Raw genomic sequence first — 57,671 nt, 5'->3', positions numbered from 1 at the left:
CCTTGAGTCAGCCAGTAAGAATTTTGGCGAAATATGAAATGTCAAAGGTGCCCATCTTCGGCTACATCTATAAGAGTGCTGCGGTGATGGTTAAAAGAAGCGATGCTGATAACAGAGCCCAGAGCGTTCTCGAAATGAAAGAATTTATCAGCCGTCGCATTTCAATTTTCATTTTTCCCGAGGGCACATTAAACGAAACCGGAAAGCCACTAAAAGAGTTTTTCGATGGTGCGTTTCGCATAGCAATTGAAACTGAAACGCCGTTAAAAATTGTGCTGTTTGTCGACACTGTCGACCGCCTTCATTTCAGCAGCATTTTCACTTTAACGCCGGGCCAGTGCCGCGTGGTTTTTTTAGATGAGGTGCCAGTAAAGGGTCTTACTTTAAATGATTTGCCGGCATTAAAAGAAAAAGCTCATAAATTAATGGAGGCTGGATTAAGACGGTACCGTAAGTATCCTGAAGAGGTATAAGGCGGCAATGTATTTTGTTCACCAGCATTTTCTCGCGTAGCATCATCGTTGTGTCACTTACTTGTACTCAAAATCATTGTTCCAGGTTTGCAGCTTTTTGAAACGCTTTCCTATATTTTATAAGTTATCAAGAATACAATAAAAGGCGTCGCGGCAAAGGGTTAGAAGCAATCAGTTATTTTTGCTGATTATACATGGCCTACAACTTAACCTCATCCCCTTTATTCAGCCCCGACCCAAACGAAGGCGTGTATGCTGAAGTAATCATCCCGCTTGCTTTGCCAAGAAATTATACATGGGCAATTCCTACACATTTAAGGGCAAATATTTCTAAAGGCTCTCGTGTAGAGGTTCAGTTAAAAAACAAAAAGTACTCTGGAATTGTAAAAACTATCCACACCGATAAACCAACTGCTTTTGAACCGAGAGATATTCTAAATTTATTAGAAGAGCAGCCCCTCATTTATCCGCAGCAACTTAAGTTATGGGAATGGATCGGTGACTATTACATGTGCAGCGAAGGCGAAGTGATGCAGGCTGCTTTGCCTTCTCACCTCAAGTTATCAAGTGAAAGTATTCTTACCTACAATGAAGAATTTGGAGAGAACTTTTCTGACCTCAACGACGAAGAATATTTAGTTGCCGAAGCACTCTTGCTAAAGAAAGAATTAAAGCTAAGCGAGGTACAACAAATTTTAGATGCTGCCCACGTATATCCAATCATCAAGGGTCTGATAGAAAAAAAGGTTTGTATGGTTTGGGAAGCATTGAAAGACACCTACAAACAGAAACTGGAAACCTACGTTCATTTAGAGGCAGCATATCACAACGAAGAAAACCTGGCAAAGCTTTTAAACGAATGGAGCAAGAACAAGGCACCCAAACAGCTGGAACTACTTCTCTCCTACTTGCATGTAATTAGAACCGAAGGCGAAGTAACACAAACGAATCTTTTAAAAAAGGCAAATGCAAGTTCTGCGCAATTGAAAGGACTTGCAGATAAGAATATTGTACGACTTGAAAAACGTTCGGTCGATCGCCTTCCAACACTTCCAAGAGATATTAAGATTGATTTCGAATTGTCTGCCGCGCAAGTAGAAGCTGCGGAGTCTGTTGAGCGAGTTTTAAATGAAAAATCGGTTTGCCTGCTTCAGGGTGTTACGTCAAGTGGTAAAACCCAGATTTATATAAAACTGATTGAGCAGTATATTAAGGCAGGAAAGCAAGTGTTGTACATGCTTCCGGAGATTGCTTTAACGGCACAAATTATAAGACGGCTTCAAAAATACTTTGGTGGCTACATCACCATTTACCATTCGAAGTTCAATCCAAACGAACGGGTAGAAATCTGGAACAAAATAAAAACAGGCGAAACAAAAGTTGTACTTGGAGCAAGATCGTCCCTGTTCCTGCCTTTTAAAGAGCTTGGCCTGATCATCGTCGATGAAGAACATGATCCCTCTTTTAAACAACAGGAACCGGCACCGAGGTACCATGGACGGGACGCAGCTATTTATTATGCTTCTTTGTATAATGCAAAAGTTTTGCTTGGAAGCGCGACACCTTCCATCGAAAGCTACTTCAACACACAGGCAGGAAAATATGGCTTAGTAAACCTTACTGAACGTTATGGTAATGTGCAAATGCCGGCCATACAGATAGTTGACGTAAAAACAATTATTACCAAAGAAAAAGGGAAGATTATTTTATCGCCTCAGTTAACGGAAGCAATACAGCAGTCCCTGCAAGAAAAAAAGCAAGTCATTCTTTTTCAAAACAGACGCGGTTATTCTCCTTACCAAATTTGCGGTGTGTGCGGCTGGATACCGCAATGCGAAAACTGTGACGTTACCTTAACCTATCATAAAGCAAAAAACAAATTGCAGTGCCACTATTGTGGTACGTCTTATCCCCTGGTGCTTACTTGCGCTGCATGTGGCAACCACAACTTTGTACAGAAAAATTTTGGTACAGAGAAAATTGAGGAAGCTTTAGTCGAGGCTTTCCCCGAGGCTAAGATTGCAAGGATGGATTATGACAGCATTCGCGGAAAGAACGATCACGATGCTTTGATTAAACTATTTGAACAGCAGAAAATAGACATACTTGCCGGGACGCAAATGGTTGTAAAGGGACTTGACTTTGAACACGTAAACCTGGTAGGCATTGTAGACGCTGACGGCATTTTAAACTTCACCGACTTTCGTGTAAATGAAAGAGCATTTCAGTTGATGGAGCAGGTAAGCGGCCGTGCCGGTCGTCGTGAAGCGCAGGGAAAAGTAATTGTACAGGTGAGCAATACACATCATCCTGTATTGCAATTTGTGCAGCATCATAGCTACGAAGAGATGTACCGCTTTGAAATCGAAAACAGGAAGAACTTCTTTTATCCTCCTTTCTCAAGAGTGATCCAACTTATCTGCAAGCATAAGGATAAAAACATAGCCGAGGAGGCCGCCAATATTTTAGGCCAGTTTTTGAACGACAAGTATGCTGCTTATGTTAGCGGACCAGCTGAGCCTGCTATAAACCGCGTGAGAAACCAGTACTTGTATGAACTCTTATTAAAGCTTCCAAAAGACGCTCAATTTCTTCGGCAATGCAAGCAAGACATTTTACAACAAGTAAGCATTGTACAATCGAATAAGAGATACAGAAGTGTAACAATTGTTGCGGATGTAGATGCGGTCTAACAGATTTATGTAGCCTAAAAAAAGGTGCTTAAAACGTTGAAAGTACAAGTGAGTGACACAACAATGCTGAGATAAGATTTACCGTCTGGTCAAAAAAGAGTTTAAAAACAGTCAAACCTTTAACCGGTACCTCCAATTGAAAAGGTACAATTGTTGTGGCATGGCCAATGAAAACTAACCTCGTAATTTGATAAAATCTCCTTCTATGATTTACAAATTTTCTGATTTCCTCGAGTTGAACTATCGCCAGTTGGAACCTTTTGTTGATGGAAAGGAAGAATTGACAAAAAACGAATTATTAGAAAAGTGCGCGGGTGAGATTAGTTTCGATTTGCTGCAAAACTTAAAGGAATTGATGTTCAGCAAAATTGGCAAAAATGCCGAGGGCGAACTGTATGTGGTCTAAGGCGGCCGATAAAAGCTACTTCTCTTTACTCCAAAAGAAAAGTGCTACCGCTTTTGATCGCGATAGCACCTGGTAATATTAAAAAAATGATTTCTTACAACGAGATTTCAAACCTACCATACACATATCGGCCATTGTAACCGAACTGTGTAGCTCTTCTTGAATAGATAAACTGGTTAGCAGTAGTGTTTCCTGGATCAGCAACTTTTTCAGGATAGATATCCAGAATATTATTAGACCCTATACTGATACGGGTTGCCTTAGAAATCTTATACCCAATAGAAGCCTCGGTGATAACCCGCGGATCAAAAGTTTGCTGGTAAAGAACAGTTGTAGTTGCTTCATCAACAGCGCCGAAGTACACATTTCTAACGAAGAAGTTCCATTTAGCAATGCCATAAGTAAAAGTCAAATTTGCCTTCACCCTTGGTACAGAACTCTCAAGATAGATGCGGCTTGCTTCGCTAAAATATATACTCTCTTTCGATTTTAATAGTTCAGAAGACTTTATAGGTCCTACCCTCATGGTTTTAGAAACTGTTCCGGCTAAGTCAGCACGAAAATTTCCGGAGCCAAGTTTAGTTCCATAAGAAATTACTACGTCTACACCTTTTGTTTCTGTATTAATAGCATTGGCAAAAAACTGCGCCCTGTTTGCGTTATACGACAAAAGAATATTGTACAACTCTTTGTCGCTAGCTGAAGCAGAGGCGGCATTATTACCCTGGAATAAATCCGTGTAAATAACCCTGTCGTTAATCCTGGTAAGGTACCCATCAACAGTAACTTTAAATTTACCCAGGTTTCCGGTAAAGCCTAAGCTCACACTTTTAGACTTTTCAGCACGTAAATCAGGAATTCCTAAAAGCTTGGCAGCACGGCTGTCATTAGGGAAAGTAGCTACTTCGTAAGGAATACCACCTACAAACAAGGTTGAAGTATTTGAGAAATAACGCTGATGCAAAGAAGGTGCTCTGAAACCGGTACTGACCGAACCACGAATGGCGAAATTGTCTCTCAGCTTATATCGCAAAGATATTTTTCCGCTAACGTTACTTCCGAAGTCATTGTAGTTTTCAAAACGAGCAGCACCGTCTATCAAAAATGCTTTAGAAAAATTGAACTCTCCATCAGCATAAGCAGCGATGGCGCTTCTTGTAGCATTAACGGCATTTTCAGGTCTAAATCCTGGGAAGGATTGTGCGCCACCAGTTAGTGCTGAACTATCAGGTCCACCGAATTTAGTAACCACCAATCCTCTTAAATCAGGAACCAGTATAGGTCTGCCTGCAGCATCTACACCAACTTGTCTCGATCTTCCATAGTCGGCGTAAGAAGCTTCCTCGCCTGGAACTAACTGGTATCTTTCAAACCGGTGCTCTGCACCAAATGCTACGTTTATTCCGCTTAAACCAGCAAAGCTTCTTGAGAAATCGAGGTTGGTTGTGTTTTGAGTAAACACAGGCCCACCCGAGTTAAAGCGGGTTGGTGAAGCAACACCCATTGTTGAATTTAAAGTATTGACTACTTTAAAAATAAATTGGTTCTGTCCGTAAGTGTTACTGAAATCAACGTTCCATTCTTTCAACTTACCCCTGATACCAAAGGCAAGGTTTCTATCGTAAATGTCTGAGTGAATTTCAGGTAAAAAACCTAATGGATAGACCGCTAAAATATTGTTGGTGTTATTAGGCAGACGGAAATTGGCAGCAGCCTGGCCGTTTCTGTATCCCAGACCTCCAAACATGTAAAACTCAGTTCCCTGGTCATCCATTGGAATGCTTGAATTAAACATAAATTGTCCGCTACGCAAACGGGATTGACCTACTCTCTGTTTAAAATCATCACGGGTCTTATTATTAGCAGTCAAAAATGAATCTGTTCTGTCAACAGTTTGAATGGCGCCTGCAGCATTGCGACCATTGTACCTGCTGTAAATAGTTCCGGTTCTTTCACCTGCACGGTTGGTGTAATTGCGGTAATCAAATGAACCGGAGAAGTTGATAAATCCACCTCTTTGCCCCATTGGGATACCAAAGTTTATCGCGTTTTGTACGGTTTGTCCATCAGTAATGGATTTGCCTAGGAACTTGGTAACATTTGCTCCAGCGGTAGTAGAAAACGTAACCCTGTTTACAGAACTTTTTAAAATGATATTTATAACTCCCGCAATCGCATCGCTACCATATTGGGCAGAAGCGGCATCACGAAGTATTTCAATTCTATCAATAGCGGCAACTGGGATGGCGTTTAAATCTGTTCCTACAGAACCACGTCCGAAAGTACCGTTGATATTTACGAGGGCTGTGTTGTGCCTTCTTTTACCATTAATTAAAACCAAAACCTGGTCAGGACCTAACCCTCTTAAAGAAGCCGGATCAATATGATCTGAACCATCAGCAACCGTCTGCGTTCCTGAGTTGAACGAAGGAGCTACATAACTTAAAATCTGGTTGATATAAACCTGCGGCGCATCTTGCGCGATCTTCTTTATATCGATCACGTCTACAGGAACAGGCGTTTCCAATTGTGTACGTGGCAGTGCTCTTGAGCCAAGAACAACGACCTCGTTGGTAACACCTGAATTGCTTAGAGAAAAATCCAGCGTTGCAGTTGCTCCATCGGCCACGGTCACTCTTTTAGGACTGTTGGCGAAGCCTACATAACTGGCGCTTACGGTATAGGTTCCGCCTTTTACTTTCAGCGTATAGGTTCCACCATTATCTGTTGTGGTCCCGGTGCCCGTTCCCTGTATTGATACGGAGGCACCACTAAGTGTATTACCGCTTTCATCCCGAATGGTACCGGTAATAACTGCCTGCGCCTTTACCCCCGCTACAAGCAGAAGGAATAATACAGCTGTAGTTAGAAATTTAAAAATTGAGGAAATTTTCATCATACTTGTTTTGTTTAAAAAAAAAGGTTTCGGAATAATAGGCGGTCAGAATTTTTGTAACCCGGCTATTATAATATGGCAGCAGTCGTTGCGTCGCACTCTTGCACTTGCTAACAACATTGAGCATCTAATGTTCTAATATGCTGCATGAACAGAGAACTTTCCATGTTGGCAGGAGCTGCTAAGTTAAAGTTTCACTTTCCTGCAAAAACTTTTATTAATAAATTTTAATTGAAAGGGTTAAAAAGGCAGAAATTTGCGCCATGCAATTCAAAGTTCCTGTTGTTGTTTTCGCCTTATTAATTACAAATATTCTTGCGGCTCAATCTTTTGTTGGCCCTGGTAAAGCAGTTGATCCATATCACTTCTCCAGCAATAAGACTCAGACTTATTCGAATGGTGCCGTTGTTTGCGCACACCCTATTGCTGCCAAAGTAGGAGCCGAAATTTTAAAACGGGGAGGAAATGCCGTTGATGCAGTAATAGCAACACAGCTTGCACTTGCAGTGGTTTATCCTGGTGCCGGAAATATCGGGGGCGGCGGCTTTCTTGTCGCCAGGATGAAGGATGGCAAAACTTTTACCTACGACTACCGTGAAACTGCTCCGGCAAAAGCAAGCCGTGATATGTACCTGGATGAAAAAGGAACTGCTCAAACCAATCTCTCGCAATTTGGTCATCTCGCTTCCGGCGTTCCCGGAACGATTAGTGGATTGTTTGCAAGTCTTAAATACGCAAAGCTTCCGTTCAAAGTCTTGATCCAGCCGGCAATTGATCTTGCAGAGAAAGGCTTTACGCTAACAGAATCGGAAGCATCGAAATTTACGCGGGCAAAAGATGCATTTTTAAAATATAACACAGTAAAACCTGTGTTTGTAAGAGAGAACGATTGGAAGAAAGGAGACACACTCTTCCAGAAAGAACTGGCAAACACACTAAAAAGAATAAGAGACAAAGGTGCGGCTGGGTTTTATGAGGGCGAAACTGCAAAGCTGATCGTAGCCGAAATGCAAAGAGGAAAAGGTCTGATTACTTTGAATGATTTAAAAGCCTATAAAACAAAAGAGAGAAAACCGTTAGAGTTCGATTACAAAGGGTACAAGGTGGTGAGCATGCCACCTCCAAGTAGTGGTGGTGTGTTATTAATGCAAATGTTGAAAATGGTTGAAAAACGTCCATTGCAGGCGTATGGATTTGAGACTGTGAAAAGTGTGCAGCTAATGACCGAGGCCGAGAGAAGAGCTTATGCAGATCGTGCAGAACATCTTGGCGACCCGGACTTTTGGAAGGTACCCGTGAGCACCATTACAAGTGATGCTTACCTGGCAAGAAGAATGGCCGATTACGATAGCACCAGAGCAAGCAAAAGTGTTGAAATAAAAGCAGGCTCGGTATCAGAGAGTACGGAAACAACGCACATTAGCGTCGCGGATAAATGGGGAAACTTAGTAGCTGTTACTACCACGCTGAACGGCAATTTTGGAAGCAAGACTGTTGTTGGTGGGGCGGGTTTTCTTCTAAATAACGAAATGGATGATTTTAGTGTGAAACCGGGAGTGCCAAATATGTATGGCGCAATTGGTGGAGAAGCAAATGCCATTGCACCAGGCAAACGGATGTTAAGCTCGATGGCACCAACAATTGTATTAAAAGGTAATAAGCCTTTTATGGTAGTCGGAACGCCGGGCGGTACAACTATCCCAACCTCGGTTTATCAAACTATCGTTGATGTGGTGGATTATAATATGAGCGCTGAAGAAGCTGTTAATAAGCCAAAATTTCACCACCAATGGCTGCCCGATGAAATACAGGTGGAAGAAGGATTTCCCAAAGACGTGATGCAGAAACTTCAGGAAATGGGATATGCAGTTAAGGTATATTATGTCGCTGGTTACGCGACTTCAATTGGTCGTGTTGAGCTCATCAAAATAAATAACGGCAAGCTTGAAGCGGCTGCCGATAAAAGAGGTGACGACAGCGCGGCAGGTTATTAGGAAAAATAAATCAAAGAGGCTTCTTCAGTTCAACTTTGGGTATTATAGAAAATCTCTTTGAAAAAAGACTAAAGCTCCGCGAAGCGTTGCCGGCAAAGTGCTTGGGACGCAACGATGATCCTACAACAACTAATGCTGGTATTAAAAAATCTCCTCTTAAAATTCAAATTCGCCCCAACCGTTTTCACTGGTAGAATATTTGCAACATTCAACATTCTTTAAAATTCATTATAACAAAAACAACTTACCAGTGAGATTAGCCGCTATAGATATTGGAAGTAATGCCGCCAGATTATTAATTACCGATGTGATTGAAGGCATCGGACATCCTCCTGAGTTTTGTAAACTCAATTTGATCAGGGTACCACTTCGACTTGGATTTGACGTGTTCGAAACGGGGGAAATTTCAGAGCATAGAACAATGATGGTGACAGAGGCCATGAAAGCCTACAGTCATTTGCTTAAACTCTACGAGGTCGAACACTTTAAAGCCTGCGCTACCAGCGCTATGCGCGATGCAAGAAATGGTTCGGAAATCATTAAAAGGGTGAAGGAAGAAACCGGGATAGACATTGAAATTATCAGCGGCGATCTTGAAGCATCTGTTATTTATGAAAACCATGTTGCCGAAAGTATGGACGACAATAACAGCTACCTCTATATTGACGTAGGCGGCGGAAGTACCGAACTTACCTTTTTTGCTGACGGAAAACTAGTATGCAAACAATCTTTCAACATCGGCACTATTCGCTTACTTAAAAACCAGGTAGAAGAACGGATGTGGGATGAGATGAAGGAAATGATAAAGGTAAAAACGAAAGGATATAAGAAAATTGTAGCCATAGGCACCGGCGGCAACATAAATAAGATCTTTTCTATTAGCAAGAAGAAAGATGGTAAGCCGCTAGAGTTGAGTTTACTGAAAGACTACTTTAAAGAATTTGGGGCAGTTTCTGTAAAAGAGCGAATTCGTCTGTATAAGTTCAGGGAAGACCGTGCAGATGTAATTGTTCCGGCACTGCAGATTTTTATAAATGTGATGCGCTGGGCAGATGCAGACGAAATTCTTGTACCGAAAATTGGTTTGGCCGACGGACTTATTCAGCACCTGTATTCGGAGTTGCGGTCGTAGAACTATTTCGACAAATCGCTCCTTACATTTTGGTGAAATAAACAATATAAGATCTGTAGCAAATAACTGTACTTTTACAACTTTCTGATGGGTTCTATCAGAGCATGTTTTATTCTAAAGCAGAGCCATACTCCTCTCCCATCTCGTTTTGAAATTATTCATCAATTTCTATTAAGAGATGTCCGTAAATAAGCAAATTAAAAAAGTTACTACCAATACACTTCTGCGACTAAAAGTCAATGGTGAAAAGATCTCGATGATCACCGCATATGATTTTTCGTTCGCCAAACTCTTCGATGCGGCAGGTATTGATGTAATTCTTGTTGGCGACAGTGCCAGTAATGTAATGGCCGGCCATGAGTCTACTTTGCCGATCACACTTGATCAAATGATCTATCATGCTGCCTCCGTTATTAGAGGTACAGAACGTGCGCTCGTTGTTGTAGACTTGCCCTTCGGCTCTTACCAATCTAACAGCGACGTTGCACTTGCCTCTGCCATTCGAATTATGAAAGAGACAGGTGCCCATGCGTTAAAGCTCGAAGGCGGAGAAGAAGTAGTTGAAAGTATCAAACGAATTGTCCGTGCAGGGATCCCGGTGATGGGTCATTTGGGACTTACGCCGCAGTCCATCCATAAGTTTGGTACTTACGTCGTAAGGGCAAAAGAAGAAGCGGAGGCAAACAAACTCAGAAGCGATGCTTTGATCTTACAGGAGGCAGGCTGCTTCGCAGTGGTGCTGGAGAAAATACCGGCCGCACTGGCAAAAGAAGTTACCGAAAGCCTGGTAATGCCAACAATAGGCATTGGAGCAGGAATGCATTGCGGTGGCCAGGTTTTAGTAATGCATGACTTGCTCGGTATCAATACTGAATTCAAACCGCGGTTCCTACGGAATTATTTAAACATGGCAGAACAAGTTACCGGTGCTGTAAAACAATATATCGCCGACGTTAAGAATAATGATTTTCCAAATGAAAGCGAGCAGTATTAGGTAGTAAGAATTAGCTGATTATAAAAATTCATAGCATAAAGCTTCAAAGTATAAATACCTCTCTTAGCCGCGCAAACAGGTTTGGGCTTTACCGATTGTTTTCTCCCATTAATCCAAATTCTTTTTAAGTAGCCTCAGGGTCAACTAGTTTTAATTTTAGTATTAGCCGTACCTGCTGAAGCAATCAACAACAGTAATTGAAATTGAGCCGACATTCATTCTCATTACCTGACTACCACACAAAGCCAGATTACCTTTTAACGGAGAGCATGTTAATAAGTATGCACTTGTTATTATCGGTTAGTTGTTTAAAATTTCGATATTGCTAGAACGAACCTAATTTTTACCCTAAATCCTACTTTTACTTTGAACAAAAGGCTCTTAACAATTACAGTGCATGTGGCAGCATGGGCGTGTTTCTTTCTACTGCCTATTGTGTTTTCTCCCAGGCCTAGAGAGGCGGATTTCCAGTTTAGTGAAGCTATGATAATAAGGTTCATCTGCATAGATGCTTACCTGCTTGCCTTCTATTATTCAAATACACTGGTACTGATACCTCGATTGCTTACAAAGAAAAAGTGGCTTTGGTACTCTCTGACCATTATTGCGCTACTTTTCATATTTGTCTTTATCAATCGGCTCCTCGACGATATTATACGAGCAGAAATGCCCGAAAGAATAAAGTTGAGAATGCAGCGACGCCGGCCTTCTTATTTCTACCCTTTTACAGCTTCGACTGCCGTTTTCTTTTTAGTGTTTACCGTAAGTACCTGCTCACGAGTTATACAGGAATGGCTGGGAATTGAAAGAAAAAAACAGGAAATTGAAAATGAGAAATTAGCCACAGAACTTTCGTTTCTTAAAACACAGATTAACCCGCATTTTCTTTTCAACACCCTTAACAACATTTACTCTTTGGCCCTTGTTAGAAGCGAAGCAACGGCTGATGCAGTCTTAAAGCTTTCATCAATTATGCGGTACGTTCTGAGTGAAACCAAACACGACACTGTTCCGCTTGATAAGGATATACAGTTTATAAAACACTATATAGAACTTCAGAAAGTACGACTGACGGATAAAGTGACCATTGAGTTTGTTGTAGAAGGACAAACAGAAGGAAAACAAATTGCACCGCTGCTCTTGATTCCATTCGTGGAAAATGCTTTTAAATATGGTGTGAGCACAAAAGAGACGTCGAAACTATTATTTAAGATAAAAGCAAGTCCTGATAACATTTTGTTTACTTCGCAGAACGATATGATTTCTTACGACAAAGGAACCGAGAACAATACCGGGATCGGTTTAAAAAATACAAGACGAAGACTTGAATTACTATATCCCGGTACGCATGAACTAACAGTAAGTGAAGAGAACAAACAGTTTATTGTTAAATTAATACTCCTTAAATGATGCGTTGTATAGCAATAGATGATGAGCCGCTTGCGTTGCAATTAATTACAGAGTATGCTTCACGCATTCCTTTTTTGTCTTTAGAAAAGACCTTTACAAATCCTGACGAGGGAAGAGCATGGTTACAGCAAAACGAAGTAGATGTGTTGCTGCTCGATATACAAATGCCCGATATCAATGGCCTACAGTTTTACAAAACACTCATCAAAAAGCCGCTTGTAATTTTTACCACTGCCTATAGCGAATATGCAGTCGACGGATTTAATGTGGATGCCGTTGATTATTTATTAAAGCCTTTTGAGTACGACCGTTTTCTGAAAGCGATTTTTAAAGCGCGCGAATATCTTGAGTTTCTCAATAGCCAGGAATTGCAAATGTCATCCATATTTGTAAAAGTCGATTACCAGTTAATGAAGATCAATTTAAAGGATATAGAGTTGATTGAAGGATTAGATGATTATATCAGAATTCACATCAAGCCCAAGCCTATCCTTACTTTAATGACTCTAAAAAGTCTGCAGGAGAAATTGCCGTCCCCCGAATTCATACGCATTCATCGCTCATACATTGTGCCTTCTAACAAGATTGAAAGTTTTGGAAAATCGAGGGTTAAAGTTGCAGGTAAAGAGATCCCCGTGGGAAGTAGCTATAGCGAGGTTTATCAGCAGCTCTTAAAAAGTAAGGGGCTGGAGCCTTAGGCATTTTCCAAAAAGTATTCGGGTGCAATTAGTACGTAAGGCTAGTCTCTAACCGCATAAATAGATGCTGTATTGCCGTTGATTGATTTAATTCTGCCGTAATTACTACTAAGCAAATCACTGGTAAAATAGTCAATTGTAACATTGCCAATTGACTTCACTTTTCCCTCTTTGCCGGTAAAAGACTCACCTATCCAGTAGTCAAAATTGATGTTGCCGATGGATTTTATTTTGCCCTGCTCACTACTAAGTAGTTCGCTGTTCCAATAGTCAACATTGAGATTACCGATAGATTTTACTTTGCCATTTTTACCGCTCAATAAGTCACTTGTCCAATAATCGATTTTCATGTTGCCAATCGTTTTCACTTTTCCGTCGCGGCTACCTGAGGTGTCATTCATCCAATAATCAATTTTCACATTTCCAATTGATTTCACTTTTGCTTCTCTGCTTCCAAAGTCAGGTTCGAAGTATTCATATTCGCCTCCTGCTGCCGTGTTAAAAGTGACAAGGTTTCCTTTGCTGTCAACGACGAAAATAATTCCTGCCTCCACTATTTCTACAGATTTAACTTCATTATCAGAAAGGTGAAAAACAGCTTTTGTGACATTCTGTGACCGTCCCCAAAAAAAGGATATTAAAAGAATGAAGGAAAGAAAACATTTTTTATTCATAGCTTAAAATCTGGGACTGATCAGGTTTATTTATACGAGCTCAAAAATATTCTCTGGCCAGAATTGCTTCTACTTTTGGAGATATAAAGCTAAACATAAAAATATAAGCAAGTAAACGTGGACAGGTGGATAGCATCGATCGTGTTCAAAGGGAATGATAATAGCCTGATAATAAATAGCAGTGAAAATCCTTTTTATCCTTAAAAAATGTCCTTTATTCGCTTTATTAAAATCGTATGAAAATTGATTGAAACCTCTTGTGTTCGCTGGTGTTTTAGTGCTTAACGTTCCAAGCTGTTGCAGTAAAACCAACCGTACAAGGGAGTGACACAACAATGTTGCCCAGACAACTTCTGCCGGTATCAAACAAAAATGACAATGCATACTTATGACTTTATCCGACTTAAATACATTAGAGAAATCGCTGCTAAAAGAAGAACTTACAAAGTGTTGCGGAGCGCATGTTTGGGTAGAGAAAATGATGGCTATTTTTCCTGTTAGTAGTAAAGATGCTTTATTAAATGAAGCGCGCAACGTTTGGTATGACTGCAATGAGGATGATTGGAAAGAGGCATTTACTCATCATCCGAAAATTGGGGACATGAAGTCGTTGAAAGAAAAATTTACCACCACAAGCAAATGGGCGGAAGGAGAACAGGCTTCGGTAAAACAAACCTCAACCGAAGTTTTAGAAGCGCTTGCGGAAGGGAACAAATTATATGAAGACAAGTTCGGCTATATCTTTATTGTGTGTGCAACAGGAAAATCTGCAGAGGAAATGTTAGTGTTGTTGAAGGCAAGACTACCCAACGATCCGCACGAAGAAATAAAAATTGCGATGGAAGAACAAAATAAAATTACTCAACTAAGACTTCAGAAACTATTATCATCATGAGCCAAATTACTACGCATATTCTCGATACTACAAGCGGCAAGCCTGCAACCGGTGTCACCATTATTTTATATGCTCATGAAAGTGACTGGATAGAAATTGCCAAAGGTGTTACCAATAAAGATGGTCGGATAACGGATCTACTTCCCGTAGGAGAGGTTTTGCCAAAAGGAATGTATAAAATGAAATTTGCGACTAAAGGATATTTTGATGCACTTTCAATTGAAACCTTGTATCCTTTTGTGGAGATTATTTTTAGCATTGCGGCTTCTGAACATTATCATATTCCGCTACTTTTAAATCCGTTTGGTTATACCACTTATCGCGGTTCATGACCTCAATTCCACACCACCAACTTCTCAATTAAAAGCTAACTCATGAAACTTTCTATAAGTCAACACGACAAGGATACTTTACTACACGCACTGGGAACAGCCAATCTTAGGTTTCAAAAAACGTATCCGGGAGACAGACCTGATAGGCAGCCCGTACATACGGTGTATGGAGGGGCAAATCTTTTTAAGTCTGATACCACCGTTCGTATGGGCGAGATTGCTTTGAAGAACCTGCAGACGTATGCCCCAAATTTTGTTTCCCTTGCAAAAACTCTCAAACTAAGGGGACATGAATATTTGCCCGACGTACAACAAGACATAGATGATCTAACACAAAAGCTTGATGAGATGAGCGACGCACAGCGAAAGAAAGAACATGGGTGGCTCTCTTATTCCGTTTATAATAAGATCATTAAAAAGTTGCAAACGGAAGCAGTGGAAGATTTCCGCATCGACTTTGAGGATGGCTTTGGAAACAGGCCGGATGATGAAGAAGATACTACCGCTGAGAATGCGGCTGATGAAGTAGCTATCGGCATGAAGAATAAAACACTTTCTCCGTTTATCGGCATTCGGATAAAACCCTTTACAGAAGATTTAAAGTATCGGGGCGTCCGGACGCTTGACATCTTCCTATCGACATTGTTAGAAAAGACCGGTGGTATATTGCCTGAAAACTTTGTTGTAATGCTTCCGAAAGTGACAATACCGGAGCAAATGACAACAATGGTAAGGCTGTTTGAAATTTTAGAGGAGGCTAATAAGCTGCCAACAGGAACTCTTAGGATGGAGACGATGGTAGAGGCTACCCAAATTGTTTTGGATGATGAAGGTCGGAACCCTTTAATGCGGATTATAAGAGCAAGTGAAGGAAGGTGTATAGCAGCTCACTTTGGGACATACGATTATACTGCATCAGCGGGTATAACCGCAAAGTATCAAACGATGTCTCATCCTGTTTGTGACTTTGCCCATCATATGACTAAAGTTGCCTTAGGTGGTACCGGTATTTTTTTATCTGATGGAGCTACCAACGTAATTCCCATAGGCCCGCACCGGGGAGAAAATTTAACCTACGAGCAACTCACGGAAAACAGGCGGGCAGTGCACCAGGCGTGGGTTACTGGTTTCAATCATACCACTCACTCGCTTATCAATGGTCGCTACCAGGGTTGGGATTTAAATCCGGCCCAGTTGCCGATGCGCTATGCAGCTACCTACAATTTCTTTTTAAGTTCTTATGAAGATGCCGTTTATCGTTTAAAAACTTTCGTTGACCGTTCTGCCATCTCCACACTAACAGGCGACATATTTGATGATGCCGCTACAGGACAAGGATTGCTAAACTTCTTTTTAAAAGCCATGAACTGCGGGGCAATAACAGAAGAGGAAGCACTCTTAACGGGGCTTACTTTAGAAGAAATTCACTGCAGGTCGTTTTATAAGATTTTGGAAGGAAGGCGCGAAAAACATTCAAAGTAAAACAGCAGATTTGAATTCTTTCAGGGATCAATTAGGCAATACTATTCAGCTCTCTTTTCCACCAAAAAGAATTGTATCTCTTGTTCCTTCACAGACAGAGTTGCTTTTTTCGTTAGGGTTGGAGGAAGACGTCGTAGGGATTACTAAATTCTGCATTCACCCCGAAAAGTGGTTTAGAACAAAGCAACGGGTTGGAGGAACAAAAACTGTAAATATTGATGCAGTTAAATTTCTGCAACCTGATCTTATTATCGCCAACAAGGAGGAAAACGTGCAAGAGCAAATAACGGCACTGCAAGAAATTGCACCTGTATGGGTAAGTGATATCGCAACTTTAGACGATGCCCTGGAAATGATACAATCTGTAGGAACACTGGTTAACAAAACTGGTGAGGCAAGTAAAATGGTCAATGAGATTACAGAGAGGTTTCAACAAATTCCCGCTCTAAACACTACCCTTCGAACTGCTTATCTTATTTGGAAAGATCCTTACATGGCTGCCGGTGGTGATACTTTTATCAGCGACATCATGTCCTATTCCGGATTTGATAACGTTTTAAAAGGCTATCCTCGCTACCCCGAAATAACTATAGAGCAGTTGGCGCAACTTGATTGTGATTTGATTTTACTATCGTCTGAACCGTATCCCTTTAAACAGAAGCATATTCAGGAAATCCAGCAGGTACTAACGAATACAAAAACTGTATTGGTCGATGGAGAAATGTTTAGCTGGTATGGAAGTAGATTATGCCTAGCGCCGGCTTATTTAACTAGCTTGTTGAACGAAGTGCAGCAGACAATGTAGTTGTCCTAAAACATTGGAGAATGTTTACGCCACAACTACAACGACACAATAAACCCAAGCAAGAATAGCAACACAATTTTTAATACATCCTTCATCCAATTTGGAACTGCCGAATTTCTCCTTCCATACACTGAGGGAGTTGGCGAATAGTAGAGATATGTTGTTTTTTTCATGTAGTAAATTTATTTTAACTCTTTACCATCTTAAACCGCAAACAGATACATAGTTGCTCAAATAAGACATTGTTTCACCACTTCGAAGCTTTTTAACAGAAATAATCAAGATTATTGAAAGACAAGTAGTAGCCGAAATTCTTTATAGCCCACTTGCCTTCGCCTGTTTGTGGATGCTGCTAATGCCAATAATCTTGTTACCCGTTAAAATCCTCTACTTTTAGATTAATAAGAGAACCGAGAACATGAAGTTTGTCAACATCCCAAATGCCGGAAAAATTAATACTAACGACGCTCCGTCAAGAAAGAAGCCCTACTACCCTATTAATGCGGATTTAAGAAACTACTTAAGAAAACATGGCCGCGAAGTAGTCCTTCCGGTGATGTATGAGGACCTGGCGCGGATTACTTTTTCACTACCTATAAAAGACAAGAATGGTAAAGACACTTATTGGGAGGAAGCGAGGTATGATATGCGGGAATGGGAGTTTATTAGGGACGGTCTCATTAAGATCTATGCAATCCTAAAAACTGAAGGTAATCTAAACTTCGCCCCCCACTGGGATGTAGCCCGAATAGAATATTGTGCTTTTGGTAATTCGAACCCTTTCAGGATAAAAATTGTAAACAAGCATAATGGAAACTACGACCACTTTTATGTAAAGACTGCTGATGCTTCCCGCATTTACGGTTTGGAACTGGAGCACATGTTGTCACCTAACCGCATTTCTTATTTCACCTACTTCGCCACTTTGGTCGAAGAACATATACCGGGAATACCGGGCGACATTTTCGTGCAGCAATACCTGGAAAATCCGATTACAAACAAAACACGTTTTGCGAAGGAGTTTGTCAAGTTTAATGAAAGATGTTTCTTACGGCTACTCGGCGACATGCGCAGTTACAATTTTGTGGTAGACATCACCCCAGATATAGAAGATTTCCAGTACCGCATTCGTGCAATCGACTTTGATCAGCAGTCGTACGAGGGCAGAAAAAATCTCTACCTGCCGCAATTTTTTAAGGAGAACCTCGCGTATGTAGAGCTGGTCATGCAGAACCTTGACAAAGATTCTATTAACCAATATAAAACTGAAGAAAAAACCCTAATGGCTTTTAGAGTGGCTGACTCCCGGTACAGGTTAATGGACCTTTTCAATATCATGTGCAGAGACAATATTTCTTCAACTAGCAAAATTGACGAGCTTAAGCAACAGCTTAAAGAATACTTCAGTAACCCCAAATTCCTCAAATGTCATTCCATGGGAGACATTGTAAAACTAAATCTGAAACAAACACTACTGAGAAACCTCCGGGAAATACAGGAAGCGAAAAGCAAAATAAAAACCGCAGAATAAGACATTTTTAAACTACTTCAGCCCTTTTTAGTTCACTTGGTATTTTTTTTCTTACGCATACTATATCTACCTTTGCCACTCCGTCTGCTACTGTACATTTTACTAAGTATGAGTATGAATAGTTTTTATAAAATAATAACCCGTAAATGAAATTGTGGAGGAATGTGCTCTAAATATTTACTTATAAATTGCACTATCTTCAATACCCCCAACAGAATAGTATGAAACAAGAAGAGGATTTTGAATCAAATTTAACTGGCGACAAAGAGAAGCAGGAAGAGGCGAAACAGCGTTGGTTTAGAAGAATCAAAAAAGGAATACTTACCTCCACTTCAGAAAAAAAAGAAACCCCTGAGGGCCTTTGGACCAAATGCCCCGAATGCAACTATATAAGCACTTCAGCTGATTTAAGGGAGAATTTGTACGTATGCCAAAAGTGTAACCACCATCATCGTATCGGAAGCCTCGAATACTACGATATTATTTTTGACAATGCAGACTACGAGGAGCTATTCGATAACATCCGAAGCAAAGACTTTCTAGGCTTTACCGATCTTAAACCCTACGGCAAAAGATTGCAGGATATCTGGGAGAAAACTGATCTTACAGATAGTATGAGAGTAGCCGTTGGTGACGTGGGCGGCAATACAATAGTTATAGCCTGTATGGATTTTGAATTCATTGGCGGTAGTCTGGGAAGTGTGATGGGGGAAAAATTTAGCCGCGCTGTAGATTTTTGCATCGAGCATAAATACCCTTATATGGTCATTAGCAAAAGTGGCGGCGCCCGTATGATGGAAAGTGCTTTTAGCCTGATGCAGCTTGCGAAAACAAGCGGAAAACTGTCTCAGCTTACAGATGCCGGACTTCCATATATCAGCATGCTTACCGACCCAACGTTTGGTGGCATCTCCGCCAGCTTCGGTATGTTAGGAGATTTAAACATTGCTGAACCGGGCGCATTAATAGGCTTTGCAGGTCCTCGCGTTATTAAGGAAACGATTAAAAAAGATTTACCTCCCGGCTTTCAGCGCAGCGAGTTTTTGCTAGAGCATGGATTTCTTGATTTTATTGTTGATAGAAAAGAACTGAAACAAAAAATCGCACAGTTGATTGTATTGTTCCAGGGATAGCTGCCTTAGCACCGTCGCTTCTTTTTCATAAATACTTAAGTTATCACATACTTTACTGGCTTTTAAAACTGCGCATCTTACTTTTGCAGGCTAAGGAAAGACTATGGCTACAAAAGAAATGAACAACAGGTCGGCTTATCACGAATATTTTATTGAGGATAAATGGACTGCCGGTATAGTGCTGTTAGGTACAGAGGTTAAAAGTATCAGGGAAGGGAAAGTAAGTTTTAATGACAGTTTTTGCCTTTTACATAAAAATGAACTTTGGGTACGTGGACTATATATTGCTGAATATTCTCTCGGCACAAGTAACAATCATATCGCTGTTCACGACCGAAAACTCCTGCTTAAAAAAAGGGAACTAAAGAAAATAGAAAACCGGATGAAAGACAAGGGCTACACGATTGTACCTCTACGGGTTTTCTTTAATGACAAACACCTGGCGAAAGTAGAGATCGGAATAGGGCGCGGTAAAAAGTTGTATGACAAAAGAGAAACACTGAAGAAAAAAGATACCGAGCGAGACATCAAAAGATTTTTAAAATAATGTCTTTGCCCCTACTAAAACTTTGTTAATTACCGTCCTAACTATTTGAATTTGAACTCATGGTGTTTTTTTTGATCAACCATTTTCAACTATAAAACTCCAGCTTTTGAAGACTTCACTTGTAATCCTGTTTCTGTTTTCCATATGTTGCATTTCGTCCCTTTCTGCGCAAAGTGTCAGTGGGGAGTGGTATGGTGTAGGAAAGGTAAAAAAAGCGGGAGAACACAACAGCTACCTATCCGAAATGGTGCTAAAACAGAAAGGAAATAAAGTAACAGGTCAACTAAATTACTTCTACAGAAGCGCAGAGATTAAGGTTAAAGTAAGGGGCACGTTTGATCCGCGTTATCGGGTATTAGAATTAACCCCCCAGCCGATGCTAAACTTTCTTGCAAAGAATGCAAACGGCGCAGATTGTCCTATGGAAGGTTCGTTTACTTTAAAAACAGTTAAGGGACAGAAAGTGTTGGTTGGACAGTTTAATCCCATTTATGAATATCGAGTCACCTGCCCTGCGATAGATGTCAGGTTTACGAAGTTTGTTCCAACTAAAGACCAACCAACTCCCGTTCTTGAAGATGTTGATGACTCCACTGCTGCAGCAAAATTAACAACCAGGTCTTTACCGGATGTAACGATGAGGCCTGCTATAATTAGTAAGCAAGACACAAGTAAAAAGTCTATTGCAAGTATAAGCTCTCCGGCTAACAAACCTATCTCTGTCGAGCAACAAATTCTACAGGCCCTCAAACTCCGTTCTTTTGAGGAGTCACCTATTGTAGACGTTGATGCGGACAGTTTGAAAGTGGCGCTATACGACAACGGTGAAGTAGACAATGACACTATTTCGTTATTCTATAACCGAAACCTCGTTGCTACCCAACAAATGCTCAGTGATAAACCTCTTAATTTCACTTTGCCTCTGCATGCAGGCGTAAATGAGATTTCGATGTTTGCCGAAAATCTTGGCAAAATTGCCCCTAATACCGCATTGGCAATAATCTACGCGGGTGAACAAAGATTTGAATTAAATCTTACGAGCACCCTTAATAAAAATGCTGCTATCAGGTTTAGAAAAAAAGAAAAGAAAGCAGACCCTAAGAATATTAATTAGTCCCTTTGAATAATGTGGTCTTTAAGAATGCCGGTACTAATTGTTCCGGCATTTTCTTTTACAACCTACTCATCAGTATCCTTCTAACTTATCTAAAACACCGAGCATTGTTTTTGCAAGAAAAAGAAATTGCACCACTAAAAGTCATTTCAAAAATTGCATCTATGAAGAAAGTTATTACGCTTTGGCTGTCCATCCTATTTATTACAAGTTCAACCAATGCACAACAGAGCAATAGCAGCGAAACTTCTAATTCTCCCTATCACACAAGCGTTGTAAAAGACGGGGCAATCATCGTTGGAGGCATTGGATTAACCTATCTCGGAACTGTCCTGATTAAAAATAAAAATGACCTTACCCCTACCCAGTTAGCATCTAAAACACGCGATAAAATTCCTTTTTTTGACCGGGGTAATGCCGGCTACTATTCTGCAAAAGCAGACGACGATAGTTACATTCCCTTCCAGGCTTCGTTTGTGATGCCAGTTTTAATGGGACTAATTAATAAAAATGAAAGACAAAAGTTTGGGCAACTAATGGTGTTGTATACAGAAACCATGGCCATCACCGGTACTGTATTTACCATGGCTACCGGCAATGTATATCGTAGCCGCCCATATGTTTATAACACCTCATTGGATGCATCCTTCCGCAGAGAAAAAGACTCACAACGCGCTTTTTTTGCCGGGCATACGGCAGCCACAGCTGCTGCTACTTTTTTTATGGCAAAAGCTTTTGCTGATTTCAATCCCGACTCAAAAGCTAAGCCTTATGTTTGGGCGTTTGCTGCGGCGGTACCTGCAGTTGTAGGCTACTTGCGCTATAAAGCAGGAATGCACTTTTTAAGCGACAATCTATTAGGATACGCTGTAGGCGCAGGAGCGGGCATACTGGTTCCCCAACTACATAAAGTAAAGGGGATGAGAAACGTAACGATTTCCCCAGCCGTTGGTATTGGAAGTAAAGGGCTAGCAATGACTTACCGCCTGTAAGTATTGATGCCGAGGTTTAACCTTTTTTAGCAGAAGAATTTAGTTATGGTATAAGCAGTAGAACCCATCCTTGCATTGTTGTGTCACTCACTTGTACGGCAAATCTTTATTCAAATATTAAAATGTTCTATTAAAAGATCATTTCTGCCAGAACCTTTTGAGCTTATACCATAACTCCAATATTTTTTCCTGTCCAGTCCGGAAACAGGAGGCGATCGTTATTAATTTTAAGATGTTTATCTGCTACCTCCGAAAAGACGCTTCTGAAGTCAGTAGTCACTTTCAAGTCACGACCGTCTTCAAGATTTTCTATGGCTAGCGGTTGCATCGTTCCATGCACCATTCCTCCATTAACATCGTTGCCTAAAATAAAATTGCAACTACCCCGGCCATGATCGGTTCCGCCGGTACCGTTTTGTTTAACAGTACGCCCGAACTCCGTCATAGTCATCACAGTTATATCATCGTGGTAAGCGGTGAGATCATTCCAGAAAGCGGTAATGCTGTTACTTAAATCAGCCACGTTACGAGCGAAAACACCATTTTCGGCTCCCTGGTTGAAGTGAGTATCCCATCCAGTAGACTCGGCAAACGCAACTTCAAGACCCACATCCATCTTGATTAATTGGGCGATTTGTTTTAAAGAATTTCCCAAGGGACTAGCAGGATAGACTGCATTGTTCTCTGGTCTATAATTCTTCACATCTGTTTTTTGCAACATCTTCACAGCGTCAAAACTTTCCTTGCCTGTTTCCTTTAATAATCCCGAAGCTGCTTGGTCATATAACTCTTCAAAACTTTTTGAAGCCATGTTTGCACCCATCGGGTTTCCTTTCATTTGAATAGCAAAATCCTGCAGGTTGCTGATGGCAACTGTTGGATTATCTCCATAAAAAGAACGCGGCATAGACGAGGTCAGACTGACTGCGCGAAACGGTGTAGCATCATGACCGAGCAGACCTATTGCCCGATTGAGCCATCCGCTTGGTGTACCTTTTCTAAACGGCGTACCTGACTCCATAAAGTCTTGCGCATCGAAATGAGAACGACTGTTATTGGGTGATCCAATACCATGTACAACAGCTAATCTTTTTTCCCTATAGAAAGGCTCGAAAGCTTTCATAGCGGGATGAAGTCCGAATTTTCCATCAAGGTCTATTAGCGGAACCCGCTTCTGGTCTTTCGCCGCAGACATAAATAGTGTCGGGCGTGCTGCCTGCAAAAAAGGATCGGTAAAAGGCGTTACTGCCATTAAACCATCCATTGCTCCACGTTGAAAAATAGTGACCAGAACTTTTTTCTTTTTATAAGGGGTTATTATTTTGTCACTGTCTGCTGCACGGGCGATGAACGGAGGAACTCCTCCCATCCCTACTCCAAACAGAGCCAATCCTCCTGATTTTATAAAACCTCTTCTTGATGTCATGTTAATTTGTGTTGTAGTTTATTCTGTAACCTTTGTAGCGATTTCAAAACCCAAATAGGTTTAAAGCTTTTTCTATCTTCTTTGAAATTCAGGCGAACCGATAATAATTCCCACTACTTGTGATAACATATTGTTAGTCCCTTTTTGAGTTGCGTTTGAAACGAAGCTTTTATCCATCCCTTGCTTTTTCCTGCTATTCTTATTGATGTTGTTTTCCATCATTTCCTCCTTGTTGTCTTCGTCTGTCAGTTGGGCCAATGATTGCCCGGCGGCTTTCTCTTCAATTTTCTGCTGTAGCTGTGGATCGTTTAGTAACGGGGAGAGACGATGTAACGATGCTTGTAAATCTCTTTCAGGCATGATGATTTTACCGTACGTCAACAGAGCAGCTTCTGCACTCTCCGGCTCCCGGTGATTGTTCAAATTAAGCAAGTCGATATTTATCCCGGGAATTCGCTGTGAAGCAAGCGCTAGCCCAAAATTCATCCTGTTAAGAAGAGCGCCGGTATTTATCCAATATTGAGCTTTGTCAGGAAAGCCCGTTGGTGCCTGGTAGAAATATAACTTCTGGCCCATCTTATCAATCCAGGTGTACAACTGGTAAGGCATTTTAATATCAGCATTTATACTTCTAACAGAGCTTATTGCTAACTCAAAAGGTGATTTTGTTTTTTCCCGTATTGAACTGCTGGCCCAAAATTCAGGAGCATGCACCATCGTCAATAATACCTGCTTTATGTCGCCATCTTTATCTTGAAATGTTTTCGCCATTTTATCCAGCAGGCTTTGAGGAGGATAGTCGCTGACAAACCGGACGGCAATCTTTTTAGTAATGAATTTTGCAGTGGAAGGATGATGGGCCAACATCTCAAAGAGTTGAACGCCTTCGCGGTAACCTTCACCTTTGAATGTTTTTCCAAGCACTACTTTTTCTCCATCGTCGTGGCGGTTGGCTGCAAACAGAAAGTCTCCTTCATGCACAAATCCGCGCTCTGCCAGCCTGCTCTCACCAATATTTTCAATAACCCTTCTCATTGCATTTACCCGGGCATAGTCGGCCATTGGATAAATTGTCCAACCAGTTAGCACGCGGGCAGCCTGCGTTACGTCGTTTTGCGAATAACCTCCTTCAACGCCGAGAGTATGAAGCTCCATTACCTCGCGTGCATAATTTTCATTTAGTCCCTGGTTCTTTTTAGCATTTTTAACCTTATTTGCCAATTGCTTATAAGCCGTATCGGAGAGTTTATTCTGAGCCCTGTCTCTCATTTTTTTCGCAAGCCTGCCTTCCACCTGCATCTGGAAACCCGGATTCGTAGACGAGCTACTAAAATTGTCCAGGTAAAGAAGCATAGCAGGAGACTTGGCCGTAGCAATCAGAAGATCCTGGAATTTACCCAGGACGTTAGGTCTTATCGCGTCACGCTCATAAACCGGAATGTATTCTGCACAATCTCTTTTGGTAACCGAAACGTTGAAATGATTAAACCAAAAATCTGTCAGTACTTCTTGCAGCTGGTTGTTGCTGTACACAGCTCTTAGAATTTTCTGGTTAGACAACTGCCTGAATAGCTCCTTCTGAGGTTTAAACCCTTTCTGCTGCATGTAGTCGTCCAACGTTGTTTTATATGCCGCTTTATCTTTTTTGGTTAGAGAGTCCCTGGTGATAACGCCATCTTCTGTAGCCATTTTTAAAACTTGAGGGGCTCTTACAAACGTTTCCACAATCTCTGCGTTATTCATTTTCATAGCATCGTAACCTTGTAGTCTTTTTTGCAATTCATCATCTGCCAGTCCTGCTGACAATTGTTGATTAAACCACTTTTCGAGTCCAACAGCTAACACCTCGTCAACCTGCCCAGGCTTTGCGCCAAAAGTAAAACGGCTAAGCAGATGAGCGGCTGCCTGACGCTCTGTTAAACCAGCCAGCTTGTAAGGAAAATCAACCGCTCTGTTTTCGAAGTTGGTGATAAAAGAAAACAGGGAGATACTAAGGATAAGTATTGCAGCGGTTAGAAATAATTTATTAAATCGGTTCATCTGAGATAGAAATTATAAACTTAATAGACAATCTGTGAAGGCCGCCGTTTAAACCGGCCGGCTGCTTTAACAAGACTGGTTATAAAGGAATTACAACACGCCTTTTTGGAAAAGATCAACGCAAAAATAAGTTACCATGAAAAAATGGAGTACAAGTGAGTGACACAACACTGTTGCACAAAGGACTACAGTTTGTTACACGAAATTGCTTTCTCAATTAACATAGCTATTTAAATATTCTTAAATTTAACCCGTAAAAACCCCTCTCCCTAAAAAACTGCTGATGTATCACAAATTTTTACAACTTCTCAACATAAAACCGTCTGAGTCAGCTTTAGTAAGAGAACTTTTTACTATTCAATTTTTTTTAGGTATTGCCACTGCATTCTTGTTTACCTCTTCCCTAGCAATGTTTATTGATAATTATGAGAGCAAGGTTTTACCCGTCTCTTATATTGTTTCGGCGTGCCTCCTGCTTGTGTTCAACCGCATTTATAGTTTTCTTGATGAGCGATTAACGTCGCCCAAATTGTTGCAGGTGGTTATTTTGTTTTGCGCCTTTTCGATCTTGTTGTTTTGGCTGCTATTAAATTTCTTTCCCTTCAAACAGTTGCCCCTAATCATTGCAAGTTGGTACATGCTGATTTATATGTTGGTCGGATATGCTTTTTGGGGAATGGCTTCGATCATCTTTAACGTCAGGGAAAGCAAACGATTATTTTCGATCGTTGGCGCCGGAGATATTCCTGCGAAGATGCTCGGCTACTCCTTTGTGCCAATTATAAAGGAGTTTATTGGAATCAATAATCTATTGTGGGTAACAATCGTTTCCTTTTTCATTGCATTTATTCTTTTGAAACGTTTTCAGAACAAAGGTTTGTTGGTCGAAGCTGACCCAAACGCCGCTTCTCATGGGCACGATAAGCTTGCGCATTCGATTCATACGTCTGGCTTTATAACAAAGTTCTTCGACAACCGGCTTGTATTTTCCATAGCACTTTTATCGTTTGTTTCGTACTTAGTGTTTTCGTTTATCGACTTTACTTTCATTACAGACATCAAAACAAAGTTTTCAAAAGGCGAACAGATCCTAACCTTTCTGGCTGTCTTTTTTGCAATTGGGCGACTGATTGCAATAGCTATTAAAATTCTTTTCAGCAGTCGTATGATCTCGCGCCTTGGTCTGTCTAACGCCTTATTAGTAACTCCAGTTCTGCTACTGCTTATTGACGTTTTTATTATTTCGGCAGGCGACAGGTTTATTTCTCATCTGTATATTTTTGGAGTGATGGTGTTGCTTACTGAGATCCTTCGGTCTGCCTTGCAAGAGCCTGTATTTTTTATCTTGTTTCAACCTCTAAAGCCACACGATCGGTTACGGGGACACCTCATTGCAAAAGGTCATACCCTGCCCTTCGCATTATTAGGAGTTGGTATTTTCCTGGTTGTATACTTTCAAAGTAATGCGGAGCTTCCAATTATAACGGTTGGAGAAATACTGATAGTGCTGTTGGTTGCCTGGGTGGCAGCGGTTTTCTTTATAAAAAAACAATACCTGCAAACCCTGATAACTTCGCTGCGGAGAGGAAATTTTACTGGCGCCGAACTTTTTCTTAACGACTCAGCCGTCACCAACTTGCTCCTATCAAAGACAGAAAGCAAAAAGCCTTTGGAAGTAATTCATTCTCTAAACCTGTTGGAAAGGTCTGGATATATGGAGCTTTTTAAATTGTTGCTTAAAAACCTTCAAAGCCCTGTTTACGAAGTAAGGGAGTACATCCTTACCAGGATTATTGCTAATAATATGACGAGCGCTCTGCCCATCATCAGGCAGCAGCTTGATCAAAACAATAACGCCAACCTCCAACCTAAACTTATAAAAGCTTACTACTTTCTCAACAAAGAGATAGGAGTTGACGACCAATTAGGGATTCTTTCTTTACCTCCTGAACAGAAGAAGGCCGCTATGGAGGGTTTGCTTTCACGCAAGGAAGAGGAAACTGAAAAGCTGGTAATCGACAACCTGGTTGTAATGGCAAGGGGAACTCTCCCGGATAAATTAACGGCACTTGATGTAGTGATGGAGTGTGATTGTGAGAACTATTCGGGTGTGCTTGAAATCCTGCTTTCAGAGCGCGATCCGAAGGTTTTTAAAAAAGCAATAGAGGCTAGCGGAAAAGTTAAGAACATGCAACTGCTGTCAAAAGTCATTGATGTGGCAGTGGCTAAAAAGGCTTTCTCTTCTTTAAAGCGTTCTATTGTCTATTACGGGGATTCGATCTTTTTAGAAGAAAATTGGCAAAACAGGGAATTAAAAGGTGACGTACTCGAACTCTTTATTAAGAGTGCAGGAAACATAAAGGGAGATCATTCGACAAGTTTTTTAAGTGACCTGTTAAGACAAAAGAAGGATAAGGCCGACGAGATTATTGAAGCATTGTGGACGAAAAAAGCAAAAGCTTCAGATGAAACAATGGAACTGGTAGAAGATTGGGCAAATCAAAAAACGGAGCAGGGGAAGTATAAACTGTCTTACTATTTCGAAGTGCTTCATCACCCGAACCTTACTCTTTTGCAAAATGCCATTATGATGGAGATAAAGAGAGACGTACAGCTTTTGCTTAAAAGCTTTTCTTTATTATACGACAGGGAGAAGGTTGACCGGGTAATAGAGTTACTGGCAATCGGAAACACACCTAAAATTTCAAACGCAATTGAGATATTAGAGATCATAATCCCGACAAAATATTTCATTCAATTAAATAGTCTTGTTGAACTAATAGATGATGTGCAGCATAAAAAAGAAGTCTTAACAAAGACACACGGCCTACATCCAACTACCATCATTGAAGAAATTATAAAAAATAATAAAGCTAATTTTAGCGAGTGGACGAGATCAGTGGCTTGTTATATGATACCGAAAATGAAGAAGAATGAAATGTCGTTGAAGATGTTAAACATAAAGGAACCAAAAGACGGCTTTCTTTTTACTGAAACCAAGAATTACGTTTTATCTATGCTAAACTAATTTTAAGATGTTGTTGATCGAAAAGGTTTTGATTTTAAAATCTTCGGAGATATTTCAAAACACTGCAGAAACGGAGCTGGTTGAATTGGCAGCTATACTTGAAGAGATATACCTTGAACCAAATGTTACTTTATTTTCAAAAGGTGATCCTGGCAATTGCATGTATTTTATTTTCAACGGTACTATCAAAATTCATGATGGCGAGCATACACTTGCTGTGTTAGGTGAGAATGAAATCGTGGGTGAATTATCTGTGTTAGATTCAGAAAGCAGGTCTGCAAGCGCGACAACATTAGAAGAATGTCTGCTACTTAAATTAGAGCAGGAAGCCTTTTATGAAATCCTAATGACGAATGCTGATATTCTAAAAGGGATACTTAAAACGTTGTGCAAGCGGCTGAGAGTGATCAACAAAAAGAGCGCTACAATGGCTAATTTGAATCCTTTAAAATAGTTTCTCTTTTACTTTCTCCAGGTTCATTTGTTTTTTTTCCTGCCGGTTTTTGATAGAACTATTTGTAAAATAATGATGGCTCTCCAGGAACTTAACCTGTAGCATGTTCCAATCTCTCTCACTTGAAACAATGTTTTGGGCAAGGAACTCTCTATACAACCCGTCGCCTATTTGAAAAAAATCATCTCTTCCCAGGTAGTCTAAATCGGAGTCGCATATAATTTCTTCCAGTTTGTTTTTTGGTTCCTGAGGTACCCTGGTAGCCCGGATCATTCCGCAAATTTTTTCAATTTGATTTTCAGAAAATCCATAAGCCGGAAGTTCGTCCGTGGCGACCAAACAGCTCTTTTCCTCGTGCCCTGAATAAATGTCTAGAAAGCCGACGTCGTGATATAGCGCACTCACTTTTAGCAAAAAAAGATCTTCGTCGTTTACTCCTTCCTGTTCCGAAATCTCAATAACATGCTTTAATACATCTAAAGTATGGGTAACATTATGATAGGTTAATGTAGGAGGCAAACCCCTTTCGAGTTTTCCGATTACATCACTTTTGATTTCCGAAAATGAAAGCATCGTTTTTAATTTATTAAACGTGTTTTAACGCAGTAAATTTTGGTTGATCCATATTTTGGAAAAAAGATAATTAAAACCTCTTAATCATGGTGCACTTTCTTTTTCGATTGTGTTGCTTCGTAGTACATTTCCTAAGCTGCACTTTGCTGAATCTAACCTTAAGCAAACATAATTATAACTGTGAACCTGTTACTTCCCTGTAACATTGAAGCATTATTTTTAGTTTAACTTTGACACCTTCAGAAACAAATTTCATGGCAGAAAACAGTGAACCTTCTCGTACGAAAGTTGCAGAAAAAATTGAACACCGCTCCACCTTCAAAAATTTTTTATCATGCAGATTCTCACCGATTTTTTTACTCATCGCATTAGTGCTTGCCATCTCGTTTCTAACAAGGATCGCGCTTCTTTTAAAAACCGGGAAAAGCTTTGACTGGACCGTAAAGAATATTACCGGCTCCTTTGCAATCGGCACCTTTTTCGATCTTGCAATGTCTACCTATCTTATTGTTCCGTTTGTTTTGCAACTATGGTTGATGAGCGATCGGATATATGACCGTAAATGGAAATGGTTTGCTATTGGCGGATACATACTTGTTATTGGCATTTTTCTTTTTACCAATTTGGTTCCTGCAGATTTTAATGCAGACCTGAAGAAAGGAGTTGCAGCTTATATCGTACTGCGATTTCTTATTTTCATATTCCTACTTTTTAAGGATAGTAGCTTTCGAAAAAAATGGAGAACTGGTGTCTTATACTTCGATTTTTTTCTCGTCATATTTCTATTACTATTTAATGCTATTAGCGAGTGGTTTTTCTGGGATGAATTTTCAGTGCGCTATAACTTCATTGCCGTTGACTACCTGGTATATACCAATGAAGTATTGGGAAACATAAAAGAGTCTTATCCTATCCCCGCTATAGTAGCCGTTATCCTGATAGTTACCACAGCGATCTTTCTTCTTATTCGCCCGGTTATAAAGAAGTCTGTATATGCTCCCTCAACTTTTTTTTCACGCACTGTTATAGCTGTTGTTTTAATATTAATAACCTTATTAAACTATGTGGGCGTAAAAGAAGAATGGAGAAATTTTAGTAAGAACGAATACGCGAATGAACTGGCAGGCAATGGCATCTTTCAATTTGGAAATGCTTTTTGGCACAACGAACTCGACTTTTTTAAATTCTATAAAACCCTTCCCGACGAAGAAGCATTCAAGATAGTGCGCCAGGATTTGTTGAATAAGAACAGCACTTTTACTACTAATGATGTTTTTAACATAGAAAGACAAATAACGTATGAGCAACCTGAACTAAAACACAACGTTGTTTTAATAAGTGTCGAAAGCCTTAGCGGTGATTTTATGAAAGCGTTGGGAGGAGAAAAAAATATTACTCCATACTTGGATTCATTAGTTAGCAAAAGTATTTTTTTCAAAAGTTTGTATGCATCAGGAACAAGAACCGTAAGAGGTTTGGAGTCACTGTCTCTTGGCTTACCACCGTCATCAGGACAAAGCATTGTAAAACGTCCAAACAATGAAAACCTATTTTCGCTCGGTACTGTTTTTAAATCGAAGGGATACATCACCCAATACATCTATGGTGGGTATAGCTATTTCGATAACATGAAGCAGTTTTTTAGTAACAACGATTATGATGTGATTGATCGCGATGCGCTTAAACCTGAAGAGGTACACTATCAAAACATTTGGGGTGTAGCAGATGAGGACTTGTTCACTTTAGCAGGTCGAACTTTAGATAGAAATCATGCAACAGGAAAGCCTTTCTTTTCTCAGATAATGACGGTCTCAAATCATCGCCCTTTTACTTATCCTGAAGGTCGTATTGATATTTCTCCTGACAATCATGTTCGTGAAGGTGCAGTAAAGTATACTGACTATGCCATCAATAGATTTCTAAAAGAGTCTTTGGCAAAACCGTGGTTCAATAACACCATTTTTGTAATTGTTGCTGATCATTGCGCGGGAAGTGCCGGAAGTGTTGAACTACCCGTCACAGGCTATCATATTCCAATGCTTATGTATGCTCCGGCTATTATAAAGCAACCAATGGTAGTCGATCGGTTGGTGGCTCAAATAGACATCCCTCCTACTATTCTTGGGATGCTCAACTTTAGTTACAAATCCAAATTCTTAGGACAAGACATTTTTAACCTGCGGGAAGGAAAAGAAAAAGCTTTCATAAGCACTTACCAGGGACTTGGATTTATAGAAAATGAACGCCTCGTTATACAGTCACCCGTAAGAAAAATAAAACAGTTCAAACCAAATTTTGCAACAGGCTCTGCAACAGAAGAACGTGTTACAGACTCACTGGCTAAAAAAGCAATTGCGTACTACCAGGTTAGTTCGTGGCTATTTAAAAATAAAAGGTATAATCGCAATTAGAAAAGGCAAAAAGAACAAACTGGCAAAGAAATCGTTGCTTATAATAATAAGATTCAATAATATTACCAACGAATCAACCACTTCAAATCTTGAATGAGTGATTGCATTTTCATTTTCGATGCTTTTTTAGACTTTGCCCCCTAAATACATATATTCTGATAAATCTTTACAGCAAGTTTCGACTAGTTGAAGAAAGGTTGCAGTAAAAATACTCCGCATCGCAGGTGTCATTGGATATCCTAATCATTTTGTTTTTAATAATTTCTGATGCGAAAACTTTACTTGCAGCTTTACTGCCTTTGCTTTCCCCTTGCTCTGTTAATTACAACAAGTTCTTTTGGGCAAACCAATAATACAGCCCCTCCTCCAGTGATACCGCAAACGGTAAAAATTAGCGATTTTTCCCTTTTTGCAGGTAGTAACAATAACCTTCCTGCGGACTCAAGCAATTATGGAATTACTTTTTTTTCTGTCGGAAAGGTGTTTAGTGGAAATGTAGGAAGCAGGGGATTAATACAGCTTGATTATAACAACCAGATTTATGGAAACGTATATAGTAATCATAGAATTACACTTGGAGATACTGGCCAAATCTATGGCAATATCATTGCAAATAATTTTACAGGTTCAGCTGCACCTGCAATAGTATCAAACAACACTTCCACTAATACCTTTCAGAACGTAATAGCACAAGGAAACATTTCTTTAAATATAAATAATTCGGTTAAAGGACAAGTTTCAATACCTCAAGCAAATACCTATACCGGCCCAACACCCCAAGGAGGAACATATAAAGGAAGCTTTGGAAACGTGCCGATGCCGGTCATGCCTCTAATCAGCCCTTTCAACCCCGGCTCTGGCGTTATAAACACAACAACGACCATCAGCCCCGGTAGCTATAAGTCTATAGAATTAAGTGGTGGTCAAACCGTAACTTTTGCAGGGCCAGGTGACTACTATTTTGACAGCATTAGAAATTTAAATACGGGTGGGCCTAATATCTTTAATTACGACTTTCTTAATACTTCTACGGGATTAATTCGCATAATTATTCTCCAACATGCGGAACTGGGCCAAATACAGACCACAACGGCAGGCGGCGACGGTTCAAGAATCTATACTGAAGTACAAGGTGTCGGGGTATCTGGACGCAGGAATTCTTTTACGATAGATGGTCAGCCTGGTGGCAGTAACTGGAAGGGAACAGTTTGGGCGCCCTATGGGGGGATATATATTGGAACGTCTTATGGACAGGGAAGTGCAACAACAACTATGATAAACGGAGCACTTTGGTCAGGATTTTATATTTATCTTGATAAAGCAGTTTTTGTTTATCATGTTCCGTTGGCGACAAACCAAAATTCCATTGCACCCTATTATCCGCCTCCTCTTGGCGGTAAGGTTTATGATGTAATAGATGCTTCACTGGAATCTATTTTTGAAAATTATGATCCAACAAATCCTCCATCAGACACAGATTTTGTGTACCGAAGTAAGTATGCGGGCGAAATCTTAATAGAAGTAATTGCTAAAGCCGGACAATATACAACGCTAAGAAATCTTCTTGTCGGTTCAGACTATGGCTTTAGAGACTCCATTACAAATGGCGGTGGCTCTCTTGTTTTAACCGGAAGCTATCCCGTAAAGAATCTTCTAAAGCTGAACCTCCCACCAATTGCTCAATATATCGATTATGTAAAACCTCTTTACCTGCCACTTGTAAATGGAGGCCTGGCAGAAACTTTAGGTGATAGCTCAATGCGGGCCGGCATCACGCGAAGGAGTTATAATGTAACTGGCTCCGGAATAAGAATTGGTGTTTTGTCAGATAGTTACGCCAGGGCAGCGGCTAATCCTCTCACCGCGCCTCTAAGTGAAGACCTGGGCAGAGATCTTCCGATTGCAGATAGTATCCAGATCTTAGAAGACTATTTTACTCGGGGTTCAGACGAGGGAAGAGCGATGATGCACATTATTCATGATGTCGCACCAGGCGCTCGTCTTGCTTTTAAAACCGGTTTTATTAGTCCGGGAGATATGGCACTTGGCATTCGGCGACTTGCCACAGAGGCGCAAAGTGATATCATTGTTGAAGATGTGACACACATTACTGAGCCTTTTTTTAAAGACGGTGTAATTGCGCGTGCTGTTGATGATGTGGCAATTAATCGTAACGTCACTTATTTCTCTTCTGCAGGAAATTTTGGCAAAAAGGCATTTGACGGACAGTTTACCGGAATTGCTGCCCCAAGTGGTTTTACCGGTTTGGCTCACAACTTTGGCCCAGGAAATTATTTGCAACCAGTGACATTGAAACCGGGTGACTATACTATCGTATTACAATGGGATGATAAAATTTACTCTCTCGGGGAGCTGCCGGGAGCAGTTAACGATCTTGATATTTTTCTACTGGATAATGCGGGGAATTTGTTATTTGGCTTTAATAGAGTGAACATTGGAAGAGATCCAATTGAAGTTTTACCTTTTACGGTAAACGGGACTGAAGACCGTGCAGCCAACATAATGATTGTTGGCGCTGCAGGTACTCCTGTAAATTTAAAATTTAAGTTCGTAGTATTTCGTGGCCGATTAACGTTCAACAATTATGCAGGAGCATCTACTTTAGTTGGCCAGGCTAATTCGGCAAATGCTATAGCAGTAGGTGCAGTTAAATATAATCAGACCCCCGCTTTCGAGGCTAACCCTTCTGATTTTAATGTTGAACCCTACTCATCTGTCGGTGGAACGAAGGTAAATGGAGTAGATCGATCAAAGCCTGATTTAACCGCCCCTGACGGAGTCAATGTGAGGGTTTATATGGGTCCTGACACTGATGGATATGCCCCGCCCTTAGGTACATCCCAGGCTGATAATACATCGAATTTTTATGGTACATCTGCCGCTGCACCTCATGCTGCCGCAGTTGCAGCGCTAATAAAAGAAGCTAAGCAAAAGTTCACACTTGGCAGTCTTACACCAGCTCAGCTAAAAGTTTTATTGAAAAACACTGCAGTGCAAATGGGTGGAAGCGCCTACACACCAGAGGCTGGCGCGGGTTTAATAAATGCAGAATCGGCCATGAGCACCTTTGCAAATCCATTGCCATTTATAGGTGAATTGCATGTAGTTGAGCCTGCTGTTGTCCCCGGAACGGCGCCATTTACAGTGTCGGTTCAGGGCGAAGATTTTAAGCCTGGATCCGTTATTTATTTTGCTGGACATCCCCTGCCAACAACCTTCGTAAGTCCAGAGCAAATTACTGCTCCCGTGCCTGAATTTACAGGAAGTGCAATATATCCGGGTAACCCTGCTATTGAAGTGTATAACCCACCCCTTGTAAATGGAAACATGGACGGCGGCTACTCAGATAAGAGATATTTTTTTGAAACTGCGAAGAAAAACGTGGTCGTAGCGGTTCAGGGTGTTATAAGAAAATTTGGAGAGCGTAACCCTGCTTTTCAGGTAACAATAACAGTTGATGGACAACCGTTAATTGCAAGCGGCTTATCCGCTGGCCAGTTGAAATTAAATCATCTAACCTTTTCTACCGGGGCTACTAATTCAAGCAGTATCGGACAATACTCGATAACAGTCGCTAATCCTCTTGATCCTAATAATTTAGCAGATCAATTGCTGCTTGGAAAGTATAACTACAGGTTTATTGATGCACAGCTTCAAATTCAAAAGTTGCCGCTAACCATTACCCCTCAAAGTTTTACCATGGCGTATGGTCAGTTCCCAAATCAAATAGCTTATGACTATTCTTTTGATCGAACTGCCGTATCAAATCCAGACTCTTTGGTACAAGCGCTAAGAACACAGCATAAACAACTAGTAGCAGATAATGCATTAGCTGTCCTAAGTGGTTATAATACTGTAATTCCAGCTATATCATCACCAGATATAGCAAACATGAGCATGATGGCTTCGTATCAATCTTTTAGAAATGCCCGCAAATTTACTCTACAGGACGATCGTTTAATACCTCTGACAGCAGCAGTAGCCAATGACAAGATCGGCGTGCAACGTTATCTCATCGACCTTTCGGCTCAATCGATAAATGATTATAAAAACAATGATCGCACACTGGTTCTAACTCCTGCTTATCCGGGCGGTCCGTTAAGAGGATTGGCTAATAGTAGAATTGTTGCCGACCGTCATGTTCAAACCGTTTATAACGGGCAGACCCTAACACTACTAAACGCCGATTTGCTTACAAATGCAACGGGAGAATTGCTATTATCATTAGGAAATGGGCAAACGCTAACCCTTTCGAACAACGGCAGTCTCGTACCTCTTAATTACGGCGAGTTACTAACCTCTTCTGATAATGTCAACTTTCAAGCATTGGCAAATGGACAGTTGGCCGTAAGACAAGATGGACAAATTCAATTAGTGCAGAGTGTCACTGTTACCGCAAGCGGCGAGGTGCTAGCAACCCTTTCTAATGGGCAGACACTTACGATTTCGAACGGTGAATTGATTACGCTTATTAATGGTGAATTGGTTACTATATCTAACAATCAACTGCGGGCCATCGCGAGTAACCAACTGTCAACTCTTGCAAACGGACAAACACTAACGCTATCAAATGGCCAGACCTTAACTCTTTCAAATGGAGACGTTGTGACCCTTGCTAATGGACAGACATTAACGCTTGCTAACAATGAGCTCGCAGCTCTTTTTAACGGCCAAACGTTAACTCTGTCTAATACTCAAACATTAGTATTTACAAATGGTCAGACTTTAACGCTGTCTAACGGACAAACGCTAACCCTTTCTAATGGTCAAACGTTGACTCTTTCAAATGGGCAGACTTTAACCCTTTCAAACGGTCAGACTTTAACGCTTTCAAATGGTCAGACCTTAACTCTCTCTAATAGTGAGTTAACGACTCTATTTAACGGGCAGACGTTAACTCTTTCTAATGGACAGACGTTAACCCTTTCTAATGGACAAACGTTAACAATCTCAAACGGACAAACATTAACTCTGTCAAATGGTCAAACCCTTACCCTTTCGAATGGAGAACCGTTCGTAATCGTTAATGGCCAGGTGGAACCTTTGGGAAGCTTACAAATAAATGCTTCAGGTAGTTCCGTCATTTATACATTAATTAATGGTCAGACGCTTACATTAAGCAATAGCGGAGAGGTCTTTATCTTTTCCAATGGTGAACTTATATCCATCTCTAACAGTCAACTTTTGTCGCTTTCAAACGGGCAAACACTTACGCTTTCAAACACAGAACTTTTGGCTCTTTCAAAAGGGCAAACGCTTACGTTGTCGAATGGGCAAACCTTAACTCTTTCAAATGGCCAAACCCTTACTCTTTCAATAACACCAATATAGGAACGGGCAATAGCAATACAAAAGCAATGATTATAGTGGATGAGTCAGACTTATCAACTCAAGAAGGATCATTAAGCGGAATGTTCTCTGTAAATATGATTACCGGGCTTGATGTTGGCATCCAAAAAGTTATTGCCGGCACTTTTGCAAACGGAAATTTTGATATAACCTATCTTTCCGGAACTGCTACAATAGTGGCAAAAGAAATAACGATTACAGCTGATCCTATAACTAAAATTTACGGCGAAATCGACCCACCGCTTACATATAAAGTTACCGCCGGTTCAGTTGTTGGGACTGACCATATTTCGGGTGAATTAGCAAGAGTTGCAGGACAAAACGCTGGTGCTTACAACATTGAAAAAGGTACAATTGCGCTAAACAGTAACTACAATTTACATTATGTACCACGCACTTTCACAATCACCCCAAAAAGCCTTTCCGCAGGGTTTACCGCTTCCAATAAAGTGTATGATGGCAATACAGCTGCATCTATTGCTACAAGAACGTTGACAGGTATTGTTGGCACTGACGATGTATCATTAGGCACAAGTGGAACTGCTAGTTTTGACACTAAAAATGCAGGCAATGGAAAAACAGTAAGTGGGATTGGCTTTACATTGAGTGGTGCCCAGTCCGGCAACTACATTTTACAGCCCGCCACTGCAACAGCATTGGCAAACATCACTGCAAAACCGATAACCGCAAGCTTTACAGCTAACAATAAAATTTATGACGGTACTGTTACAGCGACTATCAACACCAGAGCTCTGACTGGTGTCATTTCGCCTGATGTTGTTAGTGCAATAAACGGAACTGAAAATTTTGATAACAAGAATGTTGGCATTGCCAAAGTGGTAACTGGTTCAGGCTTTGTTTTAGCGGGAAACGACGCAGCTAATTATGCTTTGGCATCTACTCCTGTCACCACAAAGGCTAATATATCGCCAGCCCCGCTCTCAATAACTGCAGACCTAAAATACATAAATCAAGGCGGCCCATTGCCTGTATTTACTTCTATGATAGTTGGGCTGATTGGAGCAGAGCAAATCACTGGCATTAACTACTCAGCTGCTTCCGTCAATAGTGCAATAGCAGGTGTTTATCCAAATATGCCTTCATTGTTACCTGCTTATCCGAATTATCAAATTACTTTCAATCGAGGTATTTTGTACGTAAATCCTGCTGGCAATACGGCTAAAAAAGTAATAACCAAGTTGGAGTGTATAGAAACTGTAACTCAAGGAACAAAGACAAACTATATTGCTAAGTTCTCTTATACAAATTCAAATTCTACTCCTTTTTACATACCGTTTAACAACGCAAGCGGGAACAATTACTTTACTGCAGAAGGAACATTTAGTGGTGTCGCTCCTAATCTGATTAATCCGGGAACTAATTATTTCCAGATACCTTTTGACGGCAAAAAGCTTTCGTGGTCTTTGCGTACAGATGGTTCAGTTCACACCACTGCGATTGCTTCAGCTGCCAGCGCAACTTCTTATCGTTGTAATGCAGGACCTGCAATGGCTCGGCAATCAATAGAAACGGCCGTTGAAGCAATAGAACCAGAGATTTTCAAAATATCATTATTCCCTAACCCGACGCACGGACAACTTGTTCTTCAGGCTCCGACAGGAATTCTTTTGGAAAATGACATTGTAATAACAGACGCAAGTGGAAGGATAGTTTCTGCAAAAGGTATTAGGAAAATTTCGGGCAATAATATTAATTTAGATGTGTCCTTCCTTAAAGCGGGAGTTTACTTCTTGAAATTAAAAACGAACGAAGGATTTAAAACTTTTCGATTTGTCAAACTTTGATTAAGTGCTTACCTATAAAACAGGGCATTTTCAATTACAAAGCTAAAAATGTTATTATGAAAGCTCTGTTACAATTGTTTCTGTGCATTGCCGTGGCTGCAATCAGTCCTGCAATGGGCCAGGTTGCTCCTAAAGAAGACACTGCTTATGTAAACAAATTATTGCAGGAAAGTAAAACATTATCTAATGAGGATCCTGCAAAATCTCTGAGCGTGGCAATACGTGCAAAAGAAATGGCGCGAAGAATTCATTTTCCTATCGGGGAGGCCTATGCACTAAAAAGCATGGGACTTGTCACTAAAGTCCAAGGGAAGCATGTTGAGGCACTTGACTACTATGAGCAGTCATTGAAGATTTTTCGCGAGCAAAAAAATAAGATCGGAATATCGAATCTCTTAAACAATATCGGCAGTGTTTACGCCGATCAGGGGGATGATGCTAAAGCACTTCAGTATTGTTTGGAGTCATTGAAAATTGCTGAAGAAACCGGTGATAAGTTAAGAATTCTGACGGCGCTAGCAAACATAGGCAGCATTTATCATAACAAAAAAGATCCGAGGGCCATCAACTATTTTTTGAAAGCATTGCCTGTAAGTGAAGAAATGGGTAACAAAGAGGCTTATGGCGTAATAGCTGTAAACATTGGCGAAACCTATTTCGATAAAGGGGATAATCTTAATGCTTTAACCTACTACAATAAAGCCTTTAAGGCAAATAATAATTCTGCTAGTGCTGCTTACGCTTATAATGGAATAGGAAAGTTATATCTTAAAACAGGAGACTATAACATGGCTCGGATCAATCATTCTAAGGCTATGTTTATTTCTAAGAAAATAAACGACAAAATGCAACAAATGCGTGCATTAAAAGGCATGGCAAATGTATACAGCGAACAAAAAGATTATAAGAGTTCCATAGGTTACTATCAAAAAGCAAAGCTGTTAGGAGAAGAGTTGCAGGCCAATATAGAGTTGAAAGAAATTTATGTAGAAATGGCGCTCGCTTATTCTAAGATTGGCGATTTTTCAAATGCTTATTTATTTAAGTCAAAGTACGCGAATATTAAAGACACGCTTTACAATGTAGAAACTGCAAAAAAACTTAAAGACTTTCAATTTGACTTTGATCTGACAAAAAAGCAAGGTGAGATTAACCTTCTTACAAAAGATAAAAAATTGACTGAGGCAGAAGTACAACGCCAGCGTTTTGCAAGAAACACCCTTGCCATTGGGGCCATTTTGCTTTTAATCATCGCATTTGTTATTTACCGAAACTATCGGATAAAAGCAAAAACGAACACAATTTTAGACAGGCAAAAAGTTCAGATTGAAAATTTATTACTCAATATACTTCCACAGGAAGTAGCAACCGAATTGCAAACGACAGGGCATGCAACCCCAAAGCACTACGACAAAGTAGCTGTTTTGTTTACCGATTTTAAAGGGTTCACCGCCATTGCTGAAAAAATGTCTCCTGGCGAACTTGTAGAAGAACTCAATACTTGCTTTATAGCCTTTGATAATATTATAGATAAATACGGGCTGGAGAAAATTAAAACTATTGGAGACTCATACATGTGTGCAGCGGGCTTATCAGGAACCGATAATGACTACGTGTATAATATGGTCAAAGCCGGATTGGAAATTCAGAAATATATCGAAGATTATAACGACCGATGCCAAAGTTTAGGACGCGAATGCTGGGCTATTAGATTGGGAATACATGTTGGGCCCGTTGTAGCAGGAGTGGTTGGTAAGAAAAAATATGCTTACGATATATGGGGCAATACTGTAAACATCGCAAGCAGGATGGAAAGCAACGGTGCTCCGGGAAAGGTAAATGTTTCTAACTCCGTATTTCAAGTTATAAAAGACAGATTTGCTTGTAATCATCGGGGAAAAATTTATGCTAAGAACGTAGGAGATATTGATATGTACTTTATAGAGCATGAAATAATCGACTACAAATTAATTGATACTTCCTCCAATAAAAATCATTCTCCCCTGGAAGCAACGTCTGGAACTTCACTAACTGCTTAAAACACCTCCCCAAGATTTAGTGTAAGTGCTGAATGGCCCTGGCTTACTCCAAAGTCAATTGCTATATTGGTGTTTGAGCGCTTGTTAAATTTTACACGAAGTCCTGCTCCCATGGCTGGGTGAGGTCCTGTAAATTTTCCATCTCCCGGGCCTGTTGTGGTAGTCATGTTTGCAAACACAACATAGCCTAGCAACCCATCGTCGCGCAAGTCACTGCGGTACTCGCCTTCCATATAAACGAGGCTTTTACCACGGTAGCGGTTTTGCTCAATTCCCCGCCCGGATCTTTGATATGGCTCGTACCCTATGGCCGGTAGATCGAGGTAAGGAACGTTATTATTTAGAGCAGTCCAGACATAACTCCATAACGCCAGGACTTTTCTTTTTTGCCCGGTTAATTCAATGTACTTACGGCCATCGAGGTATATCGATTTCCATGTGTTATCGCCATTTCCAAGTATATAGGGATTGACCCGGTAGATGAGGTTCAGATATGCGCCAGGCAACGGGTTTAAAGAGTTATTCCTTGAGTCGTAGAGAAGGTTAAAGGTGATGCCGGAAGAGACAGAATTTTGATTTGTAGCTGTGCCATGAGGGTAGCCCAAAAATTTAGGAAGTCCAATCGTATCTCCTACCGTTTGTATGTTGATATGATAGTCGAGGTTATAACCGATACCTGCTAACAGGTAAGGTTTTAACTGTTTTAAGAGTGTTTGATAAAATCTGAAATATTTATAAGTGATTAACAATCGATTGTTTTGGTTGTTGGTCTGGTTGGTTCCATACACATATTCGGGGTATAAAGAAAAACGCGTGTCGCCCTGGATATTCCACTTGTTCTTATTGGTATAAATGTTATTTCTAAAGCCAAGCGAATAACGTCCCTTGAAGTTTAAGTAGGGAACAAATGTTACGCTCGATAAAAAAGTATTTCTTCTGTTGCCAAGATAAAAAGCTGCTGAAGTAGAGGTGATCAGCGCTTTACCTCCGCCGGGAACAGCAGACGAAGTTGGTATGAGGGAAAAGTAAACTTTCTTCCTGCCTCTCCTTTGGATCTTCTGGGGAGTATATTTAAAAGTCTTTTGAAAAACGTCTATCAAATCTTTTTTATTGGTAGTATCAATATCATCGTTAGTGGGAGTAATCTGCTGGGCAACTGCTCGAAAAGGATTACAAAAAATTACGAGTACAATTAGAACAAGCGCCCCTTTAGAAGCAATGGAAGTAATAGAGTTGTTTATTGAATAAGCAGTAAGATGGCGAAAAATCATAGGGAAAAAATACACTATAATCATGCCTTATCAAAATTTATTCGCTCTTAAAAAAGATGATATAAAAAGTGAAAGTATAAGTGAGTGACACAACAAAATTTGCACAAAGAGCAAATGTGGGCTTAAGAAAAAATTCTCAATCCTACGTCTACTTATATTAAAGACGCATATGGAAAGTAAGCAGGGATTCTAAATTGAAACAGAGGTATAGAGCTGCCTTCTTTCCTGAAAATATTTCGGCTATATTTATTTATTCTTAACCAAAACTAACTACAATGAGTTTTTCATCTGAATTCAAAGAATTTGCTTTAAAGGGCAATGTAATGGACCTGGCAGTGGGAGTTATTATAGGAGCTGCTTTTGCCAAAATAGTTGACTCACTTGTTAATGATATTATCATGCCGATTGCAGGTCTTGTTGTCGGACCAAAAGGTTTTGTAAATTCTTACCTCTCCTTGTCCCCTGAGGTGACAGCTGCTAAAGCAACTAACCCAACTTTATCATTAGAAGAAGCGAGAAAACTAGGAAATGTGCTTGCATGGGGGAACTTTATAACGGTGGTTATCAATTTTATTATTCTTGCCATTATCATCTTTATGCTCGTAAAAGCAATGAACAGGCTTCAAAGAAGAAACCCGGTTGTTGTGGTCGCTACCACATGACTTCGTGCAAATAAAACGCTCTGCAAAACATGCAGAGCGTTTTTTTATTATATTAAAAATAGTTCGTCAAATCATCTTTACCCGAATATCTCATTAAGTAATGCCGCAAGCCGGATACCGCCTTTTAGCAACTGCTCGTTTAGCGTATTAAGATGTGAATAATTATACTGGTAGCTTAGCTTCTGGTCGGGCTTCTTCAATTCTTCGTGAAGAACTTCACTTAGGCGATAAGAGTCAAAAAACCAATTACTCACTGGCATCTTTTGCCAATCGCTCCGCTGCATAGCAGTTGAGAAATTAATTGCCTTAGTATATTCTGTATAACTCAACTGCTGCAATTCTATCAGTTGTTCGTCCCACAAGCGATGAGCGTTTGATGCTTCATTGAACCAGGTAATCTTAATATCATTTCCACCTCTATCACCTGTCGCGCTTACGTGAAAGGGTTGATGTATATCGCCGACAATATGAATCAAAAGGCGCAAATACATCACCTTGTCGCTTTGTGGAAGCTCCTTATTTTTAAGTTGAGCGATAAGAAAATTAAGGCGGGTATAAGCGCTGGCTGCCGTGTCTTTTTGTAGAGCTAACTCCATTTGCGCAGCATTCAACCCTTTGTCAACGTTTACATAATGCCACTCATTTAAATACCTATAATTAGAATCAGATTTTATAAAGTCCGCCCAGTTACTCGACATAGCAATACTCTCGTTGCCAAGTATTTTCTTAATTTCTCTATTAGCTTTTGATGTGAGGTAGTTACTTGCTATCTCGCCAACAATCCGGTGCCCAAGCATTCCCCACGCCATTGTTTTTATTGGCAGGCAAAACAACGAGATCATCAAAAAAGCAACCCCATATAGCGCCTTGTTCAAATACTTCACTCTCATTTTCAATTTTAAATTTTAAGCTGTAAAAGTATTGTTTATCCGCTTTCAAATAACAGGCATAAAAACTTTAAAAGTAGCCACCGCCATTTCTCACGATTACAATCAACCAATCATCCGCTTTAAAAAAGGACACTGTAAATGGGCGAAATTTTTCTCCGGTTGTTAACGTTTTTACAATTGCCCTTCCTTTTCCTAATGTATTTATAAACTTTAAATACCAACCTCGTATTGGCATTTTTTTAGACATCTCACTGGTTCTTTTAAAGTTACTTGCACCAACATTTTATATAATCAATGAAAACATTTCTTATAGCAATAACAGCTCTTTTCGCTCTTTCAATTACTTCATGTAAAAAAGAAATAGCACCAGAGACTCCCACTACAACTAATCCAACAACTACAGCAACTTCACCGTCAGATTTATTGAAAGATTCGCTGTACTTGTACACAAAGGAGATTTATTTATGGCAGGAAGTAATTCCTTCTTACGAGGTATTTAAGCCAAAACAATACACCGGCGCAACTGACAAGGACGCGGCTACAGCAGAAATGAATGCAATTCGTGCGCTGCAACCGCTAGACAGGTTCAGCTTCGTGACTACCAAAGAAGAATCAGAAGGCCTTCAAACAGGTGTGGCTGTCGACTATGGCTTTTTTGTAAAAGCTGCAGCTGCCGATAAGGTTGAGCCGATTGACTTTGTTCGTTGGTACGTTGAGTATGCATTTGATAAGTCAAGTGCGGGTATGGCAGGCGTAAATAGAGGCTGGTATATCAACAAGATCAATAACAGCAGCCTTACTTATTCGCAGTCTAGTATTGACCTTTTAAACAAGACTTTCTTTGGAACTGGAAATAGCGCTTCGTTTGAATTTGTAAAACCCGATGGCAGCACAGCCGCGCTTAATCTTAGTAAGACAAGTTTTACTTCCAACTCCGTTCTGCATAAGAGTGTTATAAATACAGCTGGCAGAAAAGTCGGTTACCTTGTTTTTAAACAATTTTTTGGCGCTCCTTCCGTCACTGAATTGAACAACGTGTTCAGCGATTTTAAGGCACAAGGCGTTAACGAATTGATAGTCGACCTCCGCTATAATCCGGGAGGATCTACAGCGACTCAAGATGCGCTTGCGAACCTCATTGCGCCTGCGTCTGCAAACAACAAAGTGATGTACAAATACATCTTCAACTCCAATTTGCAGCAAGGCAAGTTTCCTTTGCTTCAAAAAAAGTCGGGGTATGGAACCACATCTTTTGCAGAACAAAACAATACAGAAACCTTTTCAAACACTGGTACCCTTAATCTTAACCAGGTGTTTTTTATAGTGGGTCACGGAACAGCATCAGCGAGCGAGCTGTTGATTAATAATTTAAAGCCCTACTTAAATGTGAAGCTTATTGGAGACACCACCTACGGCAAACCTGTTGGTTTTTTCCCTGTTGACATCTTCAATTATTCCATCTATCCAATCTCGTTCAAGACTGTAAATAGCGCAGGTAATGCCGATTACTATCATGGCTTCGCGCCTGATAAGTCGGCTCCAGACGGGGTTAATAAAGTATGGGGCGATGTTACTGAGCCATCTCTTGCAAGCGCTTTAAGATACATTAGCACGGGCGCTTTTCGTAGTACGCAAAGCAGTGAACAACAGTACCAGAGCCAGATGAGAACACAGCAGGAACTCGAGCCTTTTAACCGTGAACTGGAGAGAAATAAGTTCACGGGTATGTTTATAGAAAAACATTAATCAGAAAAAATAATAGTATAAAAAAAGTCCGTACAAAGTTGTACGGACTTTTTTTATATACCCGGCTATAAAGTTCTATTTGTCTTTTGTTGCGTCGCACAGCGTGTACTATCAATCTTTCTGCAACCCTTTTCCATATCTGCATAAATCGTTTTAGAGCATTCCTGCCAACCGCGGCTGAATGAAAACTATTTAACTTTCGCACAACTCTTCTTAGCGTATTTGCGTTTTTTATTTGCCTTTTCGGGGCTTGCTTTACCGGTTTGATCTTTACCAATCGACGGTTCTAACATTTCCGGCTTTGATGATAATTGCTTTTGCTGTATCTCTTTTTCAATGCGTTGATCTGCTTTTATCTCTTGCTGCTCTAAAGGTCGTGGGGACCGCAGCTTCTTATTATCCTGGCTAAAACCAACGGAAAAAGTGAACAAACAAACTCCTATAAAACCAAAAACTCTTTTCATAATTTTTTATTGTCAGACTACAGACAGTACTTAAAGATTAAGCTGAAACCCTTTTTTTGCATAACATTTATATATCCCATTGCCGCTACAACTTCTGTAGACACCACGTTGTCATACATCTTACGTTTTGAACGTTGGTCGTCTTAATCGGCTCAAAGAGCTGGCCATTCAACTTTTCGGTATAGTCTAATAGCATCTGTTGATTTACTAAAAACCGTTCTGACCCATCGGGCAAATAATATTGCCCATTGCCTACATCTATCACCAAATCTTCGATACCTATGTCTGAAGCCAATCTCACAAACAAAAAACCTCCCGGCGCCAAAACGCGCCATACCGATTTTAGCATACTATCAAAGTGATTTGTATCTCTTGCAAAATGTAGGACGGCACTGCAAATCGCCAAATCAAAAAAGTTATTTTCAAATGGCAGCTCTTCAACAGGCCCCACCCCAAAGTTTCCTAAAGGATTTTCCGGGTGCAACTCTTTTGAAAGTCTTTGCACCTCTACAACGGCTTCCTCATTCTGATCGATGCCGTATACCTCATATTTATTCCGAAGAAAGTAGACAAGATTTCTTCCATACCCACAACCTGCATCCAACACTTTTTCACATCCATCAAAACGTCCTTTAAGCAATTGATCAAACAAGTAGATGTCAATATTTCCAAATGCTTCCTGCAAATTTTCTTTCATCATATTGTAGTTAAGAAGATTAAATATAAAAGCAAAAACAGGATAAAATAAGTTCAAACCTACCACCTCAATAAAAGCAATTTGGAATATTAAGAGCCCTGAGAATACCTTTGTCGACCAATTTTAAAATAGTACTATGGAGTTTTTACAGCAGTTATTTCAAAATCAGTCATACGATCCGAAAAGCTTTTTTCTAATAGCCGGGCCGTGTGTGGTAGAAAGCGAAGACTTAGTAATGGAAGTGGCAAATGATGTCTATGCGATTTGTAAAAAACTCGGCATTCCTTATGTTTTCAAAGCATCCTATAGAAAAGCAAATCGTACGAGCGCTTCATCCTTTACCGGTATTGGAGATGAAGCGGCTATGCAACTTGTAAAAAAAGTAGGAGATCATTTTGGTCTTCCGACCACTTCAGATATTCATGCACATGAAGAAGCGGCTCAAGCAGCAAAATATATAGATATTCTGCAGATACCGGCATTCTTATGCAGGCAAACAGATTTATTGGTAGCGGCTGCTGAAACAGGCAAAATAGTGAATGTAAAAAAAGGACAGTTTGTAAGCGGTGATGCGATGAAGTTTGCTGTAGATAAAATACGCAAAGCTGGAAATGACAAAGTAATGCTGACTGAAAGAGGTACTACTTTCGGCTACCAGGATCTCATTGTTGATTATAGAAACATATCTATTATGTCCGCTCACAACGTGCCCGTAGTAATGGACTGCACGCATAGTTTACAGCAGCCGAATCAAACTACCGGCGTAACAGGAGGAAACCCACAACTAATAGGAACCATTGCAAAAGCTGCGATAGCTACCGGCGCGCATGGGTTGTTTATAGAAACTCACCCCGATCCTTCCTGCGCAAAAAGCGACGGAGCGAACATGTTGCAACTGAGCAGTCTCGAGGAATTATTGGTTCAATTAGTAAAAATCAGGAAAGCAGTAGTGGAATAGGTGGTTGTCATCTTAATTACTACAATTGTATTCCTACTTTCAGTACAAGTCGCCGATACTTATAACTGTAGCTTTCTGTATTACTTTCAAAACCTGTGAACATGGGATTCCAGCTTTGCATCATCTTCTCCTCTTTATCCTGTTTCAAGGTATAGCCGGCGCTTAGCAGAAAGCTTCGCTTGTTTTTACCTGTCAGTTTCCATCCAATGCCTGCATCGTAATAAGCGCCGGGAGAAACTTTCGAATTAAGCTTTCGCTCTTTTTGTATAAAGTTTAGCCAGGGCACATAAACCCCTCCATCAGCATATAAAAAAAGAGCATTCTTTCCAATCGTCAAATCCCTTCTTATGTCAATAAAAAGCGGCACTCCTCTTTCTATGTAAAAGTCAATTCCTGCTCCAAATCCTGCAAACCATTGATCTTTCTTTATACCATTAATTGATTGAACCAGTGCCGACTCTTTATTAGCACCAACCAGAAGACCTACCTGGTTAATAGAGCTAAACCTTAGTTTCTTATCCAACAAATTATCCTGTGCAATCGCAGGTAAAATCATACCGAACGACAGGAGAAACACGATTACTACTTTCATCTTTATTTCTATTTATTGTATGAAATTTTGCTGATTTGTTGCACTTTATTCTTGTCGCTATAGTCAAACTCATACAACCCATCTTTCGCAACAACCATCGCAAGTCCGTTAACCGTAATGATGTCATAGGTTTCCATTCCAGCAATTGTTTGCAGGAGTTTTATGTTGTTTACATCTGTTGCATCAAAAACCTTTAAACCTGCTGATCCATCACAAATAAATAGAGTATTGCCGTCTTTGCTGAGACCGTGCGGATTTGTAAGAGGATAGCTTTTAACAAGCTTTGGATTTTGTATGTCTTGTATGTTTACCACATCGAGTTGGTTAGTAAATCCTCCGCATCTTGTGCCGGAACTAAGGGTTACAAAAGCGTAGTTGTCCTCGGCAATAACAGGGTCACACACACGTACATGACTAAAGCTACCTGCTTGCAAAGGCTGCGCAGGGTTGGCTATTCCGTAAATCAACATCCCTGTTTGAGAGCCTATAAATAGGTTGGATTTAAAAGGATAAATTGTTTCAATACCAAAGGGCAGGTTTATTTTATTACTGAAAACGGGATTTTGAGGTTGAGAAATATTAAAAACATTCAAAGCATTTTCGGTAACAGTGTACAGGTAATTATTAAGCAGGGTAAATCTTGCCATCGAACCACTAATACCTATTGCTGCCTTATTTGAGGCACTTGGGCTGATAGATGAAAGCGCCATGGCATCGAAGTAAAGTACACCGGTGTTAGAATGAGTATCAAGGTCGGTGGTAACTGTAGTATCTTTTTTTATCCAATCGGTAATAATCTTACTATTGTCTGCGACAAAATTTCCTGAATACCTTCTAAAGGGAAAAACACCTTCGGTAATTTTTTTTACAACAATCGATGAGGGACTGCTAATGTCGATCGTTACAAGATCAGTATACAAATCGGCATATAGAGTGGTGCCGGTAACAGCAAGATCAATGTTGCCGGGTATGGCAATAAAATATTTATTAACCGGGTTAGCCGGGTTTGAGTTGTCGATAACGTGTATGCCTTTATCAATTTCATTTAAATAGATATAATTGCCTAGCACAAACATTTTCCCGGGGCTCTTAACGGGAAGTGGTGCATCATTTTTTATGTTAGCCCGAACCTCTGCAGAAGTTTTATAGACGGGTGTGTACATGCTATAGGTTCGCGAAACCGTATCCTTTACACAACTATTAAAAGCAACAGTCATGGTAAGTAGTAAGACAGCGAGGTTACAAATAGATAGTCTTGCTTTCATATAAGTAGTTTTAGAAGTTTTATTTAAGAATAATATTTGCTTTGATACCGGTAAACAAAAGGTGTTGAGGTGCATTGATGGAACGTTTGCTAAATGAATTGAAGTTGTATTGCAGTGCCGGACCAACGCTTATTTGAAATGCTTTCTCGTTGAAGCCGTACATTAAACCTGATTGACCGAACAATAAAAAACGGCTAAACTGATCTTTTTCAGTGTAATAACTATTGGTACTCCTATTGAGATACAAAGCATTTGAACCGATCAAAAACGAAGGCGATAACCCAAAAGAGAACTGGAGTGGATGGTGAATATTTTTATTTAATTGAAACTGCAGGTTTACCGGGATTTGAAGAAGATGATATTTGTTGGTATAAGAAGTTGTTTGACCACCACGATAAAAAGAATTTGCTTTAGTTGACTTTTGTAATAACGTATCATAAATATTGAATGCTGAATCTACCCTGTTACCAACAGTCGAACTAGTCGTCATAAAATGATAATCCATCCCAACAGATAAGTCCAGCTTTTTTGACAAAGCCTTCTGTACGTATACACCAACACCCCACGAGAAACCACTTCTATATTGCAAAGTGGAAGCAGCAATCCGACTGTTGAAAGAGGAGGACGTGGATGTTGACGGCGAAGAGGCATTATTTTGCTGGTCAAAAGCAAGCAAACTTTTTTGTGATCCGAATCCGATCCCTCTGATGTTGTCTGATAATCCAGCTTGAAGAGTAAAGCCAACAAGGAGTTTTCGAAGTGCTTTTTGTTTGAATGTTTTTGGAAGGCTTTTTTCTTCCGGTAACAAAGACTTATCCCCTACCGGAGTGTTATTCTCTGTTGATACTATTGACTTCTCTATTGTATCGCCCCTTTGTTTCTTTTGAATTTCTGAAAGCAAGTATTTGTGAGGAGGCAACTCCGTTCTTCCTTCCATCCTGCTTACAGGTAAGCTGCTTATTGCGCTTTTATTATTTATAGATGCGTTTGTGTTGAAGATTTTTCTTTGGTTGCTGCTTGGCTTAAACCTATAAAGCTTTTCGGGTGCATTGGCGGTAGAAACTCCGGGGGTTGTGATAGAACCTGCGTTCCTCTGATTTCCGTTTATCCTCTTTTCTGTAGCCTTTATTGATTGCCGTACTATTTCTTTTTCCGGCTCCGTCTTTTCTTGCGTTATGACCTTTTTTACACTAGGAGAATTATTACTTCTGTGGGATGGGTTTCTTAAAGAACCGTTGGTAATTGATTTTTGAGCTGTAGAGGTATGAACCAAATCGGCATCTTTTTTACTATTTAAGAAGAAGAAAAAGCCAACAACAGATCCGGTTAAAACAAGCCCAGCAAACAGCCAAAAGAAAAGAAGTCTTCTGCCTTTTTCCTTACGAATTCTTGCCTCCACTCCTTTCCATACTTCACCGGTTGGAACCAGTGTAAACTCCTCCATCTGCATTCGAACTTTTCCTTCAAATCTATTTTCTTGCATACACCTTGTTTTTACTTCCGGATGTATTGGTAATCCAGCTAATGAGTAAATGTCTCGCACGCATGTATTGAGAGCGTGAAGTGTTTTCGCTGATGCCGAGCATCTGCCCAATTTCTACATGAGAGAAACCTTCTATTGCATGTAAGTTGAAGATGGCCTGGTAGCCGGTTGGTAATTGCCTGATTAGTTCTGCGAGTTCCTTTGTATTTAACAGCACCTCCGGATCATCGGTAGAAATAACGGCTAACTCAGTCTTGTCAAATAATAACTCATGCTGATACTTTCGACTTTTCTTAAGATAGTTAAGCGCAGTATTAACCATGATCCTTCTGATCCAGGCGCCCAATTCCCCTTCCCGATTATATTGATTTAAAAATTTAAAAACTCTGACAAACCCATCCTGCAGAACATCTTCAGCATCCTGTAAACTTTTTGTATAGCGGTAACAAACACCAAGCATAGTTGGCGCAAATTCCTCATAGAGCTGCTTTTGTGCTGCAGCTTTTCCTTTCAAACAATTTTTTACCAGTGCTAAATGATCGGTCATTTCTTCAATTCAGCAGGTTGACAATGTATTATTTGTCACCGTTGCACGAAAGAGAAAATAAAAAGGAAAAAGGTAAAGTCAAAGTGAAGAGCGTTCTTAGATTCCACGCACGAGTTTTTCGTTCTTTAAAAAAGAGAACAAGTTTTAGGACGGTACTTGGAAGAATTGATAGACAGCGAGCATAATTTATTTCTCAACCAACTTCTTCAGGTTGTCAAGCGATTTCTCCATCCCCGGACCCATAATTTTATCTGAAGCGATAGAAGCGAATTTTTCCCATGGATACCAAGGAACGTGCTGGCTAAAATGCCACTGCACAGTTATATGACTTCCACTATCCTGTTTGAAAATATTAAAATCGCCGTGTAAGGTTTTGCTACCCGATGTCCATAGCGTCGTTATTTTGCCAGCCTTGGCCTCGACGAGATCAATCGTTGTTCTACCAATTTTTATCGAAGCCCCTACACCAAAGGAATTTTTAGAAACGATTGCTTGAGAAGAATCATAATTAGCAAACCAATATTTCCGCCTGGACAGATCACTAATGTTGGCAGAAACAGAATCAGCCGGTGCGCTTATGTCGATGGCTCTTGAAACGTTTACGGTAGAAGGAAGCAACAGGGATATGGCTGTTATAACCAAAAAAAGAAAAACGATACTAATTAATCCAAGCTTTATAAATCTCATGTTATTCCCACTTAAAAACCTTTATAGCAACAGCATATACAACAACAGACCACAGGCCAAGGATTCCTATTTCGGTAAGGCAATCACTTAAATGTGCACCCTCAAAAGCAATTTTACGCATCGCATTGTTGAAGTGCGTTAGCGGGAGCACTTTACAAATAGGCTGAAGCCATGAGGGAAATACGTCTATTGGAAAGAAAGTTCCTGCCAGTAAAAACTGCGGTAAGGTAACGATGTTGGCTAATGGCGGAATGGTACTTTCTGTTTTGGCGATTCCGCTAACAATAAACCCGAAACCCATAAACAGGATTAAGGCGATAAAGCTTAGCACCATTATCTCAAGAAAAGTTTCTAGTCCATGCACGAGTGTATAATGGAAAGCAAAACGACCAATCAAAATAATGATGACAGCAGTAGACAATTGGAATATGACCCGGCTTAAAGCTTCACCCAAAATAATATAAGAACGCTGAATCGGAGTGGCGTAAAATCGTTTGAGCACCAGTTGTTGCCGAAGGTTAAAAAAAAGAAACGCTACACCGAACACCCCTGCACTCAATAACGAAAAGCCAAGTTGACCGGGCAAAATAAAATCTATAGTGCGATAAGTTCTTCCTGGTATTTTTTGGACGTCCTCATTAATTGTAGCAAACGTTGGAGTGTTAGGATATGCCTTTTCGTCAACCTTACTAATGATGGAACCAATAATAGATTTTAAAACCTGTAAGTTTTGAGGATTGACCGATTCGGAGCTTTTTAGCTGAATGATATAGGGAGGATTTTGAGCGAGATTTTTTTGAATATTAACGATAGCTGTCAGGCGTCCCTTTTCTAAATCTTCGTTTAATTCAACATCTGACTTGCTTGCAATTTTTATCCCAGGTACACTTTTTAAACCTAGAAATACAGGATTTGTTGTGTCAGAATTTTTGTCAACTGCTATGGTAAAAGAAACTTTACCACCTCCGCCTATAAAGCCAAAAACAAGGATAAAGATCAAAGGAAAAGCAAGGCTAAAAACAACGGTAGAAGGACTTCGTAAAATTGCTTTTAAACTTGACTTAGTAATCGCCAGCATCGCTGTTAGCTGGTTGTATTCTCCTTTCATAATCTCTGTTGAGGGCGCAAATCTATCTTAATGGAGTCAACGTTTTGCTGAACATCTAAAAAGGTTGATGAACAAGTTGTTATCTTATATTAAGTTCAAAAGGTAAACGGGTTTGAGGAACTGCAACCATCTTACGAATATTTTTTAGCTGCTGAAGGATCGAATATTGCTCTTCGCCAATCTCTTCCTTGATAGTTTTTACTTTCACTTCGTTTGAATAATTATTGAGGAACTTTTCCAAAACTCCTTTTTGTTCGGGGTATTCTTTCAATTGGAAGTCATTAAGTTTCGCCATACGTGCGGCACAGTTTACAGCGTCGTTTATATTGCCAAGGCGATCAACAAGACCAAGTTTCAATGCTCTTTCACCTGTCCACACACGACCTTGGGCTATGCTATCTACAATTTGCATCGACAACTTTCTTCCTTCAGCCACGCGACCTTTGAAAGCAGTATAAATGGTATCAATAGTATTTTGAATAAATTGTTTTTCGGCAGTATTCAAAGGTCTGATTGTAGAAGGCATATCAGCAAAAGGCCCGGTTTTAACTCCGTCGAAAGTAATACCAAGCTTATTATTCATAAACTTCTTCGTGTTGGGGATAATACCAAAGACACCGATGGAGCCGGTGATGGTATTTGGTTGGGCAAAAATGCTATCTGCATTACATGAAATGTAATAACCACCGGAAGCGGCAACATCTCCAAAACTTACTATAACTGGTTTTGCTTTTTTCGCAATCGTAATTTCGCGCCAGATTTCCTCACTTGCCAACGCACTTCCACCTGGCGAGTTTACGCGAAAGACGATGGCTTTAATATTCTTGTCAAGTCTTGCTTTCCTAATCAGGTTTCTGTATAAGTCCGAGCCTATTTCCCCATCCTTTCCTTTTCCATCATTGAGTTCGCCTTCGGCATAAATGATTGCAATCTTGCTTCCTGAACTGGCTGTAAAATCAACGGCCTTTGCATACTTACCAAGGCTAATGAAATTAATTTTCGCTGTCGGTTCAATTCTAATATTTTGGATGATCTCATTTTTTACCTCGTCGTCGTATTTCACCCCATCGATTAGATGATACTGAGCTGCTTCGGTCGCTGTCTGTATGGCACCACTATTGGCAAGTTCGTGCAACTTTGCTGTATCTAGTTTGCTTTTGTCTCTCGCTGCAAGTAAAATATGACTGTACAAATCATTTAGGTAAACAGACGTTTGCAACTTATTCGGCTCTGTCATTTCATATGCTCGCAAAGGTTCTGTTGCACTTTTAAACTTGCCTGCGTAAAAAATCTGTGGTTCAATTTCCAGTTTATCAAGTGCTCCCTTTAAGAAGAGTAAGGTGGTTGCGAGACCATGCCAGTCAACTGTTCCTTTGGGATTACAGTAAATTTTGTCGGCCGCACTGGCAACATAATATGCTTTCTGGCTAATAACGTCGCCAAATGCAATTACGAACTTGTGGCTTTTTTTAAAGTCTATCAGTGCATTTCTAAGTTCTTCACTTCCCGCAAAACCATTTGCGTTGTCTTCTGCTTTTATATAAATGCCTTTCACAGAACTATCGCTTTTTGCATATTCGATCATTCTAACTACATCGTAAAGGCCTGGTACATTCTCATCGGCATTCCCTCTGATTATATTAAAAGCGTCGTCTGCTTTTTGTTCTTTGTACTCTTTGGTTAGGTCAAGAAGTAGCACAGCTTTATTTCCCACTTCGGGTTTGTCTCCCGATGTCGCACTCGCAACCATACCTATTACAATCAACACTCCAATAAACACAAACACAATTAGCGCAAGCAATGAAGCAAAAAATATTTTAAAGAAACTTCTCATTATCAAATCGTGATTAAGGGCACAATTTAAAGATATTTGAACGGCTTAATCAATGAGTTTTATGACCGACATCTATTTATTGACGGGTGGAAATATGGGAGATCGTTTGCGTTATCTCGAAAAAGCTTGTCAATTCATCGAAAGTAAGGTTGACGCTGTTGTGAAAAAATCCTCGATTTATGAAACGGCGGCGTGGGGGTTTACCGAACAACAAGCTTTTTTAAACCAGGTAATTTGTGTTAACACTGAGCTGAAACCAAATGAACTATTGCAGGAACTTTTAAGTATTGAATTGCAGCTCGGTCGGGAACGAGTTGAAAAAATGGGACCCCGGGTGATAGATATTGACATCCTGTTTTATAGCAATCAGGTCATTTCTACTGCTAACCTGGTTGTCCCTCATCCCCGCATGGCAGAACGTCGCTTTGTCTTGGTTCCTCTGAACGAGATCGCACCTGGTTTTATACATCCAGTCTTCAACAAAACCGTCAATCAATTACTGGAAATTTGCCTGGACCTTTTGGAAGTGAAGCTTTATAAAGGATAGATCGAAAGCAATCTTTTTCGTGTATATTCCTCACGATCAAATAAAAATCATTTTGCTTTTAAACTTACAAAACATGCAGTAGTCTATGATTGAAAGAGAGCAAATAAAAGCATCGCAAATAAAATCGTTTCTTGTTTTTTGGTAAAGTTGATGGTTTATGCAAGCATGGTTTACAGGGGCGTTCCGAAAGGGATGCCCTTATTTTTTAAAGGCGAAATAAACAGCTCCGAGGATAAAAGCAAAGCTGACCAGGTACTTCCAATGCAACGCCTCTTTTAGATAAAAGACGGCGAAAAAACTAAAAACAATCAATGTAATTACCTCTTGTATTATTTTCAATTGAAATCCATTCCATCCCGAAGCAAACCCTAAACGATTCGCGGGCACTGTGAGGCAGTACTCAAAAAAAGCAATTCCCCAACTTATTACAATGGCTTTCCATATTGGAATTCCTTTGTCTTTTAAATGCCAATACCAGGCAAACGTCATAAAAATGTTTGAAACAACTAACATCGAGATTGTCTTCATACCTAACTTATTTTTTATGGACCGTAACTGAAGCACGAGCTGTTTCTTCAACGGAACTTGTTATTGTTTTTTTCTCTAAAGCAAAAAAAGTAAGCCAGCGTTACTCATCATACTTACGCTTTCTTGGAAGTGATTTAGCAGGACCAGAGTTATCGTGTCCCACAATTGACTTTGCAGCAAGAAAAAGAATAACAAAGAAAACAGAGGTATAAATCAATTCCTGCCATTTTATCCAATAACCAATAAAGGCATAAATACTCGATACGGCAGGGTCAGAGGGGTTATAGATAATGGTGACTTGCTGCCCTTGTTTGTAAGGAGTGAGAAACCAGCTATTCGTTTTGTGCTGCAGCTTTTCGTTTCCAACGCGGTAATCAATTAACAACTCCGGTTCATTTGTCTCTTCAGAAAAAGAAGCCTTTGAAACAACCCCCTTTATAAACTCACCTTCAAAATAATCCGGTATACGGGTAAAAAGTACATAAGAGGAAAATATGATCACATACAATATGAAGACAACTTTGTACATGTGTAACAGGATTATGCGCAAAGAAAACGAAAACTGCTAAGTGTGTTGTTCTTACATGAGGGAAACAAAAAAGGCTGACGTTGGTCAACCTTTCTTGTAAATATATTTTTGAGGGCTACATTACTATGTAGTCACCTTTCTTATTAATAGAAATTAGAGGAAGGCGCTTTTTTTCTTCAAAGTAATCAAACACTTCTTTTATCTTAATTGCAAAGCGCTGCAAGTCCTGGTTATCTTTTGTCGTCTTTGCCAGGTACTCAAAACTTTTCCTGTTGTTAAACCTGATGGGAAATATATGAACCGGAATAAAGTCCTGACCCTGATTTTTAGCCTCAGCAGCAAGAATATACAGCTCTTCGATCTGGTCGTTCTGCAAAGGAATGCAGCCAATAGTCACACAGTTGCCATGAATGTAAATATCACCTCCAGGGTTGGCTGAGTCACTTAAAACCTTGTCTGAAGCATTTGGATAATTAATTCCAAGCGATAAGTGATAACTGCTATTCGGATTAAATT

Annotated in this window: 48 protein-coding genes (2 of these 48 only partly in view); 27 read left to right on the top strand and 21 right to left on the bottom strand. The window is 40.1% G+C overall.

The window, feature by feature from the left end:
* The 3 genes from SAE01_RS07500 to SAE01_RS07490 all read left to right on the top strand — a co-directional run.
* Positions 1-473, top strand: partial view of a lysophospholipid acyltransferase family protein gene (locus SAE01_RS07500; RefSeq protein ID WP_147203067.1) — the 3' portion only. 289 nt of this gene lie to the left of the window's left edge; only the last 473 of its 762 coding nucleotides appear in the window; its start codon lies off the left edge, out of view; its stop codon occupies positions 471-473.
* Between the two features lie 194 nt (positions 474-667).
* Complete coding sequence (gene priA, locus SAE01_RS07495) at positions 668-3,166, top strand: replication restart helicase PriA (protein ID WP_147203066.1); 2,499 nt, start codon at positions 668-670, stop codon at positions 3,164-3,166.
* A gap of 205 nt (positions 3,167-3,371) precedes the next feature.
* On the top strand, positions 3,372-3,572 hold the full coding sequence (locus SAE01_RS07490) for a hypothetical protein (RefSeq protein WP_147203064.1): 201 nt from the start codon (positions 3,372-3,374) through the stop codon (positions 3,570-3,572).
* 94 nt (positions 3,573-3,666) lie between these two features.
* On the opposite strand, the gene SAE01_RS07485 is transcribed toward SAE01_RS07490, so the two are convergent.
* Positions 3,667-6,471: a TonB-dependent receptor gene (locus SAE01_RS07485; protein ID WP_147203063.1), complete on the bottom strand. Its 2,805-nt coding sequence runs from the start codon at positions 6,469-6,471 to the stop codon at positions 3,667-3,669.
* Positions 6,472-6,731: 260 nt separating this feature from the next.
* Between SAE01_RS07485 and ggt the strand changes: the two genes are divergently transcribed.
* From ggt to SAE01_RS07460, 5 genes are all read left to right on the top strand, one after another.
* Entirely contained in the window at positions 6,732-8,462 is a 1,731-nt protein-coding gene (gene ggt, locus SAE01_RS07480) for a gamma-glutamyltransferase (protein WP_147203061.1), read from the top strand.
* Between the two features lie 250 nt (positions 8,463-8,712).
* On the top strand, positions 8,713-9,594 hold the full coding sequence (locus SAE01_RS07475; protein ID WP_147203060.1) for a Ppx/GppA phosphatase family protein: 882 nt from the start codon (positions 8,713-8,715) through the stop codon (positions 9,592-9,594).
* Positions 9,595-9,772: 178 nt separating this feature from the next.
* Entirely contained in the window at positions 9,773-10,588 is an 816-nt protein-coding gene (gene panB / locus SAE01_RS07470) for a 3-methyl-2-oxobutanoate hydroxymethyltransferase (RefSeq protein ID WP_147203058.1), read from the top strand.
* A 366-nt stretch (positions 10,589-10,954) separates the two neighbouring features.
* A complete protein-coding gene (locus SAE01_RS07465; RefSeq protein WP_147203057.1) occupies positions 10,955-11,998 on the top strand; it encodes a sensor histidine kinase in 1,044 nt (347 codons plus the stop codon).
* A complete protein-coding gene (locus SAE01_RS07460) occupies positions 11,995-12,696 on the top strand; it encodes a LytR/AlgR family response regulator transcription factor (RefSeq protein ID WP_218029108.1) in 702 nt (233 codons plus the stop codon). The genes SAE01_RS07465 and SAE01_RS07460 overlap by 4 nt, the downstream gene beginning before the upstream one ends.
* Before the next feature lie 41 nt (positions 12,697-12,737).
* Here SAE01_RS07460 and SAE01_RS07455 read toward each other — a convergent pair whose 3' ends face one another.
* Positions 12,738-13,370 (bottom strand): hypothetical protein, encoded by a 633-nt coding sequence (locus SAE01_RS07455; protein WP_147203055.1) that lies wholly within the window; start codon positions 13,368-13,370, stop codon positions 12,738-12,740.
* A gap of 388 nt (positions 13,371-13,758) precedes the next feature.
* Here SAE01_RS07455 and uraD point away from each other — a divergent pair, with 388 nt between their 5' ends.
* Genes uraD through SAE01_RS07435 form a run of 4 tightly spaced genes read left to right on the top strand, consistent with a single transcriptional unit; the run spans position 13,759 to position 16,884 of the window.
* Positions 13,759-14,265 (top strand): 2-oxo-4-hydroxy-4-carboxy-5-ureidoimidazoline decarboxylase, encoded by a 507-nt coding sequence (uraD, locus tag SAE01_RS07450; protein WP_147203053.1) that lies wholly within the window; start codon positions 13,759-13,761, stop codon positions 14,263-14,265.
* On the top strand, positions 14,262-14,597 hold the full coding sequence (gene uraH / locus SAE01_RS07445) for a hydroxyisourate hydrolase (protein ID WP_147203051.1): 336 nt from the start codon (positions 14,262-14,264) through the stop codon (positions 14,595-14,597). The genes uraD and uraH overlap by 4 nt, the downstream gene beginning before the upstream one ends.
* Positions 14,598-14,639: 42 nt before the next feature.
* The gene (locus tag SAE01_RS07440) at positions 14,640-16,079 is read left to right on the top strand and encodes a DUF6986 family protein (RefSeq protein ID WP_147203049.1); all 1,440 of its coding nucleotides are present in this window, start codon (positions 14,640-14,642) and stop codon (positions 16,077-16,079) included.
* Positions 16,080-16,089: 10 nt separating this feature from the next.
* Positions 16,090-16,884: an ABC transporter substrate-binding protein gene (locus SAE01_RS07435; RefSeq protein ID WP_147203047.1), complete on the top strand. Its 795-nt coding sequence runs from the start codon at positions 16,090-16,092 to the stop codon at positions 16,882-16,884.
* A 35-nt stretch (positions 16,885-16,919) separates the two neighbouring features.
* Here SAE01_RS07435 and SAE01_RS24425 read toward each other — a convergent pair whose 3' ends face one another.
* Positions 16,920-17,057: a hypothetical protein gene (locus tag SAE01_RS24425; RefSeq protein ID WP_170234105.1), complete on the bottom strand. Its 138-nt coding sequence runs from the start codon at positions 17,055-17,057 to the stop codon at positions 16,920-16,922.
* A gap of 245 nt (positions 17,058-17,302) precedes the next feature.
* Here SAE01_RS24425 and SAE01_RS07430 point away from each other — a divergent pair, with 245 nt between their 5' ends.
* The 5 genes from SAE01_RS07430 (at position 17,303) to SAE01_RS07410 (ending at position 22,201) form a co-directional block, all read left to right on the top strand.
* Positions 17,303-18,415 (top strand): hypothetical protein, encoded by a 1,113-nt coding sequence (locus tag SAE01_RS07430; RefSeq protein WP_147203046.1) that lies wholly within the window; start codon positions 17,303-17,305, stop codon positions 18,413-18,415.
* Between the two features lie 221 nt (positions 18,416-18,636).
* Complete coding sequence (accD, locus tag SAE01_RS07425) at positions 18,637-19,548, top strand: acetyl-CoA carboxylase, carboxyltransferase subunit beta (RefSeq protein WP_147203044.1); 912 nt, start codon at positions 18,637-18,639, stop codon at positions 19,546-19,548.
* Between the two features lie 103 nt (positions 19,549-19,651).
* Positions 19,652-20,095 carry an SsrA-binding protein SmpB gene (gene smpB / locus SAE01_RS07420; protein WP_147203043.1) on the top strand — a complete coding sequence of 148 codons (444 nt, stop codon included), beginning with the start codon at positions 19,652-19,654 and terminating at the stop codon, positions 20,093-20,095.
* A gap of 106 nt (positions 20,096-20,201) precedes the next feature.
* Positions 20,202-21,209 carry a hypothetical protein gene (locus SAE01_RS07415; RefSeq protein WP_147203042.1) on the top strand — a complete coding sequence of 336 codons (1,008 nt, stop codon included), beginning with the start codon at positions 20,202-20,204 and terminating at the stop codon, positions 21,207-21,209.
* A gap of 164 nt (positions 21,210-21,373) precedes the next feature.
* Positions 21,374-22,201, top strand: a complete 828-nt coding sequence (locus SAE01_RS07410) for a phosphatase PAP2 family protein (protein ID WP_147203041.1) — start codon at positions 21,374-21,376, stop codon at positions 22,199-22,201.
* Positions 22,202-22,364: 163 nt separating this feature from the next.
* On the opposite strand, the gene SAE01_RS07405 is transcribed toward SAE01_RS07410, so the two are convergent.
* Together SAE01_RS07405 and SAE01_RS07400 are read right to left on the bottom strand one after the other, a co-directional pair.
* Positions 22,365-23,627, bottom strand: a complete 1,263-nt coding sequence (locus SAE01_RS07405) for a DUF1501 domain-containing protein (RefSeq protein ID WP_147203039.1) — start codon at positions 23,625-23,627, stop codon at positions 22,365-22,367.
* Between the two features lie 72 nt (positions 23,628-23,699).
* Positions 23,700-25,667 carry a DUF1800 domain-containing protein gene (locus tag SAE01_RS07400; RefSeq protein WP_147203037.1) on the bottom strand — a complete coding sequence of 656 codons (1,968 nt, stop codon included), beginning with the start codon at positions 25,665-25,667 and terminating at the stop codon, positions 23,700-23,702.
* 283 nt (positions 25,668-25,950) lie between these two features.
* Here SAE01_RS07400 and SAE01_RS07395 point away from each other — a divergent pair, with 283 nt between their 5' ends.
* The gene (locus tag SAE01_RS07395; protein ID WP_147203035.1) at positions 25,951-28,695 is read left to right on the top strand and encodes an MFS transporter; all 2,745 of its coding nucleotides are present in this window, start codon (positions 25,951-25,953) and stop codon (positions 28,693-28,695) included.
* Positions 28,696-28,702: 7 nt separating this feature from the next.
* Complete coding sequence (locus tag SAE01_RS07390) at positions 28,703-29,149, top strand: Crp/Fnr family transcriptional regulator (RefSeq protein ID WP_147203034.1); 447 nt, start codon at positions 28,703-28,705, stop codon at positions 29,147-29,149.
* Here SAE01_RS07390 and SAE01_RS07385 read toward each other — a convergent pair.
* The gene (locus SAE01_RS07385) at positions 29,141-29,722 is read right to left on the bottom strand and encodes an HD domain-containing protein (RefSeq protein WP_147203032.1); all 582 of its coding nucleotides are present in this window, start codon (positions 29,720-29,722) and stop codon (positions 29,141-29,143) included. The two genes, SAE01_RS07390 and SAE01_RS07385, sit on opposite strands and share 9 nt — an antisense overlap.
* Before the next feature lie 254 nt (positions 29,723-29,976).
* Between SAE01_RS07385 and SAE01_RS07380 the strand changes: the two genes are divergently transcribed.
* From SAE01_RS07380 to SAE01_RS07365, 4 genes are all read left to right on the top strand, one after another.
* The gene (locus SAE01_RS07380) at positions 29,977-32,133 is read left to right on the top strand and encodes an LTA synthase family protein (protein WP_147203031.1); all 2,157 of its coding nucleotides are present in this window, start codon (positions 29,977-29,979) and stop codon (positions 32,131-32,133) included.
* Between the two features lie 267 nt (positions 32,134-32,400).
* Positions 32,401-37,485 carry a S8 family serine peptidase gene (locus tag SAE01_RS07375; RefSeq protein WP_147203029.1) on the top strand — a complete coding sequence of 1,695 codons (5,085 nt, stop codon included), beginning with the start codon at positions 32,401-32,403 and terminating at the stop codon, positions 37,483-37,485.
* Positions 37,486-37,511: 26 nt separating this feature from the next.
* Entirely contained in the window at positions 37,512-39,308 is a 1,797-nt protein-coding gene (locus tag SAE01_RS07370) for a YDG domain-containing protein (protein WP_147203028.1), read from the top strand.
* 56 nt (positions 39,309-39,364) lie between these two features.
* The gene (locus SAE01_RS07365) at positions 39,365-41,347 is read left to right on the top strand and encodes an adenylate/guanylate cyclase domain-containing protein (protein ID WP_147203027.1); all 1,983 of its coding nucleotides are present in this window, start codon (positions 39,365-39,367) and stop codon (positions 41,345-41,347) included.
* On the opposite strand, the gene SAE01_RS07360 is transcribed toward SAE01_RS07365, so the two are convergent.
* Complete coding sequence (locus tag SAE01_RS07360) at positions 41,344-42,642, bottom strand: BamA/TamA family outer membrane protein (protein WP_218029107.1); 1,299 nt, start codon at positions 42,640-42,642, stop codon at positions 41,344-41,346. The genes SAE01_RS07365 and SAE01_RS07360 overlap by 4 nt on opposite strands.
* A gap of 251 nt (positions 42,643-42,893) precedes the next feature.
* On the opposite strand from SAE01_RS07360, the gene mscL reads away from it, so the two are divergent.
* The gene (gene mscL / locus SAE01_RS07355; RefSeq protein ID WP_147203025.1) at positions 42,894-43,280 is read left to right on the top strand and encodes a large conductance mechanosensitive channel protein MscL; all 387 of its coding nucleotides are present in this window, start codon (positions 42,894-42,896) and stop codon (positions 43,278-43,280) included.
* 77 nt (positions 43,281-43,357) lie between these two features.
* On the opposite strand, the gene SAE01_RS07350 is transcribed toward mscL, so the two are convergent.
* The gene (locus tag SAE01_RS07350) at positions 43,358-44,170 is read right to left on the bottom strand and encodes a S1/P1 nuclease (protein WP_170234104.1); all 813 of its coding nucleotides are present in this window, start codon (positions 44,168-44,170) and stop codon (positions 43,358-43,360) included.
* Positions 44,171-44,237: 67 nt separating this feature from the next.
* Positions 44,238-44,405 carry a hypothetical protein gene (locus SAE01_RS07345; RefSeq protein ID WP_170234103.1) on the bottom strand — a complete coding sequence of 56 codons (168 nt, stop codon included), beginning with the start codon at positions 44,403-44,405 and terminating at the stop codon, positions 44,238-44,240.
* 59 nt (positions 44,406-44,464) lie between these two features.
* Between SAE01_RS07345 and SAE01_RS07340 the strand changes: the two genes are divergently transcribed.
* Positions 44,465-45,916 (top strand): S41 family peptidase, encoded by a 1,452-nt coding sequence (locus tag SAE01_RS07340; RefSeq protein WP_147203023.1) that lies wholly within the window; start codon positions 44,465-44,467, stop codon positions 45,914-45,916.
* 188 nt (positions 45,917-46,104) lie between these two features.
* Here SAE01_RS07340 and SAE01_RS07335 read toward each other — a convergent pair whose 3' ends face one another.
* Both SAE01_RS07335 and SAE01_RS07330 read right to left on the bottom strand, forming a co-directional pair.
* On the bottom strand, positions 46,105-46,380 hold the full coding sequence (locus SAE01_RS07335; RefSeq protein ID WP_147203022.1) for a hypothetical protein: 276 nt from the start codon (positions 46,378-46,380) through the stop codon (positions 46,105-46,107).
* An 85-nt stretch (positions 46,381-46,465) separates the two neighbouring features.
* The gene (locus SAE01_RS07330) at positions 46,466-47,080 is read right to left on the bottom strand and encodes a class I SAM-dependent methyltransferase (protein WP_246113182.1); all 615 of its coding nucleotides are present in this window, start codon (positions 47,078-47,080) and stop codon (positions 46,466-46,468) included.
* A gap of 133 nt (positions 47,081-47,213) precedes the next feature.
* On the opposite strand from SAE01_RS07330, the gene kdsA reads away from it, so the two are divergent.
* Entirely contained in the window at positions 47,214-48,035 is an 822-nt protein-coding gene (gene kdsA, locus SAE01_RS07325) for a 3-deoxy-8-phosphooctulonate synthase (RefSeq protein ID WP_147203021.1), read from the top strand.
* A 19-nt stretch (positions 48,036-48,054) separates the two neighbouring features.
* Here kdsA and SAE01_RS07320 read toward each other — a convergent pair whose 3' ends face one another.
* From SAE01_RS07320 to sppA, 7 genes are all read right to left on the bottom strand, one after another.
* Positions 48,055-48,627: a hypothetical protein gene (locus SAE01_RS07320; protein ID WP_147203019.1), complete on the bottom strand. Its 573-nt coding sequence runs from the start codon at positions 48,625-48,627 to the stop codon at positions 48,055-48,057.
* Between the two features lie 8 nt (positions 48,628-48,635).
* Positions 48,636-49,892, bottom strand: a complete 1,257-nt coding sequence (locus SAE01_RS07315) for an LVIVD repeat-containing protein (RefSeq protein WP_170234102.1) — start codon at positions 49,890-49,892, stop codon at positions 48,636-48,638.
* A gap of 19 nt (positions 49,893-49,911) precedes the next feature.
* Entirely contained in the window at positions 49,912-51,375 is a 1,464-nt protein-coding gene (locus SAE01_RS07310; RefSeq protein WP_147203015.1) for an outer membrane beta-barrel protein, read from the bottom strand.
* Entirely contained in the window at positions 51,362-51,922 is a 561-nt protein-coding gene (locus tag SAE01_RS07305; protein WP_147203014.1) for an RNA polymerase sigma factor, read from the bottom strand. The genes SAE01_RS07310 and SAE01_RS07305 overlap by 14 nt, the downstream gene beginning before the upstream one ends.
* A 186-nt stretch (positions 51,923-52,108) precedes the next feature.
* Positions 52,109-52,609: an SRPBCC family protein gene (locus tag SAE01_RS07300; protein WP_147203012.1), complete on the bottom strand. Its 501-nt coding sequence runs from the start codon at positions 52,607-52,609 to the stop codon at positions 52,109-52,111.
* Between the two features lies 1 nt (position 52,610).
* A complete protein-coding gene (locus tag SAE01_RS07295; RefSeq protein ID WP_147203011.1) occupies positions 52,611-53,717 on the bottom strand; it encodes an ABC transporter permease in 1,107 nt (368 codons plus the stop codon).
* A 79-nt stretch (positions 53,718-53,796) separates the two neighbouring features.
* A complete protein-coding gene (gene sppA, locus SAE01_RS07290; protein ID WP_147203009.1) occupies positions 53,797-55,551 on the bottom strand; it encodes a signal peptide peptidase SppA in 1,755 nt (584 codons plus the stop codon).
* Between the two features lie 61 nt (positions 55,552-55,612).
* On the opposite strand from sppA, the gene folK reads away from it, so the two are divergent.
* The gene (gene folK / locus SAE01_RS07285) at positions 55,613-56,098 is read left to right on the top strand and encodes a 2-amino-4-hydroxy-6-hydroxymethyldihydropteridine diphosphokinase (protein ID WP_174834605.1); all 486 of its coding nucleotides are present in this window, start codon (positions 55,613-55,615) and stop codon (positions 56,096-56,098) included.
* Between the two features lie 198 nt (positions 56,099-56,296).
* Here the strand turns inward: folK and SAE01_RS07280 are convergent, their stop codons facing one another.
* The 3 genes from SAE01_RS07280 to SAE01_RS07270 all read right to left on the bottom strand — a co-directional run.
* Complete coding sequence (locus SAE01_RS07280) at positions 56,297-56,626, bottom strand: DMT family protein (RefSeq protein WP_147203007.1); 330 nt, start codon at positions 56,624-56,626, stop codon at positions 56,297-56,299.
* Between the two features lie 100 nt (positions 56,627-56,726).
* Positions 56,727-57,155 carry a hypothetical protein gene (locus SAE01_RS07275; protein WP_147203005.1) on the bottom strand — a complete coding sequence of 143 codons (429 nt, stop codon included), beginning with the start codon at positions 57,153-57,155 and terminating at the stop codon, positions 56,727-56,729.
* A 115-nt stretch (positions 57,156-57,270) separates the two neighbouring features.
* Positions 57,271-57,671, bottom strand: the 3' portion of a protein-coding gene (locus SAE01_RS07270; RefSeq protein WP_246113181.1) for a L,D-transpeptidase family protein. 364 nt of this gene lie beyond the right edge of the window; only the last 401 of its 765 coding nucleotides appear in the window; its start codon lies off the right edge, out of view — the gene reads right to left on this strand; it ends in the stop codon at positions 57,271-57,273.

It is taken from the genome of Segetibacter aerophilus, assembly GCF_007991655.1.
Taxonomy (GTDB): Bacteria; Bacteroidota; Bacteroidia; order Chitinophagales; family Chitinophagaceae; genus Segetibacter; species Segetibacter aerophilus.
This window is presented reverse-complemented; position numbering and strand designations above follow the sequence as displayed.

What these genes read in the sequence shown, in the direction of transcription:
- SAE01_RS07380 (WP_147203031.1), top strand. Translation starts at nt 29,977, where the DNA reads ATGGCAGAAAACAGTGAACCTTCTCGTACGAAAGTTGCAGAAAAAATT.
- SAE01_RS07440 (WP_147203049.1), top strand. Translation starts at nt 14,640, where the DNA reads ATGAAACTTTCTATAAGTCAACACGACAAGGATACTTTACTACACGCA.
- SAE01_RS07340 (WP_147203023.1), top strand. Translation starts at nt 44,465, where the DNA reads ATGAAAACATTTCTTATAGCAATAACAGCTCTTTTCGCTCTTTCAATT.
- SAE01_RS07280 (WP_147203007.1), bottom strand. Translation starts at nt 56,626, where the DNA reads ATGAAGACAATCTCGATGTTAGTTGTTTCAAACATTTTTATGACGTTT.
- SAE01_RS07305 (WP_147203014.1), bottom strand. Translation starts at nt 51,922, where the DNA reads ATGACCGATCATTTAGCACTGGTAAAAAATTGTTTGAAAGGAAAAGCT.
- SAE01_RS24425 (WP_170234105.1), bottom strand. Translation starts at nt 17,057, where the DNA reads ATGAAAAAAACAACATATCTCTACTATTCGCCAACTCCCTCAGTGTAT.
- SAE01_RS07430 (WP_147203046.1), top strand. Translation starts at nt 17,303, where the DNA reads ATGAAGTTTGTCAACATCCCAAATGCCGGAAAAATTAATACTAACGAC.
- SAE01_RS07350 (WP_170234104.1), bottom strand. Translation starts at nt 44,170, where the DNA reads ATGAGAGTGAAGTATTTGAACAAGGCGCTATATGGGGTTGCTTTTTTG.
- SAE01_RS07360 (WP_218029107.1), bottom strand. Translation starts at nt 42,642, where the DNA reads ATGATTATAGTGTATTTTTTCCCTATGATTTTTCGCCATCTTACTGCT.
- SAE01_RS07405 (WP_147203039.1), bottom strand. Translation starts at nt 23,627, where the DNA reads ATGACATCAAGAAGAGGTTTTATAAAATCAGGAGGATTGGCTCTGTTT.
- SAE01_RS07410 (WP_147203041.1), top strand. Translation starts at nt 21,374, where the DNA reads ATGAAGAAAGTTATTACGCTTTGGCTGTCCATCCTATTTATTACAAGT.
- SAE01_RS07490 (WP_147203064.1), top strand. Translation starts at nt 3,372, where the DNA reads ATGATTTACAAATTTTCTGATTTCCTCGAGTTGAACTATCGCCAGTTG.
- smpB (WP_147203043.1), top strand. Translation starts at nt 19,652, where the DNA reads ATGGCTACAAAAGAAATGAACAACAGGTCGGCTTATCACGAATATTTT.
- priA (WP_147203066.1), top strand. Translation starts at nt 668, where the DNA reads ATGGCCTACAACTTAACCTCATCCCCTTTATTCAGCCCCGACCCAAAC.
- SAE01_RS07300 (WP_147203012.1), bottom strand. Translation starts at nt 52,609, where the DNA reads ATGAGATTTATAAAGCTTGGATTAATTAGTATCGTTTTTCTTTTTTTG.
- SAE01_RS07460 (WP_218029108.1), top strand. Translation starts at nt 11,995, where the DNA reads ATGATGCGTTGTATAGCAATAGATGATGAGCCGCTTGCGTTGCAATTA.
- panB (WP_147203058.1), top strand. Translation starts at nt 9,773, where the DNA reads ATGTCCGTAAATAAGCAAATTAAAAAAGTTACTACCAATACACTTCTG.
- SAE01_RS07375 (WP_147203029.1), top strand. Translation starts at nt 32,401, where the DNA reads ATGCGAAAACTTTACTTGCAGCTTTACTGCCTTTGCTTTCCCCTTGCT.
- SAE01_RS07315 (WP_170234102.1), bottom strand. Translation starts at nt 49,892, where the DNA reads ATGAAAGCAAGACTATCTATTTGTAACCTCGCTGTCTTACTACTTACC.
- SAE01_RS07485 (WP_147203063.1), bottom strand. Translation starts at nt 6,471, where the DNA reads ATGATGAAAATTTCCTCAATTTTTAAATTTCTAACTACAGCTGTATTA.
- accD (WP_147203044.1), top strand. Translation starts at nt 18,637, where the DNA reads ATGAAACAAGAAGAGGATTTTGAATCAAATTTAACTGGCGACAAAGAG.
- SAE01_RS07390 (WP_147203034.1), top strand. Translation starts at nt 28,703, where the DNA reads ATGTTGTTGATCGAAAAGGTTTTGATTTTAAAATCTTCGGAGATATTT.
- SAE01_RS07345 (WP_170234103.1), bottom strand. Translation starts at nt 44,405, where the DNA reads ATGCCAATACGAGGTTGGTATTTAAAGTTTATAAATACATTAGGAAAA.
- SAE01_RS07395 (WP_147203035.1), top strand. Translation starts at nt 25,951, where the DNA reads ATGTATCACAAATTTTTACAACTTCTCAACATAAAACCGTCTGAGTCA.
- ggt (WP_147203061.1), top strand. Translation starts at nt 6,732, where the DNA reads ATGCAATTCAAAGTTCCTGTTGTTGTTTTCGCCTTATTAATTACAAAT.
- sppA (WP_147203009.1), bottom strand. Translation starts at nt 55,551, where the DNA reads ATGAGAAGTTTCTTTAAAATATTTTTTGCTTCATTGCTTGCGCTAATT.
- SAE01_RS07455 (WP_147203055.1), bottom strand. Translation starts at nt 13,370, where the DNA reads ATGAATAAAAAATGTTTTCTTTCCTTCATTCTTTTAATATCCTTTTTT.
- SAE01_RS07370 (WP_147203028.1), top strand. Translation starts at nt 37,512, where the DNA reads ATGATTATAGTGGATGAGTCAGACTTATCAACTCAAGAAGGATCATTA.
- SAE01_RS07400 (WP_147203037.1), bottom strand. Translation starts at nt 25,667, where the DNA reads ATGAACCGATTTAATAAATTATTTCTAACCGCTGCAATACTTATCCTT.
- SAE01_RS07320 (WP_147203019.1), bottom strand. Translation starts at nt 48,627, where the DNA reads ATGAAAGTAGTAATCGTGTTTCTCCTGTCGTTCGGTATGATTTTACCT.
- uraH (WP_147203051.1), top strand. Translation starts at nt 14,262, where the DNA reads ATGAGCCAAATTACTACGCATATTCTCGATACTACAAGCGGCAAGCCT.
- uraD (WP_147203053.1), top strand. Translation starts at nt 13,759, where the DNA reads ATGACTTTATCCGACTTAAATACATTAGAGAAATCGCTGCTAAAAGAA.
- mscL (WP_147203025.1), top strand. Translation starts at nt 42,894, where the DNA reads ATGAGTTTTTCATCTGAATTCAAAGAATTTGCTTTAAAGGGCAATGTA.
- SAE01_RS07365 (WP_147203027.1), top strand. Translation starts at nt 39,365, where the DNA reads ATGAAAGCTCTGTTACAATTGTTTCTGTGCATTGCCGTGGCTGCAATC.
- SAE01_RS07385 (WP_147203032.1), bottom strand. Translation starts at nt 29,722, where the DNA reads ATGCTTTCATTTTCGGAAATCAAAAGTGATGTAATCGGAAAACTCGAA.
- kdsA (WP_147203021.1), top strand. Translation starts at nt 47,214, where the DNA reads ATGGAGTTTTTACAGCAGTTATTTCAAAATCAGTCATACGATCCGAAA.
- SAE01_RS07335 (WP_147203022.1), bottom strand. Translation starts at nt 46,380, where the DNA reads ATGAAAAGAGTTTTTGGTTTTATAGGAGTTTGTTTGTTCACTTTTTCC.
- SAE01_RS07295 (WP_147203011.1), bottom strand. Translation starts at nt 53,717, where the DNA reads ATGAAAGGAGAATACAACCAGCTAACAGCGATGCTGGCGATTACTAAG.
- SAE01_RS07310 (WP_147203015.1), bottom strand. Translation starts at nt 51,375, where the DNA reads ATGCAAGAAAATAGATTTGAAGGAAAAGTTCGAATGCAGATGGAGGAG.
- SAE01_RS07330 (WP_246113182.1), bottom strand. Translation starts at nt 47,080, where the DNA reads ATGATGAAAGAAAATTTGCAGGAAGCATTTGGAAATATTGACATCTAC.
- SAE01_RS07275 (WP_147203005.1), bottom strand. Translation starts at nt 57,155, where the DNA reads ATGTACAAAGTTGTCTTCATATTGTATGTGATCATATTTTCCTCTTAT.
- folK (WP_174834605.1), top strand. Translation starts at nt 55,613, where the DNA reads ATGACCGACATCTATTTATTGACGGGTGGAAATATGGGAGATCGTTTG.